This window comes from Citrobacter sp. wls706 (assembly GCF_005281305.1).
Classification (GTDB): Bacteria; Pseudomonadota; Gammaproteobacteria; order Enterobacterales; family Enterobacteriaceae; genus Citrobacter; species Citrobacter werkmanii.
The window spans coordinates 1-57671 of the sequence record NZ_SZXG01000034.1; the positions used below are offsets into that span (position 1 = coordinate 1).

General features: G+C 51.8%; 53 protein-coding genes, 1 tRNA gene, 1 other RNA gene and 1 pseudogene (1 of these 56 running past the window's edge). 29 read left to right on the plus strand and 27 right to left on the minus strand.

The window, feature by feature from the left end:
* Positions 1 to 342 precede the first annotated feature (342 nt).
* The 4 genes from focA to FDW92_RS15410 all read left to right on the plus strand — a co-directional run bounded on the left by focA (position 343) and on the right by FDW92_RS15410 (position 5501).
* The gene (gene focA / locus FDW92_RS15395) at positions 343 to 1200 is read left to right on the plus strand and encodes a formate transporter FocA (protein WP_032939923.1); all 858 of its coding nucleotides are present in this window, start codon (positions 343 to 345) and stop codon (positions 1198 to 1200) included.
* Between the two features lie 59 nt (positions 1201 to 1259).
* Positions 1260 to 3542, plus strand: coding sequence for a formate C-acetyltransferase (gene pflB / locus FDW92_RS15400; RefSeq protein WP_006685273.1), 2283 nt, complete (start codon positions 1260 to 1262; stop codon positions 3540 to 3542).
* A gap of 185 nt (positions 3543 to 3727) precedes the next feature.
* Positions 3728 to 4468: a pyruvate formate lyase 1-activating protein gene (gene pflA, locus FDW92_RS15405; protein ID WP_003035751.1), complete on the plus strand. Its 741-nt coding sequence runs from the start codon at positions 3728 to 3730 to the stop codon at positions 4466 to 4468.
* Between the two features lie 238 nt (positions 4469 to 4706).
* Positions 4707 to 5501, plus strand: a complete 795-nt coding sequence (locus FDW92_RS15410) for a hypothetical protein (RefSeq protein WP_042309459.1) — start codon at positions 4707 to 4709, stop codon at positions 5499 to 5501.
* A gap of 5 nt (positions 5502 to 5506) precedes the next feature.
* Here the strand turns inward: FDW92_RS15410 and FDW92_RS15415 are convergent, their stop codons facing one another.
* A complete protein-coding gene (locus tag FDW92_RS15415; RefSeq protein ID WP_042309464.1) occupies positions 5507 to 6355 on the minus strand; it encodes a MurR/RpiR family transcriptional regulator in 849 nt (282 codons plus the stop codon).
* Positions 6356 to 6476: 121 nt separating this feature from the next.
* Here FDW92_RS15415 and FDW92_RS15420 point away from each other — a divergent pair, with 121 nt between their 5' ends.
* The 5 genes from FDW92_RS15420 to FDW92_RS15440 are packed head-to-tail and all read left to right on the plus strand — an operon-like array spanning position 6477 to position 10245.
* Positions 6477 to 6752, plus strand: a complete 276-nt coding sequence (locus FDW92_RS15420; RefSeq protein WP_042309466.1) for a PTS sugar transporter subunit IIB — start codon at positions 6477 to 6479, stop codon at positions 6750 to 6752.
* Between the two features lie 17 nt (positions 6753 to 6769).
* Positions 6770 to 8035, plus strand: a complete 1266-nt coding sequence (locus FDW92_RS15425) for a PTS ascorbate transporter subunit IIC (protein ID WP_042309469.1) — start codon at positions 6770 to 6772, stop codon at positions 8033 to 8035.
* A gap of 12 nt (positions 8036 to 8047) precedes the next feature.
* Complete coding sequence (locus FDW92_RS15430; protein WP_042309470.1) at positions 8048 to 8845, plus strand: transketolase; 798 nt, start codon at positions 8048 to 8050, stop codon at positions 8843 to 8845.
* On the plus strand, positions 8845 to 9756 hold the full coding sequence (locus FDW92_RS15435; RefSeq protein WP_137400656.1) for a transketolase C-terminal domain-containing protein: 912 nt from the start codon (positions 8845 to 8847) through the stop codon (positions 9754 to 9756). The genes FDW92_RS15430 and FDW92_RS15435 overlap by 1 nt, the downstream gene beginning before the upstream one ends.
* Before the next feature lie 51 nt (positions 9757 to 9807).
* Positions 9808 to 10245, plus strand: a complete 438-nt coding sequence (locus FDW92_RS15440) for a PTS sugar transporter subunit IIA (RefSeq protein ID WP_042309475.1) — start codon at positions 9808 to 9810, stop codon at positions 10243 to 10245.
* A 4-nt stretch (positions 10246 to 10249) separates the two neighbouring features.
* Here the strand turns inward: FDW92_RS15440 and FDW92_RS15445 are convergent, their stop codons facing one another.
* Together FDW92_RS15445 and FDW92_RS15450 are read right to left on the minus strand one after the other, a co-directional pair.
* Complete coding sequence (locus tag FDW92_RS15445) at positions 10250 to 11671, minus strand: amino acid permease (RefSeq protein ID WP_042309477.1); 1422 nt, start codon at positions 11669 to 11671, stop codon at positions 10250 to 10252.
* A 213-nt stretch (positions 11672 to 11884) separates the two neighbouring features.
* Entirely contained in the window at positions 11885 to 13033 is a 1149-nt protein-coding gene (locus FDW92_RS15450; protein WP_042309480.1) for an MFS transporter, read from the minus strand.
* A gap of 385 nt (positions 13034 to 13418) precedes the next feature.
* Between FDW92_RS15450 and ycaC the strand changes: the two genes are divergently transcribed.
* A complete protein-coding gene (gene ycaC / locus FDW92_RS15455) occupies positions 13419 to 14045 on the plus strand; it encodes an isochorismate family cysteine hydrolase YcaC (RefSeq protein ID WP_042309482.1) in 627 nt (208 codons plus the stop codon).
* Between the two features lie 111 nt (positions 14046 to 14156).
* Here the strand turns inward: ycaC and FDW92_RS15460 are convergent, their stop codons facing one another.
* The 8 genes from FDW92_RS15460 to lrp all read right to left on the minus strand — a co-directional run bounded on the left by FDW92_RS15460 (position 14157) and on the right by lrp (position 26477).
* A complete protein-coding gene (locus FDW92_RS15460) occupies positions 14157 to 15020 on the minus strand; it encodes a dimethyl sulfoxide reductase anchor subunit family protein (RefSeq protein WP_042309484.1) in 864 nt (287 codons plus the stop codon).
* 1 nt (position 15021) lies between these two features.
* Positions 15022 to 15639 (minus strand): DMSO/selenate family reductase complex B subunit, encoded by a 618-nt coding sequence (locus FDW92_RS15465; protein ID WP_038639290.1) that lies wholly within the window; start codon positions 15637 to 15639, stop codon positions 15022 to 15024.
* Positions 15640 to 15649: 10 nt separating this feature from the next.
* Positions 15650 to 18094 (minus strand): dimethylsulfoxide reductase subunit A, encoded by a 2445-nt coding sequence (gene dmsA, locus FDW92_RS15470; RefSeq protein WP_042309486.1) that lies wholly within the window; start codon positions 18092 to 18094, stop codon positions 15650 to 15652.
* Positions 18095 to 18301: 207 nt separating this feature from the next.
* Positions 18302 to 19594, minus strand: coding sequence for a serine--tRNA ligase (serS, locus tag FDW92_RS15475; protein WP_003836908.1), 1293 nt, complete (start codon positions 19592 to 19594; stop codon positions 18302 to 18304).
* A gap of 91 nt (positions 19595 to 19685) precedes the next feature.
* Complete coding sequence (gene rarA, locus FDW92_RS15480) at positions 19686 to 21029, minus strand: replication-associated recombination protein RarA (protein ID WP_042309488.1); 1344 nt, start codon at positions 21027 to 21029, stop codon at positions 19686 to 19688.
* A gap of 10 nt (positions 21030 to 21039) precedes the next feature.
* Positions 21040 to 21651 carry an outer membrane lipoprotein chaperone LolA gene (gene lolA / locus FDW92_RS15485; RefSeq protein WP_042309490.1) on the minus strand — a complete coding sequence of 204 codons (612 nt, stop codon included), beginning with the start codon at positions 21649 to 21651 and terminating at the stop codon, positions 21040 to 21042.
* Between the two features lie 111 nt (positions 21652 to 21762).
* Positions 21763 to 25848 (minus strand): DNA translocase FtsK, encoded by a 4086-nt coding sequence (ftsK, locus tag FDW92_RS15490; protein ID WP_137400657.1) that lies wholly within the window; start codon positions 25846 to 25848, stop codon positions 21763 to 21765.
* A 134-nt stretch (positions 25849 to 25982) separates the two neighbouring features.
* Positions 25983 to 26477 (minus strand): leucine-responsive transcriptional regulator Lrp, encoded by a 495-nt coding sequence (gene lrp / locus FDW92_RS15495; RefSeq protein WP_002439523.1) that lies wholly within the window; start codon positions 26475 to 26477, stop codon positions 25983 to 25985.
* A 546-nt stretch (positions 26478 to 27023) separates the two neighbouring features.
* Here lrp and trxB point away from each other — a divergent pair.
* The 6 genes and pseudogenes from trxB to infA all read left to right on the plus strand — a co-directional run bounded on the left by trxB (position 27024) and on the right by infA (position 32848).
* Entirely contained in the window at positions 27024 to 27992 is a 969-nt protein-coding gene (gene trxB / locus FDW92_RS15500) for a thioredoxin-disulfide reductase (protein WP_003831889.1), read from the plus strand.
* 114 nt (positions 27993 to 28106) lie between these two features.
* Complete coding sequence (cydD, locus tag FDW92_RS15505) at positions 28107 to 29873, plus strand: cysteine/glutathione ABC transporter permease/ATP-binding protein CydD (RefSeq protein WP_042309494.1); 1767 nt, start codon at positions 28107 to 28109, stop codon at positions 29871 to 29873.
* Positions 29874 to 31595, plus strand: a complete 1722-nt coding sequence (gene cydC / locus FDW92_RS15510) for a cysteine/glutathione ABC transporter ATP-binding protein/permease CydC (protein WP_137400658.1) — start codon at positions 29874 to 29876, stop codon at positions 31593 to 31595.
* A gap of 44 nt (positions 31596 to 31639) precedes the next feature.
* Entirely contained in the window at positions 31640 to 32344 is a 705-nt protein-coding gene (gene aat / locus FDW92_RS15515) for a leucyl/phenylalanyl-tRNA--protein transferase (RefSeq protein ID WP_042309498.1), read from the plus strand.
* A pseudogene (locus tag FDW92_RS15520) lies at positions 32345 to 32702 on the plus strand (hypothetical protein).
* Positions 32630 to 32848 carry a translation initiation factor IF-1 gene (gene infA, locus FDW92_RS15525; protein ID WP_002211347.1) on the plus strand — a complete coding sequence of 73 codons (219 nt, stop codon included), beginning with the start codon at positions 32630 to 32632 and terminating at the stop codon, positions 32846 to 32848. Before FDW92_RS15520 ends, infA begins: the two are co-directional and overlap by 73 nt.
* Before the next feature lie 79 nt (positions 32849 to 32927).
* On the opposite strand, the gene FDW92_RS15530 is transcribed toward infA, so the two are convergent.
* Positions 32928 to 33839, minus strand: a complete 912-nt coding sequence (locus FDW92_RS15530) for a LysR family transcriptional regulator (protein ID WP_042309500.1) — start codon at positions 33837 to 33839, stop codon at positions 32928 to 32930.
* A gap of 108 nt (positions 33840 to 33947) precedes the next feature.
* On the opposite strand from FDW92_RS15530, the gene FDW92_RS15535 reads away from it, so the two are divergent.
* The 4 genes from FDW92_RS15535 to FDW92_RS15550 all read left to right on the plus strand — a co-directional run bounded on the left by FDW92_RS15535 (position 33948) and on the right by FDW92_RS15550 (position 36053).
* Positions 33948 to 34808, plus strand: coding sequence for a pirin family protein (locus FDW92_RS15535; RefSeq protein WP_042309501.1), 861 nt, complete (start codon positions 33948 to 33950; stop codon positions 34806 to 34808).
* Between the two features lie 16 nt (positions 34809 to 34824).
* The gene (locus FDW92_RS15540; RefSeq protein ID WP_042309503.1) at positions 34825 to 35502 is read left to right on the plus strand and encodes an isochorismatase family protein; all 678 of its coding nucleotides are present in this window, start codon (positions 34825 to 34827) and stop codon (positions 35500 to 35502) included.
* A gap of 149 nt (positions 35503 to 35651) precedes the next feature.
* A tRNA-Ser gene (locus FDW92_RS15545) sits at positions 35652 to 35739 on the plus strand.
* A gap of 178 nt (positions 35740 to 35917) precedes the next feature.
* Positions 35918 to 36053: non-coding RNA, RtT sRNA (locus FDW92_RS15550), on the plus strand.
* Positions 36054 to 36194: 141 nt separating this feature from the next.
* On the opposite strand, the gene rlmC is transcribed toward FDW92_RS15550, so the two are convergent.
* The 10 genes from rlmC to FDW92_RS15600 all read right to left on the minus strand — a co-directional run bounded on the left by rlmC (position 36195) and on the right by FDW92_RS15600 (position 45058).
* Positions 36195 to 37322 carry a 23S rRNA (uracil(747)-C(5))-methyltransferase RlmC gene (rlmC, locus tag FDW92_RS15555; RefSeq protein WP_042309505.1) on the minus strand — a complete coding sequence of 376 codons (1128 nt, stop codon included), beginning with the start codon at positions 37320 to 37322 and terminating at the stop codon, positions 36195 to 36197.
* Between the two features lie 41 nt (positions 37323 to 37363).
* Entirely contained in the window at positions 37364 to 37852 is a 489-nt protein-coding gene (locus FDW92_RS15560; protein WP_042309506.1) for a YbjO family protein, read from the minus strand.
* A 59-nt stretch (positions 37853 to 37911) separates the two neighbouring features.
* The gene (gene potI, locus FDW92_RS15565; RefSeq protein ID WP_042309508.1) at positions 37912 to 38757 is read right to left on the minus strand and encodes a putrescine ABC transporter permease PotI; all 846 of its coding nucleotides are present in this window, start codon (positions 38755 to 38757) and stop codon (positions 37912 to 37914) included.
* Complete coding sequence (gene potH / locus FDW92_RS15570) at positions 38754 to 39707, minus strand: putrescine ABC transporter permease PotH (protein ID WP_042309510.1); 954 nt, start codon at positions 39705 to 39707, stop codon at positions 38754 to 38756. Before potH ends, potI begins: the two co-directional genes overlap by 4 nt.
* A gap of 9 nt (positions 39708 to 39716) precedes the next feature.
* Entirely contained in the window at positions 39717 to 40850 is a 1134-nt protein-coding gene (gene potG / locus FDW92_RS15575) for a putrescine ABC transporter ATP-binding subunit PotG (protein WP_042309512.1), read from the minus strand.
* A gap of 138 nt (positions 40851 to 40988) precedes the next feature.
* The gene (gene potF, locus FDW92_RS15580; protein WP_042309515.1) at positions 40989 to 42101 is read right to left on the minus strand and encodes a spermidine/putrescine ABC transporter substrate-binding protein PotF; all 1113 of its coding nucleotides are present in this window, start codon (positions 42099 to 42101) and stop codon (positions 40989 to 40991) included.
* A 433-nt stretch (positions 42102 to 42534) separates the two neighbouring features.
* Positions 42535 to 43011, minus strand: a complete 477-nt coding sequence (locus tag FDW92_RS15585; protein ID WP_042309517.1) for a YbjN domain-containing protein — start codon at positions 43009 to 43011, stop codon at positions 42535 to 42537.
* A 90-nt stretch (positions 43012 to 43101) separates the two neighbouring features.
* Positions 43102 to 44004 (minus strand): 30S ribosomal protein S6--L-glutamate ligase, encoded by a 903-nt coding sequence (gene rimK / locus FDW92_RS15590; RefSeq protein WP_038639233.1) that lies wholly within the window; start codon positions 44002 to 44004, stop codon positions 43102 to 43104.
* A gap of 57 nt (positions 44005 to 44061) precedes the next feature.
* The gene (gene nfsA, locus FDW92_RS15595) at positions 44062 to 44784 is read right to left on the minus strand and encodes a nitroreductase NfsA (protein WP_042309520.1); all 723 of its coding nucleotides are present in this window, start codon (positions 44782 to 44784) and stop codon (positions 44062 to 44064) included.
* Positions 44768 to 45058: a DUF1418 family protein gene (locus tag FDW92_RS15600; protein ID WP_042309522.1), complete on the minus strand. Its 291-nt coding sequence runs from the start codon at positions 45056 to 45058 to the stop codon at positions 44768 to 44770. Before FDW92_RS15600 ends, nfsA begins: the two co-directional genes overlap by 17 nt.
* A gap of 173 nt (positions 45059 to 45231) precedes the next feature.
* Here FDW92_RS15600 and FDW92_RS15605 point away from each other — a divergent pair, with 173 nt between their 5' ends.
* Positions 45232 to 45495 (plus strand): GrxA family glutaredoxin, encoded by a 264-nt coding sequence (locus tag FDW92_RS15605; protein WP_016152408.1) that lies wholly within the window; start codon positions 45232 to 45234, stop codon positions 45493 to 45495.
* A gap of 34 nt (positions 45496 to 45529) precedes the next feature.
* Here the strand turns inward: FDW92_RS15605 and FDW92_RS15610 are convergent, their stop codons facing one another.
* Positions 45530 to 45910, minus strand: a complete 381-nt coding sequence (locus tag FDW92_RS15610) for an inner membrane protein YbjM (protein WP_061388467.1) — start codon at positions 45908 to 45910, stop codon at positions 45530 to 45532.
* Between the two features lie 269 nt (positions 45911 to 46179).
* Here FDW92_RS15610 and FDW92_RS15615 point away from each other — a divergent pair, with 269 nt between their 5' ends.
* Together FDW92_RS15615 and FDW92_RS15620 are read left to right on the plus strand one after the other, a co-directional pair.
* On the plus strand, positions 46180 to 47865 hold the full coding sequence (locus tag FDW92_RS15615; RefSeq protein WP_042309524.1) for an aspartate:alanine antiporter: 1686 nt from the start codon (positions 46180 to 46182) through the stop codon (positions 47863 to 47865).
* A 267-nt stretch (positions 47866 to 48132) separates the two neighbouring features.
* A complete protein-coding gene (locus FDW92_RS15620; protein WP_042309525.1) occupies positions 48133 to 48930 on the plus strand; it encodes an SDR family oxidoreductase in 798 nt (265 codons plus the stop codon).
* Positions 48931 to 48942: 12 nt separating this feature from the next.
* Here the strand turns inward: FDW92_RS15620 and FDW92_RS15625 are convergent, their stop codons facing one another.
* Complete coding sequence (locus FDW92_RS15625) at positions 48943 to 49857, minus strand: DMT family transporter (RefSeq protein WP_042309527.1); 915 nt, start codon at positions 49855 to 49857, stop codon at positions 48943 to 48945.
* Between the two features lie 102 nt (positions 49858 to 49959).
* On the opposite strand from FDW92_RS15625, the gene FDW92_RS15630 reads away from it, so the two are divergent.
* Entirely contained in the window at positions 49960 to 50874 is a 915-nt protein-coding gene (locus FDW92_RS15630) for a LysR family transcriptional regulator (protein WP_042309529.1), read from the plus strand.
* A gap of 5 nt (positions 50875 to 50879) precedes the next feature.
* On the opposite strand, the gene FDW92_RS15635 is transcribed toward FDW92_RS15630, so the two are convergent.
* Positions 50880 to 51428, minus strand: coding sequence for a TetR/AcrR family transcriptional regulator (locus tag FDW92_RS15635; protein WP_042309530.1), 549 nt, complete (start codon positions 51426 to 51428; stop codon positions 50880 to 50882).
* An 85-nt stretch (positions 51429 to 51513) separates the two neighbouring features.
* Between FDW92_RS15635 and FDW92_RS15640 the strand changes: the two genes are divergently transcribed.
* The 3 genes from FDW92_RS15640 (at position 51514) to FDW92_RS15650 (ending at position 53927) form a co-directional block, all read left to right on the plus strand.
* Positions 51514 to 52722, plus strand: coding sequence for an MFS transporter (locus tag FDW92_RS15640; protein ID WP_042309532.1), 1209 nt, complete (start codon positions 51514 to 51516; stop codon positions 52720 to 52722).
* Positions 52722 to 53537, plus strand: a complete 816-nt coding sequence (locus tag FDW92_RS15645; RefSeq protein WP_042309534.1) for a Cof-type HAD-IIB family hydrolase — start codon at positions 52722 to 52724, stop codon at positions 53535 to 53537. The genes FDW92_RS15640 and FDW92_RS15645 overlap by 1 nt, the downstream gene beginning before the upstream one ends.
* A gap of 108 nt (positions 53538 to 53645) precedes the next feature.
* Positions 53646 to 53927 carry a hypothetical protein gene (locus FDW92_RS15650; protein WP_042309537.1) on the plus strand — a complete coding sequence of 94 codons (282 nt, stop codon included), beginning with the start codon at positions 53646 to 53648 and terminating at the stop codon, positions 53925 to 53927.
* Between the two features lie 27 nt (positions 53928 to 53954).
* On the opposite strand, the gene FDW92_RS15655 is transcribed toward FDW92_RS15650, so the two are convergent.
* Positions 53955 to 55187, minus strand: coding sequence for an MFS transporter (locus tag FDW92_RS15655; RefSeq protein ID WP_038639204.1), 1233 nt, complete (start codon positions 55185 to 55187; stop codon positions 53955 to 53957).
* A gap of 296 nt (positions 55188 to 55483) precedes the next feature.
* Between FDW92_RS15655 and ybjG the strand changes: the two genes are divergently transcribed.
* Both ybjG and deoR read left to right on the plus strand, forming a co-directional pair.
* Entirely contained in the window at positions 55484 to 56092 is a 609-nt protein-coding gene (gene ybjG, locus FDW92_RS15660) for an undecaprenyl-diphosphate phosphatase (RefSeq protein WP_042309539.1), read from the plus strand.
* Between the two features lie 63 nt (positions 56093 to 56155).
* Positions 56156 to 56914, plus strand: a complete 759-nt coding sequence (deoR, locus tag FDW92_RS15665; RefSeq protein ID WP_042309541.1) for a DNA-binding transcriptional repressor DeoR — start codon at positions 56156 to 56158, stop codon at positions 56912 to 56914.
* A gap of 48 nt (positions 56915 to 56962) precedes the next feature.
* Here the strand turns inward: deoR and dacC are convergent, their stop codons facing one another.
* A protein-coding gene (dacC, locus tag FDW92_RS15670) for a serine-type D-Ala-D-Ala carboxypeptidase (protein ID WP_032940149.1) crosses the window boundary here: on the minus strand, positions 56963 to 57671 show its 3' portion. It continues 494 nt past the right edge of the window; the window shows 709 of its 1203 coding nt (coding positions 495–1203); its start codon lies beyond the right edge, outside the window; it ends in the stop codon at positions 56963 to 56965.

Here is a 57671-nt window from a genome sequence, read left to right on the forward strand (position 1 = left end):
AAGCGCCCTGTTTTTTATTTTGGTCAAATCAAAAAATAAATGTAAAAGCAAGGTTAAATATTAGTAGTTGATATTAAAAAAATTAGCTTATTAATGTGGCTTTTTATCTCAATTACTCCATATTAATTAACCATCCAACAGGAGGCTGAAAGAAAAAATTCAACTCACTTTATAATTTTTAAAATTTATTTTTATTTTGATAATCAACAAGTTACTCCGTAATCGCATAAAAACCATGCGTCTTGCGGGCCTATAAGCCAGGCGAGATATGATCTATATCAAATTCTCATCTATAATGCTTTGTTAGTATCTCGTCGCCGACTTAATAAAGAGAGAGTTAGTGTGAAAGCTGACAACCCTTTTGATCTTTTACTTCCTGCTGCAATGGCCAAAGTTGCCGAAGAAGCAGGCGTCTATAAAGCAACGAAACATCCGCTTAAGACGTTCTATCTGGCAATTACTGCCGGTGTATTCATTTCAATTGCCTTTGTTTTCTATATCACCGCCACTACCGGTACCGGTACTATGCCCTTCGGCATGGCAAAATTAATAGGTGGTATCTGCTTTTCCCTGGGGTTGATTCTTTGTGTTATCTGCGGTGCAGACCTCTTCACCTCAACCGTACTGATTGTTGTTGCTAAAGCCAGTGGTCGTATTACCTGGGGACAGTTGGCTAAAAACTGGCTTAACGTTTATGTCGGCAACCTGATTGGCGCCCTGATCTTCGTGTTACTTATGTGGCTTTCCGGCGAGTATATGACCGCCAACGGCGCGTGGGGACTCAACGTCCTGCAAACAGCCGACCACAAAGTACACCATACTTTTGTTGAAGCGGTGAGCCTCGGTATCCTGGCTAACCTGATGGTGTGTCTGGCCGTATGGATGAGCTACTCAGGTCGCAGCCTGATGGACAAAGCGTTTATCATGGTATTACCGGTCGCAATGTTTGTTGCCAGCGGTTTTGAGCACAGTATCGCAAACATGTTTATGATCCCTATGGGTATTGTAATACGCGATTTCGCCACCCCGGAATTCTGGACCGCTGTCGGTTCTTCTCCGGAGAATTTTTCTCACCTGACCGTGATGAATTTCATCACCGATAACCTGATTCCGGTTACGATCGGTAATATTATCGGCGGCGGTTTGTTGGTCGGGTTGACATACTGGGTCATTTACCTGCGTGGTAACGATCATCATTAATCTGTTGATGCCCATTACACGCAGTAAATAAAAAATCCACTTAAGAAGGTAGGTGTTACATGTCCGAGCTTAATGAAAAGTTAGCCACAGCCTGGGAAGGTTTTACCAAAGGTGACTGGCAGAATGAAGTAAACGTACGTGACTTCATTCAAAAAAACTACACTCCGTATGAGGGTGACGAGTCCTTCCTGGCTGGCGCTACTGACGCGACCACCAAGCTGTGGGACAGCGTAATGGAAGGCGTTAAACAGGAAAACCGCACTCACGCGCCTGTTGACTTTGACACCTCCGTTGCTTCTACCATCACTTCTCACGACGCTGGCTACATCAACAAAGCGCTGGAGAAAATTGTTGGTCTGCAGACTGAAGCTCCGCTGAAACGTGCGATCATTCCGTTCGGCGGCATCAAAATGGTTGAAGGTTCCTGCAAAGCGTACAACCGCGAACTGGATCCGATGCTGAAAAAAATCTTCACCGAATACCGCAAAACCCACAACCAGGGCGTATTCGATGTTTATACCAAAGACATTCTGAACTGCCGTAAATCCGGTGTTCTGACTGGTCTGCCAGATGCGTATGGCCGTGGCCGTATCATCGGTGACTACCGTCGCGTTGCGCTGTACGGTATCGACTTCCTGATGAAAGACAAATACGCACAGTTTGTTTCCCTGCAGTCTGACCTGGAAAACGGCGTAAACCTGGAAGCGACTATCCGTCTGCGTGAAGAAATCGCTGAACAGCACCGCGCGCTGGGTCAGATCAAAGAAATGGCAGCGAAATATGGCTGCGATATCTCTGGTCCGGCTACCAACGCTCAGGAAGCTATCCAGTGGACTTACTTCGGCTACCTGGCCGCGGTTAAATCTCAGAACGGCGCAGCAATGTCCTTCGGTCGCGTATCCACCTTCCTGGATGCATACATCGAACGTGATATCAAAGCAGGCAAAATCACTGAACAAGACGCTCAGGAAATGATTGACCACCTGGTCATGAAACTGCGTATGGTTCGCTTCCTGCGTACTCCGGAATATGATGAACTGTTCTCCGGTGACCCGATTTGGGCAACTGAATCTATCGGTGGTATGGGTGTTGATGGCCGTACTCTGGTTACCAAAAACAGCTTCCGCTTCCTGAACACCCTGTACACCATGGGTCCTTCTCCGGAGCCGAACATCACCGTTCTGTGGTCTGAAAAACTGCCTCTGAACTTCAAGAAATTCGCCGCTAAAGTGTCCATCGACACCTCTTCTCTGCAGTACGAGAACGATGACCTGATGCGTCCGGACTTCAACAACGACGATTACGCTATCGCTTGCTGCGTAAGCCCGATGGTTGTTGGTAAACAAATGCAGTTCTTCGGTGCGCGTGCAAACCTGGCGAAAACCATGCTGTACGCAATCAACGGCGGCGTTGATGAAAAACTGAAAATGCAGGTTGGTCCTAAATCTGAACCGATCAAAGGCGACGTTCTGAACTTCGATGAAGTAATGGACCGTATGGATCACTTCATGGACTGGCTGGCTAAACAGTACGTCACTGCGCTGAACGTTATCCACTACATGCACGACAAGTACAGCTACGAAGCCTCTCTGATGGCGCTGCACGACCGTGACGTTATCCGCACCATGGCGTGTGGTATCGCTGGTCTGTCCGTTGCTGCTGACTCCCTGTCTGCAATCAAATATGCGAAAGTTAAACCGATTCGTGACGAAGACGGTCTGGCTATCGACTTCGAAATCGAAGGCGAATACCCGCAGTTTGGTAACAACGACTCTCGTGTAGATGACATGGCGGTTGACCTGGTAGAACGTTTCATGAAGAAAATTCAGAAACTGACTACTTACCGTAACGCTATCCCGACTCAGTCTGTTCTGACCATCACCTCTAACGTGGTTTATGGTAAGAAAACGGGTAACACCCCAGACGGTCGTCGTGCTGGCGCGCCGTTCGGACCGGGTGCTAACCCAATGCACGGTCGTGACCAGAAAGGTGCTGTTGCCTCTCTGACTTCCGTTGCTAAACTGCCGTTTGCTTACGCTAAAGATGGTATCTCTTATACCTTCTCTATCGTTCCGAACGCACTGGGTAAAGACGACGAAGTTCGTAAGACTAACCTGGCAGGTCTGATGGATGGTTACTTCCACCACGAAGCGTCCATCGAAGGTGGTCAGCACCTGAACGTGAACGTCATGAACCGTGAAATGCTGCTGGATGCGATGGAACATCCGGAAAAATATCCGCAGCTGACCATCCGCGTTTCTGGCTACGCAGTACGTTTTAACTCCCTGACTAAAGAACAGCAGCAGGACGTTATTACTCGTACTTTCACTCAGACCATGTAATTGGTTTTGACTGAAATCGTACTTTAAAAAGCGTACAATAAAGGCTCCACGTAAGTGGGGCCTTTTTAATAGCCTGCTTTGGCTGCTATCTATACTTATGGATAGCAGCCAAAACAGACTCGACACAGTTAATAACTGTGCACTAACACAGGCCCCGGATGGGCCACATCTGGAGAAACACCGCAATGTCAGTTATTGGTCGCATTCACTCCTTTGAATCCTGTGGCACTGTAGACGGCCCGGGCATCCGTTTTATTACCTTCTTCCAGGGCTGCCTGATGCGCTGCCTGTATTGCCATAACCGTGACACATGGGATACGCACGGCGGTAAAGAAGTCACTGTCGACGAATTAATGAAAGAGGTGGTGACTTATCGCCACTTTATGAACGCCTCCGGTGGTGGCGTGACGGCGTCCGGCGGCGAAGCCATCCTGCAGGCTGAGTTCGTACGTGACTGGTTCCGCGCCTGTAAAAAAGAAGGCATTCACACCTGCCTGGACACCAACGGCTTTGTTCGCCGCTACGATCCGGTAATTGATGAACTGCTGGAAGTCACCGACCTGGTGATGCTCGATCTCAAACAGATGAACGACGAAATCCACCAGAATCTGGTCGGCGTGTCTAACCATCGCACGCTGGAATTTGCTCGTTACCTGTCGAACAAAGACATCAAGGTGTGGATCCGTTACGTGGTAGTGCCAGGCTGGTCTGACGATGACGACTCCGCACACCGTCTGGGCGAGTTTACCCGCGATATGGGCAACGTTGAAAAAATCGAGCTGCTGCCTTATCACGAGCTGGGCAAACACAAATGGGTAGCGATGGGCGAAGAGTACAAACTCGATGGCGTGAAGCCGCCGAAGAAAGAGACCATGGAGCGCGTAAAAGGCATTCTCGAGCAGTATGGTCATAAAGTGATGTATTAATGTTTATGCATTAAGGAAGTAAATCATGGATAGATTTTTGCGATACGGAATATTCGCACTGCTCTTTATATTCCATACAGCTTCGGTCCGGTCAGATTCCGGACCGAAGATTCGTTATCTGTATAACGATGACACCACCGAAGAAACAGTCGCTTTCTTTACCAATACTCATTGATTTAACCGACAGTGAGTTGGTTGCTGCCCGCTTCTACCTCTCAGGCCACTAAAGGATTTCACGATGAGAGTAATTGTTTCAGCATTTTTTTTGCTGTTCGCTCAGAGTACGAATGCCGCCAGCACCTGTGATATCAACACCATTGTGCAGCATGCGTGGCCGGATGCAAAACCAGCAGCGGAAGGTAAGATGCTCACCAAAAGCAATCAGGTTATCGATATCACGGGCAACTCAGCGCAAAGCGTAATTTGCCGCGTCTGGCCCGCTCATCCGGAACTGACATTGGCGGCGATTCCGCTGATGGCACAACAGGATAACGATTACGATCATACTGGCGATCTGGAACTTTTGGTACTGGACTCCGCGAGTCTCGACGTTAAACAACGATTACGCCTGCCCGAAAGGATGAATGACGACGCGATTCGAATTTCCGGTCTGATACTGGATACCGCTCGCTGGAAAGTCGCCACTAACCAAACCGCATTTGGCTTGCGGATAGCCCGCACCGGCAGTTCCCGTGTAAATCCATTTAGTGAAGATGTGCTATCGCTGTTTGTTATTGAAAATCACCAACTACGAACGATATTAAACGGTATCGTCCTTGAAAACAGTACCGGGGAATGGGACGGGAACTGTGAAGGAACATTCAACGATATTACTCGTACCCTCTCACTTACGCCTGACTCGCATAATGGATACGTTGATATTCGTGTAAGCGAGAAAAGTGTAGCATCCAACGCCAATCTTCAGGCTAATGCTGAGTGTACCTCAAAAGATAAGTCCAGCAAGGCGAGCTGGACCCTGCTTTATAATGGAAAACAGTATGTCGTCCCCAAAAATCTGGCGCCGCTTGAGTAAACGGTTCAGGACATAAAATATTCCGAGAGCTTATTCGCCACGCTTTCAATTGAGAAAATGCTCTTCTGATGCGCTTTACGGCACTCCGCATAGCGCTCATCTTGCTCCTCCAGCGCATTGAGTAATTTGTCCGCCACCATCATTGCACCGGCGATTTCTGCAAAACCATACTCCCCCTCACCTTTCAGGGCCACGGCGGCCTGTAGATTCCAGTCCGAAAGACGGCTAAGCGGCGCAAAGGTGCCGCGGGTCAGCGAAAGGATCCGCGCGCCATGCTGCTTCGCCAACGCCAGCGCTTGCATCATATCAGCCGATGCCTGCTCAGTGTGCACCACAATGATTCCCTGGCTCTGCGGTTCAACCATCATGGATGAGGTTGTGAGGTAAAAACGATCGACAAAACTTGCCGCCTTACCCATTTTAATCAGGTTCATTTGTAAGAACAGCGCTACGGGCACCGCCGTACCAACAGCGTATATCGCGACAGAATTAACCTGGTTGATCCACGCCGCAGCAGCCTGTAATTCTTGCGTATTAATGATGGCATGGCTGTCACGAATGCTCGCCACTACGGCAGAGACCTCATCATTTTCCTGCTCTTCAGGACGCGCAGCTCCCTGCTCCAGCGCAAGCGCAGTTCTGAAATCAGAAAAACCTTTAAAACCAAATGCGCGGCAAAAACGGGTAATACTCCCTTCACTGGTTTCAATAGAATCCGCTAACTCCGTGATCGTATGTCTCATCACAAAATCAGGGTTCTCCGTCACAAAACGGCCCACTTTTTCCAGAATTGGGCTTAACCCTCCAGCCTCATTTCTGATGTTTATCAGTAAGTTAGTGTCAATCTGACTCATTTTTCGCCTTTTTGCTCAAAATGCAAACACAGTCACATCTTTCTGCCCACGTTAAGATAATAATTTTTTTCACAACAAGAGCAATGAAAATAATTATTTTTACAAAACAGGAGAAAAATAAATGAAAGGTCTCATTGTCTGTCGTACCGGTATGGGCAGTTCCTTAATGCTCAAAATCAAAGCGCAAAAAATCATCGACAAGCATGGCTGGGATATTGAACTCGAACATGACGTATTGTCCGGTCTTGCCACCTGGCAAGGGATTGATTTTGTTATCACCATGCGCGACCTCACCGATGAAATCGAAGCTGCTGGATTCAGAGCCATCGGGATAACCGACTTGATGAATAGCGAAGAAATGGAAACTGCGCTCACCAGCGTAATTCAGGGCAACTAACCTCTCCCGGAGGCAATATGGATCTCCTCAGGTTTATTGTATTCGACATTTTGGGTGTAACCCCACTTTTAGTTGGATTTATTGCATTAATCGGTCTGCTCATTCAACGCAAGCCGATTGAAAAAGTATTATCCGGCACCTTCAAAACCATCGTTGGATTTCTGGTCTTTGCGGGTGGCGCGGGGCTGGCGGTGACATCTCTGGGTAATTTCCAGACATTGTTTAGCGATGGATTTGGACTCAAAGGAGTGATGCCGTTGGCGGAAGCGCTAACCGGCCTGGCCCAAACCAAATTTGCCATGTGCGTATCACTCATCATGGTTATCGGCTTTGGCTGGAACCTACTTTTTGCCCGTATTACACCATTTAAATACATTTTTTTGACCGGCCAACATAATCTGTATCTCTCGGCATTGCTCACCGTCACGCTGAAAGCGCTCGGTTACAGCGATGGCGTTACGATTATGGTTGGTTCTGTATTGTTAGGCCTTGCTGCCTGCATCTACCCGGCCATTGCCCAACCGTGGATGCGTAAGATCACCGGCAATGATGAAATCGCCATGGGTCATTACGTCACACTGGCTTATGCGGCCTCAGGCTGGATTGGCTCGAAGGTCGGCGATCCCAAAGAGTCGACGGAGAAACTGAATCTCCCCGGATGGCTGGGGATTTTTAAAGACTACATTGTCTCAGTCTCTATTTCGGTCAGTATTTTCTATTACATCGCCGCACTGGCAGCAGGGAAAACAGCGGTTACCGCGGTAGCAGGTGGCATGCACTGGTTGGTCTACCCGCTTTTTCAGTCACTGACCTTTACTGCCTCGCTTTACATCATTATTACCGGTGTTCGCTTACTGCTTTCAGAGATCGTTCCGGCATTTCTCGGGATCTCGGAAAAATTCATTCCTAATGCCAAACCGGCACTCGACTGCCCGGTTGTATTCCCTTACGCACCAACTGCTACCGTACTTGGTTTTATCTCTTCGTTCGTCGGCGGACTGGTGGTGATGGGGATACTTGCGCTGATTGGTCAGACGGTAATCATCCCCGTCGCGATCCCCTATTTCTTCATTGGGGCAACGGCTGCCGTCTTTGGCAACGCTTCAGGAGGCTGGAAAGGCGCAGTGGTGGGAAGCTTTATTACAGGCATTCTCATCGGCATTGGTCCCGCACTTATCTACCCGATTATGGAGTCGGTAGGACTTTCCGGTACCAGCTTCCCGGAAACCGATTTCGTCGCGCTTGGTCTGGTGGTGTATTACATCGGCAAAATGCTGCCCTGATAAGGAGTAAATATGAATATTGATGAATTGAAATCTCATGCGCGAGCTGCTCGCCGCGATATTGTCACCATTATTTACGAATCCGGTATTGGTCATCCCGGCGGCGCACTCTCCATTATTGATATTCTGACCTGGATTTATCATGAAGAGGTTCGTCTGAATGAAATACCTCGTGCCCGTGTGGTGATGAGTAAAGGCCACGCCGTCGCGGCACAGTACGCCATGCTGTATCAATTGGGGAAAATATCCCGCAGCGAATTTAGCACCTTTCGTCAGATTAACTCGCGTCTGCAGGGACATCCGAGCGTGAAATCACTTCCCGATGTGGATGCAACGACTGGACTGCTTGGCCAGGGTCTGTCAATTGCCTTGGGGATGGCTGCTGCCAAAAATCGCGCGGGGGATCCCAACCGCGTTTTCGCAATCATCGGCGATGGTGAGATGCACGAAGGCCAAATATGGGAGTCACTGCAACAGGCCGCTCATATGCGGATGGACAATCTGGTCGCCATCATCGACTACAACGGTTTTTCCTCACACGATCCGGTCAATGACGTCATCAATCTCGAGCCACTGGCCGACAAAATCCGTAATTTTGGCTGGCACGTACTTGAGCTACAGGATGGTAACAACATGTGCCAGGTTGCCGACACTTTGCAGCTATCTCGTTATCTGAAAGGCAAGCCGGTAGCTATTATCGCCCGCACCACCAAAGGCAGCGGCGTGAGCTATATGGAAAATAACGGCGACTGGCATTCTAAAACACCCAGTGCGGAACAATACCAGCAAGCTATGGAGGAATTACAGTAATGAGAGCACCACGCGATGAGATTGGTAATGCCCTGCTCGCTTTGAGGGAGAAAGGCTATCCAGTTGTCGTTATCGACAGCGATCTGGCGAGCTCCACCCGCACCGATCAGTTTCAGAAGATCTGGCCTGAAGCATTCTTTGAAATGGGAATTGCCGAAGGCTCCGCGATGAGTTTCGCCACAGGTCAGGCATTGGAAGGTAACATTCCTTTTTACGTTAACTTCGCGATGTTCGTGACTGGTACAGCATGGACACAGCTTCGTCAGGCTTGTTACGCAAAGGCCAACATTAAGCTGGTCGGTAGCCATCCAGGTATGGATGACGGCCCGGATGGCGCTTCGCACCATGCGCTGGAAGATCTAGCCCTGACTCGTGTATTGCCAGGAATCACGATTTTGACTCCGGCAGATGCCGAAGAAGTTGAGGCTGCATTTGAACAGGCAGTAAACATCCCCGGCCCTGTCTACATTCGTGTTGCCCGGGAACCGATGCCTGTACGCGACAAATCAGTCGTCCCCCGAGTATCCGATATCGAGGCAGTGGAGAGTTCAGGCAACGACTTCGCCATTGTTTACGAAGGAACAGTTCTTGAACAAGCGAGTACGGGTTACGCCCAGCTCAGTGCGCAGGGGAAAAGGGGCAAACTGATTCATGTGGCAATGCTAAAACCGTTCAATCGTCAGCGTTTCCTGCACCTCATTGCCAATTGCCCACGTATCGTCACTATTGAAAATCATACGATTAACGGCGGACTGGGTGGCCAGATTGCTGAAGTGCTGGCTGAAGAAGGAATCAACTCACGATTGTGTCGGCTTGGTACTCAGGACACATTCACCGAATCGGGCAACAGCCGGCAACTGAAAGAGAAATACGGAATTTCAGCCTCTGCAATCTGTGAAGCACTCAAATAATCTGGTTGGCAGACCGTTACACGGTCTGCCAACTACAATGGGGATAAAACGATGCTATCTACGCTATTTTCAGCCTGCCAGTTTCGCGAACAATGTAGCACCTGGCAGGAAGCCGTGCAGTTGGCCTGTCACCCTCTCGAAGTGCAAGGCATAATTACACATCGTTATACTCAGGCAATCATCCATGAAACAGAAAAACATGGCCCATGGTATATATTAAGTCCAGAATTTGCCCTGCCTCATGCTCGACCGGATGAAGGCGTGATTGGCAGTAAAACACATCTGTCGCTATTGAGCCTGAAAGAAGCAGTCCTGTTTCCCGGACACCCGGATGTGCGGTTAATCATTGTTCTTGCCGCAGCCAGCAGCACTCAACATATAGAAATGATCCAACAGTTGGTGTGCTGGCTGGATGAAGCGGAGCGCTTACACCAGTTATCCCATACCACCAGCCTGGCGCAGCTTCTCTCTATTCTTGAAGGGAGTTAACGCATTACTGTTTCCTGCGCGCCAGAAGCGGGAAAATCAGCCCCAATCCTACCAGCACAAACGGCGTCACGATATTCAGCGTGAGCTGGAATGTCCACTCAGGGGTAAAGGCTTCCATTTTTGGAAAAATCCCGGTCAGACAAGCGAAAGCGGTAAAAGCGAAGCACCAGATCCCCACCGTCATCGCCAGTGAGCGGTTGCGGATAAAGACATATTCCGGCTTATATTTCTGCGCCAGACGGATAACAGCGATAAACGCCACAAACACCCATAAATAACGCAATGGCATCACAACGGAGTTAAGATTTAGCAGCCATTTGTACAGATTGTTCATGTCGCCAATTCCCAGCGTGGGCAACATAATCAAAATTGCCACCAGCACCAGCGTCAGAATATAACCATTTACCGGTGTGCCGGAGGCATTGGTTTTACACAGACTTTCCGGAATATATTTACGGTCAGCATCGCCCAGCAGAACTTTAAGCGGTGCATCAATAGAAAATACTAATGCCGCAATCTGTCCCAGCGTGTTGGCGATCGCGTAAATAACCATCAGCGAATTACCCATACCATAATACTCGCCCAATTTCTGGAATGCGTAATACTGACCATTGGTCATAAGATCGTCTGGGATATGCCGGGAGTCAAACATCATTCCCATGGCCAACGACCCGAGGATCGCACACACTGCCACCATAACAGCCAGGACGAGCATCCCTTTCGGAAATTCTTTACCCGGATTACGCGTCTGATTAACGTAAGGCGAAATTTTCTCCGCGCCACCGACGGCAAAGACCAGCATGGAGATTGTGGTGATATAGGTAAAATCGATATGTGGGATAAACGATTCCCAGGTGATATTGGTTGTCGCTATCTGCACATCGGTAATCGCTGGAGCGGTTACCGCCATCACGACATACAAAATAGACATCACAAACATGGCGATACCCGCCACTGACCCAACTATTTTCAGTGATTTCATGCCGCGGGATGCAATCCACATGAAAAAGACAAACAGCGCCAGTGTCAGTCCCTGCAACGCCACGACGGTGTATTCTTTTATTAGTGATCCATCCCCCTTCAGCGCCCATCCCAGCGCAATCAGAATAGCCTGCGGCTTTTGAGCCAGATAAGGAATATGTACAACCCAATAGGTCCAGGCAGCGAGATAAGCAAGCCCAGGACCCATCGTGTGTTTTATCCAGGTGCTGACGCCGCCTTTCCCATCTTTAAAAGTAGAACCCAACTGTCCGACGATCAGCGCATAAGGAATAAAATAGAGCGCAAAAATAAATATCCATGAGGAGACAACGACCAATCCCTGATTAGCATAGTTGTTAACGACGTTGCCAAAACCCCAAACGGTAATAAATGACATTAAGGCGATGTTGTACCATCGCAATTGTTTTTCCTGCACACCAGCCATACGCGATCCTTCGAGGAAATTTTATGAGTATCGATAAATCAGGCGTGGGATTATGCGCGGTAAAATGAGCGAGCGGAAACGGCAGGATGTAAAACTATAATCTTCTGCACACTTTATTTTCAGGGCAAAAGCGTGTGATTAAATAATGCAGGTTCCCATAAAGCGTACAAAAACAGTATGTATGGGAACCTGTTCGTATTCTGTTAAAACAGGTCAAATATGCGCGATAGAATTGGGCGTGTGGCCCGTCTTGCGCAGCAGCATCAGTAAATAAATAAACGATACGCTGGCAATCATGATAAACAGCAAGCTATCTGAATAATTCTGCATCAGCATAGCGGTAAACGACGGGCCAAGCAGACTGCCAACGGTATAGCTTAATAGCAAAGCCTGATTCATGGCCACCAGTTGATGATGTTCCACCTTTTCACAGGCCCATGCCATCGCGACCGGATAGAGAGTAAAACCTGCCGCACCCAACATAAATAATGCGGGGGCCATCGCCGCCTGATTCAGCATAGCAATACTCCCGACGATAACCACAAAGACCTGGACGCGTAAAACCAGCAGGCGTCCCAGTTTGTCCGCCAGGCGGCCAATCGGCCATTGCCCCAGAATACCGGCGCTAACCAAAACTGCCATCCAGAAACCAATGCTGGCATTGCTCACTCCCTGATGGTTCAGATACAGCGGCATCAGGCCGTACAAAGAGCCCAGAACAATCCCGGAAATAATGCAGCCATTAACGCCCAGACGCGCCTGTCGCAGCTTCAGCATCGATACAATAGGGGTGGAGTGCTGTTCATTACCCTGCTGATTGGCAATCCGCGTAAAGAGCAGCGGCAGAACCCCAGCCAGGATGGTTCCCGTCACCCACGGCAGCACGTTCATCAGTTCTGTTGATACTTTACTGACCAGCAATTGCCCTAAAAACGTCCCCACGTAATAGATCATCATATAGGCGGCAAGCAAACGTCCACGATTGCGCGAAGTCCCACTGCACATCAGCGCACTTTCCACTACCACCCAAATCATGGCGCAGCCAACGCCGGCAATGAAGCGCCAGGTCATCCAGCTCCAGAATCCAACCATAATCCCCAGTCCAACACAGCCCGCGGCAAAAATAAACGAGGCGATGTAATAGCTGCGGTTAAAACCAAGGCGTTTAATTAGATACCCGGTCAGCAACGTCCCTACCAAATTACCGGTAAAGTAGGACGAACTCACCATACCTACCTGCCAGGTTGGCAGATTTTCATGGGCGAGCCAAAGCGGGACGAGCGTGTTTAACACGGCGATCGCCAGGGTCAACAGAAGCAGCCCGCACAGCAGCAGCATGACGGGACGGGTATAGATGGACATGAATAAAAACCGTGAGGAAGCTCAAATTTCATGCGCATCATGCCACTGCTAAAAACATTGTCAATCGGCGCAATCAGAGGGCTGAGGCGCTTTCTGGACGATCGATTCGTATTACTGATTCTTAACGTGAATGGATAAATAACAGAAAAATACATCTGCTTGTTTTTATTGATCTAAAACAAAAATCTCACGTTTCGTTCAGTCGAAAAATTTCATGGACTCCCCTTACTTTTATTTCTTACTAAACTCTATGCGAGATGCAGAGCGGTATTGTCTTCGACATAGAACAGTAAGTTCTTATTTATACTTCCAGTCCGGATACCGTTCTTTCTCCAGACTTAAACTCATCAAATTTCCCGCACCGATGCCGAACAGGAGAAATATCATGACTAAACCTTACGTAAGACTTGATAAAGATAATGCGGCAGTATTGCTGGTCGATCATCAGGCTGGCTTGCTCTCTCTGGTTCGGGATATCGATCCCGATAAATTCAAGAATAACGTGCTTGCCCTGGGTGATTTGGCAAAGTACTTCAAGCTCCCGACTATCCTGACCACCAGTTTTGAAACAGGGCCGAACGGACCGCTGGTACCGGAACTGAAAGCTCAGTTTCCCGATGCGCCCTATATTGCTCGCCCGGGAAACATCAACGCGTGGGATAACGAAGATTTCGTGAAAGCAGTAAAAGCGACCGGCAAAAAGCAGCTGATTATCGCCGGTGTCGTGACGGAAGTTTGCGTCGCCTTCCCTGCGCTATCCGCAATAGAAGAAGGGTTTGACGTCTTTGTCGTCACGGATGCTTCGGGTACATTTAACGAAATCACCCGCCATTCAGCATGGGATCGGATGTCGCAGGCTGGTGCGCAATTGATGACGTGGTTCGGCGTCGCGTGTGAGCTGCACCGCGACTGGCGTAACGATATCGAAGGGCTGGCGACGTTGTTCTCTAATCACATTCCAGATTATCGCAATCTGATGACCAGTTACGACACGTTGACCAAACAGAATTAAAAAACCGGGGCGAAAAACCTGGCGTGACATAATGCCGGATGACAAGCAGCGTGAAGGCCTACTGTTCTGTAGGCCGGAGAAGGCACGAGCCGCCATCCGGCATATTATGGATTAGCTTGCAACCGCCATACCGACGGTCATATGCAGGCCATAGAACACGCCACGACCAATCAGCTCGCCGACTATCAGCAGAATAAACGCGACGGAAAGCAGTGGTATTGCGGGTTGATAACCTTTGACTTGCGGTACAATCCAGCAGCACAGCGCTAACGCCAGTGCCACGATCCGCCAGGCCATCAGCGAGCCATAATCCGGAACCAGCGCAGACGCCTGTTGAATCGAACTGTGGATCGTCGCCAGTTCGGCACCCTGCATTACAGACATAATGGCGCTCACGACCAGAGCAAGCACTGAAATGGCTGGCAGCAGACGCATCGCCCAACCGTCAATACCGGCAATTCTCAATAGCAGATATCCCAGCAGCGGACCGCCCATAAACAGCGTCAGGAAGAAACCCAGCGGCGTCCAGACACTGTACCAGGTCGGCACGGTATCAATGGTGTTATACACACGCACCATCATCCAGACAAAAATGACGCCCAGTACCATGGTGACAACTAACCACAGATTGCGTAATGCGGGCGGCATTTTTTTCAACATCGCCAGCAGCCAACCGATGCCGCCAATGGCAAAGAACACTGAACCGCTGGCGATTTCATTGCTCAGCGCAGAAGCGCCTACGCGATTGAGCGAGTTAAAGGCACGCATCGGCGAGCCCAGGTGAAGCATAGAAGCAATAAAGCCAATGCCCATCAGTACCCACAGCCCGAACATGCAGGCGATTACCCGCTGCTGCGATTCAGGACGTAAGTCCCCTTTCATTAACGCCAATGCCAGAACGATAAAGCCACCAACCACACACTGTCCGAAGACCGTAAAGATCATCAGCGGCCATTCATGCCATCCACTTCCCATCTTACACCTCCTTCGGATTGGCCAGATAACCCGTGGTATCCCCGGTCGGGCGGCTATTGGCGTTAGGTTTGATGACAATGCTCGGTTTGGTGAAGTGCGCGCCCGGGAGTGGCGCAACAGCGGCCAGAGTACCGTGTTTTTTACGCAGTTCGTCAATCGGACCGAAATCCAACGCACGCAGTGGGCAGGACTCGACGCAGATAGGTTTCTTACCTTCAGCGACGCGCTCATGGCAGCCATCGCATTTGGTCATATGTCCTTTTTCCGCATTGTACTGGGGCGCACCGTAAGGACAGGCCATGTGACAATACCGACAACCAATGCACACGTCTTCATCCACGACGACAAAGCCATCTTCACGTTTGTGCATCGCGCCGCTCGGACATACCTTGGTGCAGGCCGGGTCTTCACAGTGGTTACAGGCAATAGAGAGGTAATAGGCAAAGACGTTTTGGTGCCAGACACCATTGTCTTCTTGCCAGTCGCCACCCGCGTACTCGTAAATGCGGCGAAAACTGACATCCGGGGTTAAATTTTTGAAGTCTTTGCAGGCCAGTTCGCAGGTTTTGCAACCGGTGCAACGACTGGAATCAATAAAAAATCCATACTGGGTTGTCATCGGTTACTCCTTACACCTTTTCAACCTGAACAAGGTTCGTATGTGACGGATTCCCCTTCGCGAGAGGAGAAGGACGCTGAGTCGTCAGGACGTTAATACAGCCGCCCTGATCCACACGCTTCGTGTCCGGGTCGTACCAGGCCCCTTCGCCTAATGCCACCACGCCGGGCATCATACGCGGCGTCACTTTCGCTTCGATATGCACCTCGCCACGATCGTTAAAGATGCGTACCTTGTCACCGTTGTTAATGCCACGTCGCTGCGCATCCAACGGATTGATCCACATTTCGTGGCGGCAGGATGCTTTCAGAACATCTACGTTGCCATAGGTCGAGTGGACGCGAGATTTGTAGTGGAAGCCGGTCAGTTGCAGCGGGAATTTCTCCACTAGCGGATCACCTAAGCTTTCAAAGCCAGGGGTATAAATCGGCAATGGATCGATCACATCCCCTTCCGGCAGTTCCCAGGTTGCCGCGATCTCGGCAAGCTGCTGCGAATAAATTTCGATCTTACCCGACGGCGTGTTGAGCGGATTGGCTTTGGGATCGTCACGGAACGCTTTGTACGCCACGTGATGCCCTTCAGGATCTCGCTGCTTAAAGATGCCTTGTTTACGGAACTCTTCAAACCCAGGCAATTCAGGAATGGCTTTGCGCGACTGCTCATACAGATGACGCATCCACTCTTCCTGAGAACGACCTTCGGTAAACTGCTGCTCGACGCCAAGGCGTTTCGCCAGCTCGCTGGTCATCTGGTAGATAGTCTTACATTCGAAACGTGGTTTGATCGCCTGATCGGTGAAAATCACATAGGACATGTTTCCGCAGGACGCATCCAGCGCGAAGTCCATCTGTTCGGAAGCGGTACAGTCTGGCAGCAAAATATCCGCATATTTCGCCGAGGAGGTCATATGGCAGTCGATGACAACGATCATCTCGCACTTCTTGTCATCCTGCAGGATTTCGTGCGTGCGGTTAATATCAGAGTGCTGGTTAATCAAGCAGTTACCAGCATAGTTCCAAATCATTTTAATCGGAACATCAAGCTTATCTTTGCCGCGAACGCCGTCACGCAGCGCCGTCATCTCCGGACCACGCTCAATAGCGTCCGTCCACATAAACATTGAGATGCTGGTTTCAACAGGGTTTTCCAGCGTGGGCATACGCTCAAACGGCAGACTGTAAGAGCCTTCACGCGCACCGCTGTTGCCGCCATTGATGCCAACATTACCGGTCAGAATGGCCAGCATAGAAATAGCACGGGTCGCTATTTCACCGTTAGCATGACGCTGCGGCCCCCACCCCTGGCTGATGTATGCCGGTTTAGCGCTGCCAATTTCGCGCGCCAGTTTGATGATACGGTCAGCGGGAATACCGGTAATCTGTGCCGCCCATTCCGGGGTCTTGGCAACACCGTCAGTCCCCTGCCCAAGAATATACGCCTTATAGTGGCCATTCTTCGGCGCGTCAGCTGGCAAGGTTTTCTCGTCGTAACCCACGCAGTATTTGTCGAGAAACGCCTGGTCCACCAGGTTTTCGGTGATCAGGACATACGCCAGACCATTAACCAACGCCGCATCTGTACCAGGACGGATCGGGATCCATTCATCTTCACGCCCCGCGCCGGTATCGGTATAGCGGGGATCGATAATAATCATCCGGGCATTGGATTTCTGGCGCGCCTGTTCAAGGTAATAGGTTACCCCGCCCCCGCTCATACGGGTTTCGCCAGGGTTATTACCAAACAAAACAACCAGCTTGCTGTTTTCAATGTCGGACGGGCTGTTACCGTCGGCCCAGCCGCCGTAGGTGTAGTTCAACCCGGCAGCGATTTGTGCCGAAGAGTAGTCCCCGTAGTGATTCAGGTAACCACCACAGCAGTTCATCAGACGTGCCACCAGCGTTTTACCCGGCGGCCAGGAGCGCGTCAGGGTGCCACCCAGCGTACCGGTGCCGTAGTTCAGATAGATAGATTCGTTACCATAGTCTTTAATCAGACGCTGCATGTTGCTGGCAATAATCTCGTACGCCTCATCCCAACTGATGCGCTCAAATTTGCCTTCGCCACGCTTGCCGACGCGTTTCATCGGGTATTTCAGACGATCGGGATTATAAACGCGACGACGCATCGAGCGACCACGCAGACAAGCTCGCACCTGGTGCAGACCGTCATAGTTGTCATCGCCAGTGTTGTCGGTTTCGACATACTTTATTTCACCGTCTACCACATGCATCCGCAGTGGACAGCGGCTACCGCAGTTTACCGTACACGCGCTCCAGATGACTTTCTCATTGCGCTGCGTGGGATTAATGGCTTCGGCGGCATTGGCAATACGGGTAAATGGCAGGGTAAACGCGCTACTGGCCACCGCCAGTCCGCCTATCGCCGTCGTTTTTACCAAACCGCGGCGACTAACCTCAGCTGCCAGCACGGCATCGGGGATCTTAGTTTTCATAGGGGCTCACTCTGCTGCTCACAATAAACTAAAAATAAATACTCGTTGTATAGATTTTTATATATCGCTAGTATTAATATACAGACTGGTAGATACTGACTTTCATTCGAAGGCAGTATTACTCCTATGTGGGTAGTGGTTATTGTCCGACGTCAAACGGGCATAAAAAAAGCGCCCTAAGGCGCTTTTTCGCATAGAAAAGGTAGCTTAGCCGATGAATTCCAGGCCATTCATGTACGGACGTAATACTTCCGGAACCTGAATGCGGCCATCTGCCTGCTGATAGTTTTCCATTACCGCCACCAGCGTACGTCCAACTGCCAGACCGGAACCGTTCAGCGTATGCACCAGACGGGTCTTTTTGTCGGATTTGCTGCGGCAACGCGCTTGCATGCGACGGGCCTGGAAATCCCACACGTTGGAGCAGGAAGAGATTTCGCGATAGGTATTCTGCGCCGGGATCCACACTTCCAGATCGTAGGTTTTGCATGCGCCGAAGCCCATGTCGCCGGTGCACAGAATGATCTTACGGTACGGCAGACCCAGAAGCTGAAGAACCTTCTCGGCATGGCCGGTCATCTCTTCCAGCGCGTCCATTGAATCTTCCGGACGAACAATCTGCACCATCTCAACTTTATCGAACTGGTGCATACGGATCAGACCACGGGTATCACGACCGTAAGAGCCAGCTTCAGAACGGAAGCACGGCGTATGCGCAGTCATTTTGATCGGTAGCGCATCTTCGTCAATGATTTCGTCACGCACCAGGTTGGTCAGCGGAACTTCGGCCGTTGGGATCAGCGCGTAGTTACTGCTGTCAGCTTCTTCGTCCAGCGGACGGGTATGGAACAGATCGCCAGCGAATTTCGGCAGTTGGCCTGTACCGTACAGCGTGTCATGGTTAACCAGATACGGAACATAGTTTTCACTGTAACCATGCTGTTCGGTATGCAGATCCAGCATGAACTGAGACAGCGCACGATGCATACGTGCGATCTGCCCCTTCATGACCACGAAACGAGAGCCGGTCAGCTTCACCGCAGCGGCGAAATCAAGACCCGTGTGCATTTCACCCAGGGTAACGTGATCGCGAACTTCGAAATCAAACTCACGCGGTGTACCCCAGCGGCTGACTTCGACGTTGTCATTTTCATCTTTACCCACCGGAACTTCATCCGCTGGCAGGTTCGGAATGGTCAGCGCAATGTCGCGGATCTCGGCCTGTAAGGTATCAAGTTCAGCTTTCGCGGCATCCAGCTCTTCGCCCAGTTTGTTCACTTCCAGACGTAAAGACTCGATATCTTCCCCGCGCGCTTTTGCCTGGCCAATGGATTTCGATCGAGAGTTACGCTCTGCCTGCAGGTTTTCAGTTTGTACCTGCAGAACTTTACGACGCTCTTCAAGAGCGCGCAGCTTATCTACATCCAGCTTAAAGCCCCGGCTTGCCAGTTTTTCTGCGACTGCGTCTGGCTCATTACGCAGCAGATTGGGATCGAGCATGCTTATCCTGTGCTTATCGAATTAAAATGGGAAAAGTGACCACAGCCTGCGGTCACAGGGATACAGAGACAACATTACCGCAACGATAACACTAACGGTAGCGTTTTATAGGGCTATTTTGATCCTGTCCGGCGAGCCAGGCGAGCTTTTCGCCAATCTTGCCTTCAAGACCTCTGTTTGTGGGGCGATAATAGCGCGTTTGTGCCATTTCCTGGGGGAAGTACTCTTCTCCGGCGGCATAGGCATTTGGTTCATCATGCGCGTAACGATACTCCTGACCGTAGCCCATCTCTTTCATCAGTTTAGTCGGTGCATTACGCAGGTGAACGGGAACGTCATAATCCGGACGTTCGCGAGCATCGGCCAGTGCCGCCTTAAAGGCGGTGTAAACCGCGTTACTTTTCGGCGCACAGGCCAGATAAACAATCGCCTGAGCAATTGCCCGTTCGCCTTCTGCGGGTCCCACGCGGGTGAAACAATCCCACGCGGAAATCGCCACCTGCATAGCGCGCGGATCTGCGTTGCCCACATCTTCAGAGGCAATCGCAAGGCAGCGACGGGCAACGTACAGCGGATCGCCACCCGCGGTAATGATCCGCGCATACCAGTAGAGCGCCGCATCCGGGGCGCTACCGCGTACCGACTTGTGTAAGGCGGAGATGAGATCGTAAAAACGATCGCCTTTATTATCAAAGCGCGCGCTGCGTTCACCGGCAATTTCGGTAAGCAATTCCGCTTTCAATACGCGCTTGCCGGAATCATTAACTTCGGCCATATCGGCCATCATTTCCAGCGTATTCAGCGCCCGCCGCGCATCACCATTAACCAGTTCAGCAATCGCCCGACGCGTCTCTTGTGGCAGAACAATATCCTGCCCACCGTAACCCCGCGCTTTATCAGCCATCGCCTGATCCAGTACTTGTTCAATATCGTCGGTGGTTAACGATTTCAGCAAATAAACGCGTGCCCGCGACAGCAGTGCCGAATTCAGTTCAAACGAGGGGTTTTCGGTGGTAGCGCCAATAAACGTAATTGTACCGTCTTCAATATGCGGTAAAAACGCATCCTGCTGGCTTTTATTAAAGCGATGGACTTCGTCCACAAACAATATTGTGCGTCGGCCAGCGTTACGGTTCTGACGCGCACGCTCAATCGCTTCACGAATTTCTTTCACACCAGAGGTGACAGCCGAAATTCGTTCAACATCGGCATTAGCGTAACGGGCAATGACTTCGGCAAGGGTGGTCTTACCCGTTCCCGGTGGCCCCCATAAAATCATGGAGTGCAGGTGCCCGGCCTCGATGGCACGCGGCAAAGGCTTACCCGTAGCCAGCAGATGCTGCTGGCCGATATACTGCGCTAAATTTTCTGGCCGCATACGCGCGGCCAGTGGCTGAAAAGTATTATCAGAAAAGTCGAGCGACAGATTGCTCACTCACACGCCTCTACTTACGTTGATCGTCAACCGTTACACCTTGCGGCGGGGTAAAGGTGAATTTCGATGGTTCAATCGCGCCATTCTGCTGCGATTTCAGCTGATAACTGCTGCGCTGATCGTCTTGCTCAACGGCGCTAAACTGATGGATCGTCCCGTCGCGCCCAACATTGATCGTAAACTGTTTCAGGTTACCGTTGCTGGTTTTCGGCGTCAGCACAAAATCATCGCCGTTTTGCTTAATGTTGTACTGCTGCCAGTCGCTGGCCTGGTTACGTGCAATCAGCATGAATGGCGTGTTGCCGGTGGCGTCTTTCAGCCAGGTCGCAGTAGCTTGTTCAACAAACGGGTTAAAGAACCACAGCGTTTTACCATCGGAGACCAGGATGCTCTCGTCAGGCTGCGTCATGTGCCAGTTAAACAGATTAGGACGTTTAACCCATAAATCACCCTGACCCTCCTGCACTGCCGCACCGCTACCGTCCGTAACCTTCTGCGTAAAGCTGGCATGGAAGCTACTGACTTTATCCAGGCGGCTTTTCAGGTCGCTGGCAGCGTCAGCCCAGACGCTGCTGACTGCAAAGCTCGACAGTAATGCACAGGTGATTGCGATTCTTTTCATCGTTATTCCTCAAAATACGTCACTCCCAACGGGGAGATCCCTCTGCTATCCATTTCAGGCCAAAAATCAGCATGAGGAAAGTAGAAAATACTGAATTACTTAACTTTGCAATCAATCGAAGGGCGGCGGAGCCAACACTTCACGATTACCATTATGCCCTTGCTCACTGACAATTCCCTGCGCTTCCATTTGTTCGATGATGCGTGCCGCTCGGTTGTAGCCGATACGGAATTGTCGTTGAACACCGGAGATGGAAGCTTTGCGTTTTTGGGTAACAAAGTTCACCGCCTGATCGAACAACGGATCTAACTCTTCGCCACCATCAAAGCCGCCAGCACCACCTTCGCTTTCGCTATCAGAGGTAATACCGTCAACATATTGCGGACGCCCGCGCGCCTTCCAGTCCTGAACCACGGCGTGAACTTCTTCATCACGAACAAAGGCGCCGTGTACACGCACAGGAATCGTCGAGTTCGGTGCCGAATAGAGCATGTCGCCCATACCCAACAGCGATTCCGCGCCGCCCTGGTCAAGAATAGTACGTGAGTCAATTTTGCTGGACACGGTAAAGGCAATACGCGTCGGGATGTTCGCTTTAATCAGACCGGTAATGACGTCAACGGATGGTCGCTGGGTTGCCAGCACCAGGTGGATCCCCGCCGCACGCGCTTTTTGCGCCAGACGAGCAATCAGTTCTTCCACCTTTTTGCCAACGGTCATCATCAGGTCGGCGAATTCATCCACCAGCACCACGATATACGGCAGTTTTTCCAGCACCGGATGCTGAACATCCATGCTGTCGCCTGGCTTCCAGTATGGGTCCGGAATCGGACGTCCCATACGGGCTGCTTCAGCGATTTTCTCGTTATAACCGGCAAGGTTACGTACGCCAAGCGCCGACATCAACTTGTAGCGACGTTCCATTTCATTGACGCTCCATCGCAGCGCGTTGGCAGCATCTTTCATGTCGGTCACAACTTCAGTCAACAGATGCGGAATGCCTTCATAAACCGACAGCTCCAGCATTTTCGGGTCAATCATGATAAAGCGAACGTCTTCTGGCTGCGCCTTGTACAGCATGCTGAGGATCATGGCGTTCACCCCAACCGACTTACCGGAACCAGTAGTCCCTGCCACCAACAGGTGCGGCATTTTCGCCAGATCGGCAACAACCGGTTCGCCCGCAATATCTTTACCCAATACCACAGTCAACGGAGACGAGTTATCACGGAATTTCGCGTTATCTAACACTTCGCGCAGATAAACGGTTTGCCGTTTTTTATTCGGTAATTCCAGACCGACATACGGTTTGCCAGGAATAACCTCGACCACGCGAACCGCAGCGGTTGACAACGAACGCGCCAGATCTCGCGACAGGTTGGAAATGCGCGCGGCTTTAACCCCTGGCGCCAGGTTTAGCTCAAAGCGGGTGATAACCGGGCCTGGAGAGTAGTTCACTACATCGGCTTTAATACGGAAGTCCGCCAGACGCGCTTCTACCAGACGCGCCATTTGTTCAAGTGCAAAAGTATCAATCGGCTCAACTTCACTCGGCGGCGGCGTGAGCAGATCTAACGATGGCAGCGGCGTACTCGGACGCTGAACCGGACGACTGTCGCCGTTACGCATCAACAGTGGATGGATCAGGCTATCCTGCGGCGGCGGTGTAACAGGCTGTGCCGGCTGCTGGTAATGTTGCTGCGGCGCAACAGGCTGTGCCGGCTGCTGGTAATGTTGCTGCGGCGCAACAGGCTGTGCCGGCTGCTGGTAATGTTGCTGCGGCGCAACAGGCTGTGCCGGCTGCTGGTAATGTTGCTGCGGCGCAACAGGCTGTGCCGGCTGCTGGTAATGTTGCTGCGGCGCAACAGGCTGTGCCGGCTGCTGGTAATGTTGCTGCGGCGCAACAGGCTGTGCCGGCTGCTGGTAATGTTGCTGCGGCGCAACAGGCTGTGCCGGCTGCTGGTAATGCTGCTGCGGCGCGACAGGTTCCTGGTACTGCGGCGCAGGCTCCGGCATCACGCCTGGCGTAAACAGCGGCTCATGCGGACCATCATCCACCAGCGTTTTCATTGGCGAAAATTCAAAGTCATCAAGCGAGAACGGATTGGCCCCGGCAGGTTGTTCGCCGGAATAGCGCTGCTGCTGGGAAGAGGCAAACTGGCGAGCCAGTTCCGCTTCTGCGGCTGAATCATCGTCATCAGCCTGGTGGGTATCGTCCTGATACTCTTCGCCATAACGATGCTGCTGAGACTGGGCAAACTGACGTGCCAGCTCGTCCTGCTGCATTGCATCCATTTCATCGTCACTGTACGCATCTGTATCAAGCTGCTCTTCGCGAGCTTTCTCTTCAGCCATACGCTGTGAGGGCAGTTTTATGCCATATGAAGCCAACTCACGACGAGTAGGCACACGCACACGATTCGGACGCGGTAACTGCGGGCCAATGCCTTCTTTTACCTGCGGACGCGGCGCACCGCCACCCGCAAGGCTAAAGACAGGTGCTGCGGCTGCGGCACCTGCCCCCAAAGCGGCGCTTTTCACGCCGGCAGCCATCGGCGCAACGGCAGCAACAGACTCAACGGGCGGAATGGAGGCTGCCGTCGGCATAGATGGCTTAACACGCTCAGGCTCCTGAACGGGTTCTGGAATAGGCTGATACCAGGCGGCCAACTGCTCACGCTCGCGCGCTCGTTTCTCTTCGACTTCTTCAAAATAGTAGAGCGGCGGACGAGACGGTTTCGTCTCCTCAACGACTGGCTCAGGTTCCGCCACGGAAGGTTGTTCAACCACAGGTTGCTGGAACGCAGAAGGCTGTTGGAAGTCTGGCTCCTGCTGATAGACAGGTTGCGGCACAGGCTCCGGGTGATAAACAGGTTCCGGCTGCCAGTTTTGCTGCGCAGTGAATTCCTGCGGCTGCGGCGCGACGGATTGCGCATATACCGGCTCAGGCGTCTGTGGCGCGTAATATTCCGGCTGTGGATTTTCCTGTGCAGCCGGCTGTTGCCATGGCTCATACGGCTGCTGCACCGCAGGCTGAGCATATTCGGCTGGCTGCGGATAACCTTCTGGCGCTGGCGCAATCACCGCCTCACCGGCTTGCGGGCCAGGCACGGATTGCCAGGCAACGGCTGGCGTCGACTGTTCCATAACGGTGCTGGTAACTGGCGACGTTTGCAACAGCGGGTCGACCGGCGCGCTCCAGGCCTGAGATGCCGTTGTGGCTGCTGCTGCGGCGGCTACTGGCTCTGTCACCGAATGACCGTTCAGCAGTGGATCGAGTTCGTTGTATTCAGGCAATGTTGCCCGATTACCAGAGAACAGCACATCGTTCGGATCGGCGGCCACGCCACGGGCGCTGTATTCGATGTCGTCTTCATCATCCATGCGTTTGCCGGAGAACAGCGCAGCATCAGTATGACGGCCCAGCGGATTGGTAAATTTCTCAGCCAGGCGTTTACGGCGCGCTAACGCACCGCGCAGAATTCGAGCCCGACGCGATTCGTTTGGTTTGCCATCAGCGGCGTCGACAAACTCTTCTTCATCTTCATATTCTTCGTCATCGACCCAGGTATCGTCGCGGCGGGTACGGTTGCTGGCAAATGTCAGGATATTAAGTAACCAGCCGCCCAGTTTTTCAGCAATGCTCACCCATGACCAGCCGGTAAACAGCGTTAATCCCGCAGCCCAGATGCACAAAAGCGTAAGTGTACCGCCACTACTATGCAGTAATGGCTGTAGCGTAGTGCTGAGCAGGCTGCCAATCACCCCGCCAGAGGCGAAATACCAGATGTCATCGGCGTTAATGGCGGCCAGCCCGCAAGAAGTGAGGATCAGCGCCAGAACGCCAATAATGCGCAGTGAAACGGCAAAATAATCGACGTATTCGTCGCTGGCCTGGTGTCGCCAGGCAAACCAGCAGCCGCCGACAATAATGACCGGAATGGTGTAGGCCATGACGCCAAAAATAAAGAACAGCGTGTCCGCCAGCCATGCACCGGGAATGCCTCCCAGGTTATGGATAGGTTCATGCCACGCGGTTTGCGACCAACTGGGATCCGAAGGGTTAAAGCTGAGTAAGGCAGCCATCAACCAGACGGCAAAAAGGGCAATAAGGATCAGTAGCGCTTCCAGAAGTCGGCGCCCGCTGCTTAACTTCGTCAATGTGACGTCTTTGTCTTCAGTGTATTCCTGGCTCAAAAACGGCTCTCCAGGTTTCAGGCTTTTCCTGCCCGATGCTAAAACGGACAACAGCACCGGGTTGCCCCGGCACTGTTGCTGTATGGATTAACAGGAGTGTAATCAAACTGCGTCGATTTTGCACCTGTTCCGTGTTAGCGCGTCTTAATTACCAGACGATTGCTCTGTTTGACTTCTTCCATTACTACATAAGTACGTGTGTCATTTACGCCAGGCAGACGCAGCAGGGTTTCCCCCAGCAACTTACGGTATGCTGACATATCCGGTACGCGTGTTTTCAGCAAATAGTCGAAATCACCGGAAACCAAATGACACTCTTGAATTTCTTCAAGTTTTTGTACTGCAGAGTTAAATTGTTCAAACACATCCGGGGCGCCACGATTCAGAGTTATCTCAACAAAAACCAGAAGTGATGCATCCAGATAATGTGGGTTTAACAGCGCTGTATAGCCCTGAATGAAACCCTGTCTTTCCAACCGACGCACACGCTCAAGGCAGGGCGTTGGTGAAAGTCCCACACGTTTAGAAAGCTCGACGTTAGAAATACGCCCATCCTTTTGCAGCTCATTAAGAATGTTACGATCGATACGGTCGAGATCTTTGCCAGGGCGCTTCTTACTATCTACCATTATTATTGTCTCTCTGTATTCCTTCCCTACTCCTGCCTGACTCTACTAACATCACTGTTCAGAGTCGCTCCCCATCAAAATAAACCGCAACCCAGAGGGATTTACGGCTCGCAATGTCTGGGTTTATGGTGAGAAGACCGTTGCCTGTCGGCGGCTATCGACATCACGAATGGCATCTGTCCACACCATGCGTAGATTTCGCTAACACGGTAAACATGGTATCTACATGCATGATTATGCAGCACATACATGACACAGTTTTTTTCTTCCTTGAATGTTTTCGCAAAACAGAGGGGATTGTCAAAGCAAAACATCGATTTTTAGTACAACATGCCAGTTATTCAGTCGCAGTGATGGAAATTCGTCATTTTATCACCTTATAACTGACCGATTTTAAGTAGAAATCGTTATAGTATTACGACTAAATCTGCCGTTCATCGGTTTCCGCTATTACACATATTGTTAACAAAATCGCCATACTCTTTTTTTACGCCTGTAAATTCCCTACAATCCTGCTCATTGCCTGCCAACAACTATGGGGATCTCATGGGCGCAACCAAACACAGTAAACTTCTTATTCTGGGCTCAGGCCCTGCGGGATATACCGCTGCGGTCTACGCTGCACGCGCTAACCTGCAACCGGTACTGATTACCGGTATGGAAAAAGGTGGTCAGCTGACCACAACAACAGAAGTGGAAAACTGGCCTGGCGATCCGCACGATCTTACTGGCCCGCTGCTGATGGAGCGTATGCACGAACATGCGACCAAATTTGAGACAGAAATCATTTTTGATCACATCAGCAAAGTTGATTTGCAAAACCGCCCTTTCCGTCTGACCGGCGACAGCGGTGAATACACCTGTGACGCATTAATCATTGCCACCGGCGCGTCAGCGCGTTACCTGGGCTTACCTTCAGAGGAAGCATTTAAAGGCCGCGGCGTTTCCGCTTGTGCCACCTGCGACGGTTTCTTCTACCGTAACCAAAAAGTTGCGGTGATCGGCGGCGGTAATACCGCTGTTGAAGAAGCGTTGTATCTGGCGAATATCGCGTCTGAAGTACATTTGATTCACCGTCGCGACAGCTTCCGTGCTGAGAAAATTCTTATCAAGCGTTTGATGGATAAAGTGGAAAACGGCAACATCGTGCTGCACACCCACCGTACGCTGGAAGAAGTGACTGGCGATCAAATGGGCGTAACCGGATTGCGCCTGCGCGATACACAAAATACTGACAACGTCGAATCACTTGACGTTGCGGGATTGTTTGTCGCCATCGGTCACAGCCCGAATACCGCCATTTTCGACGGTCAGCTCGAACTGGAAAACGGCTACATTAAAGTTCAGTCCGGTATTCACGGCAATGCGACGCAAACCAGCATTCCAGGCGTCTTCGCAGCCGGTGACGTGATGGACCATATTTATCGCCAGGCGATCACTTCTGCGGGCACGGGTTGTATGGCTGCGCTTGACGCAGAACGTTATCTCGACGGTCTGGCAGACGCTTGCAAATAAGTTTTACAAATCAGTAACAAAAGTAAAAAAGGCGACTATAAGTCGCCTTTATTTTTGCCTCGTTGTAACATTGTCCTGCCCAAAAATTCCAATAACTCACCTGCTAAGCGTGCAATGAATAAAACCCGTCAAAAAGAGCTGACCCGCTGGTTAAAACAGCAAAGTGTAATTTCCCAACGGTGGCTGAATATTTCACGCCTGCTGGGATTCGTGAGCGGCCTGTTAATTGTCGCTCAGGCCTGGCTCATGGCCCGAATTCTGGACCATATGATCATGGGCAACATCCCCCGAGAGGCGCTGCTGCTCCCTTTCATCGTGCTGATTTTGGTTTTCATCCTGCGCGCATGGGTTGTCTGGTTACGCGAACGCGTCGGGTTTCACGCCGGGCAACATATTCGCTTTGAGATTCGTCGCCAGGTTCTGGATCGCCTGCAGCAGGCGGGTCCGGCCTGGATACAGGGTAAACCAGCCGGGAGCTGGGCTACGCTGATCCTCGAGCAGATTGACGATATGCATGATTACTATGCGCGTTATTTGCCGCAAATGGCGCTGGCCGTATGCGTTCCTCTGTTGATTGTGGCAGCCGTATTTCCGTCAAACTGGGTAGCCGCGCTTATTCTGCTCGGAACCGCCCCGCTGATCCCGTTGTTTATGGCGATGGTCGGTATGGGCGCAGCCGACGCTAACCGCCGCAACTTTCAGGCGCTTGCCCGCCTCAGCGGTCATTTCCTCGATCGCCTTCGGGGTATGGAAACGCTGAGAATATTTGGTCGCGGTGAAGCCGAAACAGAAAGTATTCGCGCGGCATCACAGGATTTCCGCCAGCGCACCATGGAAGTCCTGCGCCTGGCATTCCTGTCATCTGGCGTCCTTGAGTTCTTTACGTCGCTGTCTATTGCGCTGGTTGCGGTTTACTTCGGTTTTTCCTACCTCGGCGAGCTCGACTTCGGTCACTACGGCATGGGCGTCACGCTGGCGTCTGGTTTCCTGGCGCTCATTCTGGCACCGGAGTTTTTCCAACCCCTGCGCGATCTTGGGACGTTTTATCACGCCAAAGCACAAGCCGTTGGAGCTGCAGACAGTCTGAAAACCTTTATGGAAACCCCGCTGGCGCACCCTGAGCGTGGTGAGATTGAGCTGGCGACGAAAGATGCCGTTTCAATTGAGGCGCAAGATCTGGTCATCACCTCGCCGGAAGGCAAAGTGCTTGCGGGGCCGCTCAACTTTACCCTGGCAGCAGGTCAACGTACGGTGGTGGTGGGGCGTAGCGGCTCCGGAAAAAGTTCGTTGCTGAATGTTCTGTCCGGCTTTCTTTCTTATCAGGGGTCGCTGCGGATTAACGGTTTTGAACTACGCGACCTGTCGCCTGATTCCTGGCGCAAACAGCTGTCCTGGGTTGGGCAAAACCCGCAACTCCCTGCCGCCACATTACGCGATAACGTACTGCTGGCACGGCCCGATGCCAGTGAAGAACAGCTTCAGGCCGCACTCGATAGTGCCTGGGTGAGCGAGTTTTTACCGCTGTTGCCGCAGGGCGTAGATACGCCAGTCGGCGATCAGGCGGCCCGACTTTCTGTTGGTCAAGCGCAGCGCGTGGCCGTGGCGCGCGCCTTACTTAATCCGTGTCAGTTGCTTCTGCTGGACGAACCCGCAGCCAGCCTTGATGCCCACAGTGAACAACGCGTGATGCAGGCATTGAACGCAGCATCGCGCCGCCAGACCACGCTGATGGTGACACACCAGCTTGAAGATCTTGCCGACTGGGACGCTATCTGGGTCATGCAGGACGGTCAGATCGTTGAACAAGGTAGCTGGGATGAACTTAGCGCTGCCAACGGAGCTTTTGCGACACTACTGGCTCATCGTCAGGAGGATATCTAAATGCGCGCTTTGCTACCCTATCTGACGCTGTACAAACGTCACAAATGGATGTTAACGCTGGGCATCGTTCTGGCGATCGTTACGCTGCTGGCAAGTATTGGCTTGCTGACGCTCTCAGGTTGGTTTCTGTCTGCTTCTGCGGTGGTCGGCGTCACCGGAATTTACAGTTTTAACTATATGCTCCCCGCAGCGGGCGTACGTGGTGCGGCAATCACCCGAACCGCAGGCCGTTATTTCGAGCGTTTGGTCAGCCACGACGCCACGTTCCGCGTGCTGCAACACCTGCGTATTTATACCTTTAGCAAGCTGCTACCGCTCTCCCCTGCCGGCCTGTCCCGCTATGGACAAGGTGAATTACTTAACCGCGTCGTGGCTGATGTCGACACGCTTGATCACCTTTATTTACGCGTTCTGTCTCCGCTGGTGGGAGCATTTGTCGTCATCATGGTGGTCACGCTGGGACTGAGCGTTCTCGATTTCACGCTGGCGGTCACCCTCGGCGGGATTATGCTGCTGACCTTATTCATTCTGCCCCCACTCTTTTATCAGGCAGGCAAGAGTACCGGGCAAAGCCTGACGCATCTGCGTGGGCAATATCGTCAGCAGTTAACTTCCTGGCTGCAGGGCCAGGCTGAATTGACCATCTTCGGCGCCAGCGAACGCTACCGCGCTCAAATGGAAGCCACCGAATTACAGTGGCATGAAGCGCAGCGACGTCAGTCCGAATTAACGGCACTGTCGCAGGCTATCATGCTGTTAATCGGCGCGCTGGCGGTGATTATGATGTTATGGATGGCCTCAGGCGGCGTGGGCGGCAACACTCAGCCAGGCGCGCTAATTGCGCTGTTCGTCTTCTGTGCGCTGGCTGCGTTTGAGGCATTAGCGCCTGTCACCGGCGCGTTTCAGCATCTCGGCCAGGTTATCGCCTCTGCATTACGCATCACCGAACTGACCGAACAGCAGCCAGAAGCCACCTTCCCGGATACCCAATCTCCGGTTTCTGAGCAGCTCACCCTTACCCTGCGTGAGGTTTCATTCAGCTATCCGGGGCAGACGCAAAAAGCACTCGACACCCTTTCCTTGCTGGCAAAACCCGGTGAGCACATCGCTATTTTGGGTCGTACCGGCTGCGGAAAATCAACGTTGCTGCAATTGCTGACCCGCGCATGGGATCCGCAGAGTGGCGAAATCCTGATTAACGATCGACCGCTTTCAGTCCTGAATGAAGCCACGCTGCGTCAAATCATCAGCGTCGTGCCACAGCGCGTACATCTGTTCAGCGCTACGCTTCGCGATAACCTGCTGCTGGCAGCACCGCACGCCAGCGATGAAGCATTATCCGCGATCCTGTGCCGCGTCGGGCTGGACAAACTGCTTGATGGCGATGGACTCAATGCCTGGTTGGGTGAAGGTGGTCGTCAGCTTTCTGGCGGCGAACTCCGTCGTCTGGCTATCGCCCGCGCCTTGTTGCACGATGCTCCGCTGATGCTGCTGGACGAGCCTACCGAAGGGCTTGATGCCACAACGGAAAGCCAAATGCTTGAATTAATTGGCGATGTGATGCAGGACAAAACCGTCCTGATGGTCACACATCGTCTGCGCGGATTGTCGCGTTTTGATCAAATAATAGTGATGGACAACGGACAAATTATTGAGCAAGGTAATCACGCAGATCTGTTAGCCAGGCAGGGGCGTTATTACCAGTTTAAGCAACGTCTGTAAGCTATTATTGAACGATCAAACTCGCGTAGTGGAGTTTCGCTGTCATGCGCCTGGTGCAACTGTCCCGCCATTCTATAGCCTTCCCATCACCGGAAGGCGCTCTACGCGAGCCTAACGGTCTACTGGCGCTGGGTGGCGATCTTAGCCCTGCCCGCCTGTTGATGGCCTACCAGCGCGGTATTTTCCCGTGGTTTTCTCCCGGCGACCCTATTCTGTGGTGGTCACCCGATCCGCGCGCCATTCTTTGGCCTGAGAACTTTCACCTCAGTCGCAGCATGAAACGCTTTCATAAAAATTCGCCTTATCGTGTGACGCTCAACTACGCGTTCGGTCAGGTGATTGAAGGCTGTGCGAACGATCGAGAAGAAGGTACCTGGATCACACACGATGTCGTGGACGCTTACCATCGTCTGCACGAACTGGGACATGCGCATTCAATTGAAGTATGGCGACAGAATGAATTAGTCGGCGGCATGTACGGCGTGGCGCAAGGTACGCTGTTTTGTGGCGAATCAATGTTCAGTCGTCAGGAAAATGCGTCCAAGACTGCACTACTTGTTTTTTGCACGGAATTTATCCGTCAGGGCGGAAAATTAATCGACTGCCAGGTATTAAATAGCCACACAGCATCCCTGGGCGCCATCGAAACCCCGCGGCGGGAGTACCTTGAGCAGCTGAGCATACTGCGTCAGCAGCGGCTACCGAGCCATTTCTGGATACCAAGGACGTTATTTTCGCCTCAGGGGTGAATGTTTTCGGCACATTTTTTGTCGGGGTGTTATAATTGTGCCGCAGAGTTGGTTTAGCCCATTACCCCGCCGCCGTTAAGGAACAGTTCGCGCCAGGCAACGCCTATCGTTTATCTCCTCGTTCCCTTACACGTTACGCTTTAAGTGCGGCTTTGCCGTGTGCGGTTAGAGTAATGCGCCAAACCCGATTTGCTGTGTTTTAAACGCACAAATCTTTACTTATTAAAAGAACTTCGGCATTATCTTGCCGGTTCAAATTACGGTAGTGATACCCCAGAGGATTAGATGGCCAAAGAAGACAATATTGAAATGCAGGGTACCGTTCTCGATACGTTACCTAATACCATGTTCCGCGTAGAGTTAGAAAACGGTCACGTGGTTACTGCACACATCTCCGGTAAAATGCGTAAAAACTATATCCGCATCCTGACGGGCGACAAAGTGACTGTTGAGCTGACCCCGTACGACCTGAGCAAAGGCCGCATTGTCTTCCGTAGTCGCTGATTGTTTTTAACGCCCGAATGGCGTCCAGATAATAAAAGGTCGGTTTAACCGGCCTTTTTTATAGGCTGAGGACAGGTATTTAATCCTCAATCATCCGCGCATATTCTTCTGTTAAGAAATCCACCAATGCGCGTACTGAGGGCAGTAATCCCCGACGAGACGGAAAGACTGCGTGAATAATCTCCCGCTTAGGCTCCCAACCATCGAGCAATGCCACCAGTTCACCCGCCGCTAATTGTTCTTTCACCATCAGTTGCGGCAGTTGTACAACCCCCACACCGGCAACCGCAGCTTCACGTAACGCCAGCATATCGGTGGTGATCATACGCGGCGTGAAATGCACCTCCGCCCGTGCGCCCTGTGGGCCAAATAACTCCCAGCGATGCACATGTTTACCCGATGCCAGACTCAGCCCCGGCCAACGGGTCAATTCCGCCGGAGAGTTGACCGCGCCCATTTGTTCAATTAATCGCGGGCTGGCATATAACCGGTGTCCCCTGTCTGCAAGTACCCGCATCACCAGGTCGCTATCCTCAAATGGACGAGGTCTGACGCGAATCGCCACATCCAGGCCTTCGCCTACCACATCAACGCGGCGGTTCGTCGCCTCAAGCTGCACGGAAACATCGGGATAACGGGCCATAAATCGGGCGAGCATTGGCCCAATATGCACATGCAACAACGTGACCGGACAAGTCAGTTTTACAACGCCGCGCGGCTCAACCTGTAAAGCCGCAATAGCATCCTGCGCCGCCTGCGCTTCCACCAGCATTGCCTTACAGTGTTCGTAAAATGTTTGTCCGACTTCAGTCACGTTAAACTGCCGGGTGGTTCGCTGAATAAGTCGAACCCCCAACCTCTCTTCAAGTTGCGCAATACGTCGGCTCAGTTTTGATTTCGGTTCATCAAGCGCACGTCCCGCCGCTGCGAATCCACCTTCCTCTACAACATGTACAAACCAGGCAAAATCATTGAGATCCGGCTTTGTCATTTTATTGTCCTATTTATGAGACAGTGAGGACCATTTTAGCGACTACTCAATTCGCTGTCATGAATATAAGCTTATTCACATCAAGACAACGCCACTGAGGAGACACAAATGAAACAAGTAACAGGCGTCTACACCGCACCTCGCCCACACTGGGTTGGCGATGGATTTCCGGTTCGCTCAATGTTCTCTTACCAGTCTCATGCAGAGCAGTTAAGTCCATTCCTGCTGCTGGATTACGCCGGTCCGCATACGTTCACACCGGGTAACGAAAAGCGCGGCGTCGGCGAACACCCTCACCGTGGTTTTGAAACGGTGACCATCGTTTACAGCGGCGAAGTTGAACACCGTGATTCAACTGGTCGCGGCGGCATTATCGGTCCCGGCGACGTGCAGTGGATGACCGCAGGTGCAGGAATATTACACGAAGAGTTCCATTCACCGGAATTTACCCGTCGGGGCGGCGAACTGGAGATGGTACAGCTGTGGGTTAACCTGCCGGCAAAAGACAAAATGGCCGCGCCGGGTTATCAGAGCATCACCAGCGATGTTATCCCCACGGTTGCTCTACCTGATGAAACAGGAAGCGTTCGCGTTATTGCGGGTAGCTACGAGGAAACCAAAGGGCCTGCACATACCTTTTCGCCGCTGAACGTCTGGGATATGCGACTACAACGTAATCATCAGCTCACGTTGTCTCAGCCGGAAGGATGGAGCACCGCACTGGTGGTACTGAAAGGCAATATCACTGTAAACGGGACCACGCCAGCCAGCGAAGCGCAACTGGTAGTGCTAAGCCAGCAGGGGAAAACGCTGCACATTGAAGCCACCAGCGATGCCATCGTGCTGCTGCTGTCTGGCGAACCGTTGAACGAGCCGATTGTAGGTTACGGCCCGTTTGTTATGAACACGAAACAAGAAATCGCTGAAGCTGTACGCGATTTTAACTCCGGCCGTTTTGGCCAAATCTGAATCGAAGGAGAAGAATATGTCCAGTCCTGCAAACTTTAATGGCTCACGTCCGGTTATCGATGTGAATGATTCCGTCATGCTGCTTATCGATCATCAGAGTGGGCTTTTCCAGACCGTCGGCGATATGCCAATGCCTGAACTTCGTGCACGTGCCGCTGCGCTGGCTAAAATGGCGACCCTGGCGAAAATGCCGGTGATTACCACGGCATCCGTACCGCAGGGACCTAACGGCCCGTTGATCCCGGAGATCCACGCCAATGCACCGCATGCCCAATACGTAGCGCGTAAAGGTGAAATCAACGCCTGGGATAACGAAGACTTCGTGAACGCGGTAAAAGCAACGGGTCGTAAGACATTGATTATCGCCGGTACGATCACCAGCGTCTGCATGGCTTTCCCGGCCATCAGCGCAGTGGCTGAAGGTTACAAGGTCTTCGCGGTGATTGACGCGTCCGGTACCTACAGCAAGATGGCGCAGGAAATTACCCTGGCTCGCGTGGTTCAGGCTGGTGTCGTGCCGATGGATACCGCTGCAGTCGCTTCTGAAATACAGGGGACATGGAATCGTGAAGACGCCGCTGAGTGGGCGGAAGTGTATACCAAAGTCTTCCCGGCTTATCAGTTGCTGATCGAAAGCTACAGCAAAGCCCAGGAAGTTGTGACCAACGGCGAAAAACTGGACTCTCAGCGTTAATCATATCCTCCGCGCCAGTCCGGGCGGGGGAATATGTACACTGCGTAACCAAACGAGAGTTAACACGTAAATTCTGCTTGACCGTTTTAGCGCAACTCCCTATAGTAGCGCCCCGTTGCCCCCCAAGCGGTCAGGCAGCAATACAATATGGTGAGGTGTCCGAGTGGCTGAAGGAGCACGCCTGGAAAGTGTGTATACGGCAACGTATCCGGGGTTCGAATCCCCGCCTCACCGCCATATTTAAAAGAAGAGCTCGTACGCAAGTACGGGCTTTTTTTCGCATATTGCATTTGCCGGATGCGGTGCAAGCACCTTATCCACCCTATGAATGACGAACAGCCTGTAGGCCTGATAAGCGAAGCGCCATCAGGATTTAAAAGAAGAGCTCGTACGCAAGTACGGGCTTTTTTTTCGCATATTTCACAGCCTGGCGGGGATGAGAAGCCCGGACCGGGTTCGACTACTGGCGCAGCGAGTTGGACAGACTGAGCGCACAGCGAACAGGCTGCCCGCAGGGCGAGCGAAGCGAGTCAATCCCCGCCTCACCGCCATATTTAAAGAAGAGCTCGTACGCAAGTACGGGCTTTTTTTCGCATATTGCATTTGCCGGATGCGGTGCAAGCACCTTATCCACCCTATGAATGACGAACAGCCTGTAGGCCTGATAAGCGAAGCGCCATCAGGCATAGCAGTTATTGTTTACAGAGCAGCGTTAACACTTCGTAATGCGCGGTGTGTGGGAACATATCGAAAAGCTGGACGCGTTCAATGCGGTACCCCGGCAACTGGTGAAAATCCTTCGCCATGGTTTGCGCATTGCAACTTGAATAGACAATAAAACGTGGCGCCATGCGGGAAAGAAAATCGCACAGCGGTTTGCCAATCCCACGACGCGGTGGGTTCACCAGCACCAGATCGGGTACTTCGTCCTGGGCGGTAGCAAACTGAGTCGAATCCAGCGCCTGAAAATACAGATTCTGCAACCCAAGCTCCTGCGCCGATTGTTTCGCACAGTTAATCGCCTCTGGCGCGATTTCAATACCTGTCAGTTTCATCTGCGGCGTGGCACAATGCAGACCAAAGCCCCCTACGCCGCAAAACAGATCCCACATATGAGTAACCGGAAGCTGACGCACCCAGTCGCGCGCGGTGGCATATAAATGCCCCGCCACCACTGGGTTGGTCTGGAAAAAGCTCTGCGGGCGTATCCACAACGGCACATTGTTAAAGCGTTCCGCCAGCGCCTGCTGCTCTGTCAGGAAGATTTCTGTCTCCCCTTCCATAATCGCCATATGCACCGGTTGAATATTAACAGTGATCACTTTTAACTGTGGCAATTGTGCCTGCAACCACGGTAGCGCTGCACGCAACTGCGCCAGTTTGGCGTCTGAACGCAGGACAAAGCGCAGCATCATACCGCCATCAAATCGGCTTTCCGTTAACAGCAGATATTTCAGCTCTCCGCGTTTACGAGCCACGTTATAGGGCGTTAACCCCGCCCGGGCGATAAACGGTTTGAGCGCGGCAAATACGGGCGCAAAAGAGGCGGGATAGAGCGGACAATCACACAAATCTTCCGGCGTACCGTCACGATGCAGCATCCCAAGCAGTGGTTTTTCCACGCTGCCGCTGACCACCATTTTGGCTTTGTTGCGAAAAGCGCGTTCCGGGCCGCTGACCGGCGCGCACCATTCTCCGACCGAATAATCAGTCAGCAGATTCTGCAGATCGGCTGTTTTTGAGAGGAGTTGATCGGCGACAGGCTGTGTTATCCACTGACAGGAGCGGCAGCGCTCAGCGTCATATAGTGCGCACTGCATACAAAAACCTATAAATTAACAGGGGGCCAATATTATACACGTTATTGCAAACGGAAGAACCGCCGACTGGACGCGGGAACAAACAGTAGCAGCAACACCAGCATATCCGGCAACTTTTGCATCACCAGCGTACTCAGGATCTCACGTCTGGACTCTCCCGCAATGCTGAACAGTTCCGGATAACCATAGCCCAACGAGGCCGCCCACAGATAAACGCTGGCGATAATCTGGGTCAACAGATAGACCCAACGCGCCCAGTTACGTCCTTTTACCAGCGAAAATGCGCAGTAGATTTCGATAAACAGCAGCGCCAGGCTACCCAGAAACACCAGCGTCAAATTCCAGGTCTGCACGCTGCGATGAATAAATTCGCTGGTGCCACGCAACCCTAGCGTATTAAAAATCATCAACAGATCGAGACAGCGGATCATGATAATAGCCAACGCCGCCACCTGCACCAACGCAGGGACGTTTAAGCGAGCATGTGATGTGGATGATTTCTTAAAAAATCCCAACGCGTCGTCTTCCATGAAAACGGCGCAACCACCACAGCTGCGCCGTATAGACAGGTTGGCAGATTTTAGTTTTTTCAGCCGCGTCTTGCACGTTGGATATCGCGGATCCGTTGTTTTTCTGTTCGCGCCATCAGATACCACGCGATAAATCCGATAATTCCTACCACACCAAGAATCAGCGTCGCCAGCGCGTTGATCTCCGGGTTAACCCCCATACGTACGCTGGAGAACACCAGCATCGGTAATGTTGTGGCGCCAGGACCAGAGACAAAGCTGGCGATAACCAGATCATCAAGCGACAACGTGAAGGCCAGTAACCAGCCGGAGATCACCGCAGGCATAATCATCGGCAGCGTGATAACGAAAAAGACCTTCAGCGGCGTAGCGCCAAGATCCATCGCCGCTTCCTCAATGGAGTGATCCAGTTCGCGCAATCGTGAGGAAATCACCACCGCCACGTACGCCGTACAGAAGGTGACGTGCGCCAGCCAGATGGTCAACATACCGCGATCCGCAGGCCAGCCGATGGCGTGCGCCAGAGCTACAAACAGCAGCAGCAGCGACAAACCGGTAATGACATCCGGCATAACCAGCGGTGCGGTAATCATAAAAGCAAACCCATTCGATCCGCGAAAACGGCCAAAACGCACCATTACCACGGCGGCTATAGTGCCAAGGATTACCGCCATCGTCGCTGCACCCGCAGCAATCGTTAAACTCATGCCAACAGCGCTTATCATCGCGGTATCATGGAAAAGCTCACCATACCAACGCGTTGACCACCCCGCCCAGACCGTAACCAGCTTCGAGCTGTTAAACGAATAGATAACCAGCATCAGCATCGGCGCATACAGGAAGGTAAAGCCCAGCACCAGGATAAAAATACGCCACGGCGAGCGAACGACCGGTAAGTTATTCATCCGTGTTCCCCCATGCTTTTTTGCTGATATTTGTGGAACCACATGATTGGCACAATCAGTAACAGCAGCATAATAATGGCAACGGCAGACGCCACCGGCCAGTCGCGGTTATTGAAAAATTCCTGCCACAGCACGCGACCAATCATGATGCTATCCGGGCCGCCCAGCAGTTCCGGAATGACAAACTCACCCACAGCCGGGATAAACACCAACATCGATCCGGCGATAATCCCGCCTCTGGTCAATGGCACAATCACGCTAAAGAAGGTTTTCAACGGTCGGGCACCCAAATCCAGCGCCGCCTCTACCAGCGAATAATCAATACGCGTCAGCGCGGTGTAAATCGGCAGCACCATAAAGGGTAAATAGGCGTAAACAATCCCGATATAGACCGCCAGATTGGTGTGCAGAATCGTCAATGGTTGATCGATAACGCCCAGCCACATCAGAAAGTTATTCAGTACACCGTTATTTTTCAGGATCCCCATCCAGGCGTACACACGAATCAAAAACGACGTCCAGGACGGCAGGATCACCAGCAACAACAGAATATTGCGTGTCGAGGGTTTACTGTGTGCGACGGCCCACGCCAGCGGATATCCCAACAGCAGACAACAGATCGTCGAAATCCCCGCCACCTGCAAAGATTGCAGGTAGGCATCAAAATAGAGCGGATCGTCTGTTAACTGCAGGAAGTTGGCTAAGTTGAGCGTGATGGATAGCTGATCGTCAGCCCATGAAACGAGGTCGGTATAGGGTGGAATAGCGCGCGCCATTTCAGCCAAACTGATTTTGAAGACGATCAGAAACGGCAGAAGAAACAGGAGCAGCAGCCACACATACGGCAGCGCAATCACCAGCTTGCGCCCGTGGTTCATTTGCAGCCGCGACATAAGCAGCGTGAATCGCCCTGCTTTATCCACGCGCGCCGGAGGTTCAAGTGTACTCATCTTCGCTCCTTAAACCGTCAACACCACACAACTGTCTGCATCCCAGCACAAACGGACCTCGTCACCCCAGGTTGGTAATCCCTTGCGATAACGATGTTCATTTTGTAGCTGAGCACTCAGCATCTGGCCGCTTTTCAAACGTACGTGATACACCGACAAATCGCCCAGATAGGCAATGTGCACCACTTCGCCTACCGCGAAGTTATAACCATCTGGCGGAGGAGCCTCACAGAGCATGATTTTTTCCGGGCGCAGCGCAACATACACCGGGACGTTATCGACAATAGACGCATCTGCATCTACTTTCAGCGGATGTACCAGTCCAGGAGACTCAATAATCAGACCCTCTTCCTGGCGTTCTTTAAGTAGTCCTTCAAAGACGTTAACCGAACCGATAAACTCGGCGCTATAGCGCGTAGTCGGATGCTCGTAGATCTCTTCCGGTTCGCCGATCTGCACAAATTTGCCACGGTTCATGATCGCAATGCGCCCTGCCATCGTCATGGCTTCTTCCTGATCGTGCGTTACCATCACGCAGGTCACGCCGACGCGTTCAAGGATATCCGCCACTTCCAGTTGCATGCGGTCACGCAGCTTTTTGTCCAGCGCCCCCATGGGTTCATCCAGCAGCAGCAACTTCGGCCGTTTCGCCAGGCTACGCGCCAGGGCCACACGCTGACGCTGACCGCCAGAAAGCTGGTGCGGTTTGCGTTTGGCGAACTCCTGCATATGCACCAGGCCCAGCATCTCATTCACCCGGCTGGCGATTTCAGCCTTTGGCAGCTTGTCCTGCTTGAGGCCAAAGGCAATGTTCTGCTCAACCGTCATGTGCGGAAACAGGGCATAGGATTGAAACATCATATTGATCGGACGCAGATAAGGCGGGACGTGCGCTAAATCGACGCCATCAAGCATAATTTGCCCGGTTGTCGGCTGTTCAAATCCCGCTAACATGCGCAGCAGAGTCGATTTGCCACAGCCGGATGCGCCGAGCAGGGCAAATATTTCACCTTTGTAGATAGTAAGGTTGACGTCATCGACGGCGTGTTGGCCGTCAAACGACTTGGTCAGGTTGCGAATTTCAAGCAGCGGGGTCAGCGCCTTGCGGATTTTCGCGTGTGGGCGTGGGGTTGCATCATTCACTCAGGTGCTCTCCGGCATAAAACAAAGAAACGGTGCAAATAACGCACCACGGTGGTGCGTATTGCCGGGTTAGGTGTGTTTAGGATCAACACTGCCCGGCAGGCATCAATCCTGCCGGGTCATGTCCCAAACATCAGGTTATTTTCCGCTTTTTACCTTCGTCCACGCTCGGGTACGGACACGGTCGATCTTCGGATCCTGTACTTTCAGCGTGAACAGCTTGGCGCGCACATCCGCAGGCGGGTAGATGCCAGGGTTATCACGAACTTCCTGACTGACCAGAGCCGTCGCTTCTTTGTTGGCATTGGCATAGAACACGTGGTCGGAAATATGCGCAATCACATCAGGACGCAGCAGGTAGTTGAGGAACTGATAGGCTTCGTCTTTGTTTTTGGCATCGGCTGGCATAGCGAATACGTCAAAGAACGCCATTGCCCCTTCTTTAGGAATTGAGAAAGAGATATTGACGCCATTTTTCGCTTCTTTTGCACGGTTCGCCGCCTGCCATACGTCCCCCGCCCAGCCAATCGCTACGCAGGTATCACCGTTTGCCAGGTCGTTAATATATTGCGAAGAGTGGAAGTAGCGAATATTCGGACGCAGTTTCAACAGCAGGTCGGTCGCCGGTCCGGTGTAATCATCTGCTTTGGTACTGTTTGGATCTTTACCCAAATAGTTCAGTACGGTTGCAAACACCTCTTCAGGCGCATCAAGGAAAGAGACACCGCAACTTTTGAGTTTTTCCAGATTTTCCGGTTTGAGGATCAAATCCCAGCTATCAACCGGCGCATCTGGCCCCAGCACCGCTTTCACTTTGTCCACGTTATAGCCAATGCCGGTTGTTGCCCACATATACGGCATCGCAAACTTGTTGTCCGGATCGTGTTTGCCCACAAGCTTCAGCAGTTCGGGATCGAGGTTTTTCCAGCCCGGCAGTTTGCTCTTATCCAGCGGCTGGAAGACGCCTGCGGTTAGTTGACGTTCGAGGAAACTGGCGGAAGGAACAACCAGGTCAAAACCGGTGCTGCCCGCCATGAGTTTTCCTTCCAGTACTTCATTGGAATCAAATACGTCATAGATAACTTTAATTCCGGTCTCTTTTTCAAAGTTAGCCACCGTATCCGGAGCAATATAATCAGACCAGTTATAAATATGCAGCGTTTTTTGTTCAGCAGCGAGCGTGCCGGCAGAGATGGACATCAGAGCACCCACAACCAGGCCTGATAACCATTTTTTATTTAAGGCGGTCATAATCTCTTTCCTTCTGAAAGTTCGTTAACAAACGAACAAAAATGTCACACTCTAATGATATGCAAGAAACGTGCATATTCTTTCATGCGGCATCAATGAAAAGAGAGACCTCTCCCGATGCCGCTATCGCCCGCAGATATGCGCCCACTCATTCACCACGTATTGTAGCCACAGCTCAGGTCATACGGGGCAGTTAGAAAATTGACGTCTATATGCTTCGCAAGAATAACTTTAGCCAGGTTTTGTGGATATAGCCCAGATTAAAAAACGTCTTTTATCAATTTTTTATGCAGGAATTGTCTATGACATAAAGCAGAAGGAGCAGAATGGAAGTGAATAATTCTTTAATAAAAGGTTAAACACAGAATAAAAACAGGCCGTACGCAACCGCTCTAGTAGCGGCTGCGCAAAATGCGTCCAGATTCAGGGGGAATTAATGGAGGAAATGGACTTCAGCGTTGCTGTTTTGCGTATCTTCTTCAGCGTTAAATAACAGCTGATGCGCCCCAGCTTCGAGGATCACCATCGATATCTGCTCTTCGCTCTGGCGAACAAAACATTCAAACTGCTCAAACGTTACGCCCGGCGTAACGGATAAAGACTGGCAAACCACCAGCTTTGGCAGATTATCATCCTGCATATCCAGAAATGCTTTTACCGTCAGTGAACTGGCATTAATCGCGGACAAATCGGCGGCCAGCGGCAGCAGTGCGGAAGGTCTGACTTCCGCCATCGCAGAAAACAGGATGACGTTATCCACCAAATCAACTTTTGCATCAAAGATGCCGTCAAAGTTCTGCATATGAGGTAAATGCAGCGCCTGACAGGTATCGCATTCAAAAAAACTCATGCCCAGGTCGTCGAGCCATTGACGCAACGTATCCAGAGTGGGAACGACCAGTGATGTCATAATAATGTGCGACCTCTAATGATGAAAAAAATACCGGCACAGCTTACGCAAAAAGAGCGTGTCATACCACGATCGCAATCGATATTGTGTTTAGCCGCCGATTTTAAGACAAAATTCAGGCGTAGCATGGCGCTCGATCCACTGGATCATCTTGCCGGCAATGTCTATCCCGGTGGTTTTCTCGACCCCTTCCAGACCCGGAGAAGCGTTAACCTCCATGACCAACGGCCCACGTTCTGCACGCAGAATATCAACACCAGCAACATCCAGCCCCATGGTCTGAGCGGCTTTGAGCGCAATTTTTCTTTCGCGCGGCGTGATATTCGCAATCGTAGCAACCCCGCCGCGATGGAGATTAGAACGAAAATCGCCCTCTTTCGCACGGCGTTCAATGGCAGCCACCACCTCGTCACCCACCACGAAACAGCGAATATCCCGCCCTTGCGCTTCTTTGATATATTCCTGAACCAGAATATGAGCATTCAGCCCACGAAACGCATCCACGACACTTTCCGCGGCCTGCCGTGTTTCCGCCAGCACCACGCCGATCCCCTGTGTGCCTTCAACCAGTTTCACCACCAGCGGCGCGCCGCCAACCATATCAATCATGTCGCTGGTATCGTCCGGGGAGTGAGCAATCCCGGTGATGGGTAAATCAATCCCCTGACGCGCCAGCAACTGCAGCGAACGCAGCTTATCGCGCGCGCGCGTAATCGCTACCGATTCATTTAACGGATAGCTACCCAACATTTCAAACTGACGCAGCGCCGCCGTACCATAAAAGGTAATCGCTGAACCAATCCGTGGGATCACCGCGTCAAAATGGGGAAGCTGGCGGCCCTTGTAATGAATAGATGACGCCGCCGGGCTGATGTTCATATAGCAAGAAAGCGGATCGATAATTTCAACCAGGTGACCGCGCTGCATCGCCGCTTCACGCAGGCGCTTACAAGAATAGAGCGTTCCGTCCCGGGACAAAATGGCAATTTTCACCCTGCACCTCTCAATGACCTGGTAAAAGCAGGCGTATCATACACTGGGTTGAAATCTTTAGCGCGTGGCCCATCCCTGTTTATGCAAATATTCCAGGATAAAGGGACGACTTTCTTTAATGATGGTTCGACGAATGTGATCGCTCCAGGTGTCACGACGCGTATTGCTGCCGCGGGTCAGATAGTACTGCGCAAGCTGTTCGTCATACTGCGACAAAACGTCTGTATTGAGCGGCTGATACTGGTTTTCATGCACAACCAGCGACGCAGGCAGGCGCGGCTTGATATCCGGGTTATCCGCAGGCCAGCCAAGGCACAAACCAAACAGCGGCAGAACATGCTGCGGCAGTTTCAATAATTCCGTGACCGACTCAATATTGTTACGCAACCCACCAATATACACACCGCCAAGTCCCAGCGATTCTGCCGCCGTCAGCGCATTTTGCGCCATCATCGCCGTATCAACCACACCCAGCAGCAGTTGTTCTGCCAGCCCCAACTGCGCGTCAGGGCAAATCTGCAAATGACGGTTAAAGTCAGCGCAAAACACCCAGAATTCAGCGGCCTGCGCCACGTGCTTTTGACCGCCAGATAAGGTAGCCAGCGATTCACGCAGAGTTTTATCGGTTATCCGAACAATCGTTGTGCACTGTAAAAAACTGGAGCTTGAGGTGCCCTGAGCGGCGGCAATGATTGCCTCTCGCTGTGCGTCAGAAATAGCTTCATCGGTAAAATGGCGAATGGAACGGTGGCTGCGGATTAAATCAATGGTTGGCGTCATCTCTTTTTTCTCTGTCTGAATGGGAAGAATCGTCGGAAGCGCGCGACAGGAGCTGCGGCGCCAGCAGTTGAGCAATGCGCCACATCAATATCACCGCGGCAGGTAGCATCAGCAGTACGCCCAGAAATATCATCACCACGCAGGCTAACGGGCTGCTAAGCGGCGCGGGTAAGGTGAGGTAATCATTAAGCGACAGCAGCGCCAGCGATAACAAAACCATCCCCATTATTTCCAGCATCAATACGCTCTTGGGTACTGCACCAATGGTGCGCATAAGCGGCCTCCCGGCGAAATGGCTTTTATTATAAAACGTTCCGCCATGTCGTGTTTAACAGTTATAGCTTGAGGATATCAAAGCAACAGGCCGAACCTGCTTTCCATCCGTCACAAATCGCGGCATCATAATAAGTATTCGCCATCCGGCCTGATAAGTTCGAGGAGAGAGAGATGTTTGCCGTTATTTTTGGTCGCCCAGGGTGCCCGTATTGCGTGCGCGCAAAAGAATTAGCAGAAAAATTAAGCAATGAGCATGACGATTTTAACTTCCGCTACATTGACATCCATGCCGAAGGTATTACGAAAGCCGATCTGGAAAAGACGGTAGGTAAGCCGGTTGAAACCGTTCCGCAGATTTTTGTTGATCAAAAACACATCGGCGGCTGCACGGATTTTGAGGCGTGGGCAAAAGAGAATATGAATCTGTTCGCCTGATAGCTGTTTCTACGCCCTCCGCTGGAGGGCGTGATCAGTTCTTTTTCCGTCGTTGATGCTGATTGAACAAGCTACTGATAAACAAAAAACACAATGCGCCAAGCGCGCACCAAAACACCGCACTGAATAACCACGCCAGTTCTTGCCACAATGAACGCGTCGGCATAAAAACGAACCGCATTAGCAACAGACAGCATGGCGCCGCCAACATTGCACCCAGAAGAGGTCTGAGCACCTCCCGACGGTGGGAGAAAAAGCTTGCTGCAGCACCAGGCAAGATAAAAAACAACAACCCGACCTCAGGATGCCCTGCCGCTCTGAATGCCCCTTTCACGTTTAGCGTCAATGAAAGGCACACCACAATAAAGAGCACAAAGCAGCAGATCGCCCCCGCCCAACTTTGCTTATGTTTCAATCGTTCCTCCTGACACATTCTCTATCGAACACTCTTTTCGCCCGCAGGCGTCCAGTCAGATAAAGTAACTCGGCATTCCATGCCAAAAACACACCCACACGATTCTTATAGCCGTTGATACGTAATGAGATTAAACTATCCGCATATATTGTTATGCTGCATTAATCGGGGCTGTGTGCGGTGCTGTCGCCCCTTAATTTCTGGCAAAAACATTAGCGTAAATTGCCATTTCTTTCAATAGCTTACTAGTAAACAAGAAGTTAGCCTCAGTGAATATAAACGTCGCAGATTTGTTAAATGGGAATTACATCCTGTTATTATTTGTGGTCCTGGCTCTGGGCCTCTGCCTGGGTAAATTACGCCTGGGTTCAGTCCAACTCGGTAATTCCATTGGCGTTTTAGTGGTGTCCCTATTATTAGGTCAGCAGCACTTTAGTATTAACACCGACGCATTAAATCTCGGCTTTATGCTGTTTATTTTTTGTGTCGGCGTCGAAGCCGGCCCCAACTTTTTTTCGATTTTTTTTCGCGATGGGAAAAATTATCTAATGCTTGCTCTGGTGATGGTCGGTAGCGCAATGCTGATCGCCCTGGGGCTGGGTAAGCTATTTGGCTGGGACATCGGCCTGACGGCGGGTATGCTGGCCGGTTCGATGACCTCCACGCCGGTGCTGGTCGGCGCAGGCGATACCTTGCGCCATTCCGGAATGGCAGGCTCACAGCTTTCCACCGCCCTCGATAACCTGAGTCTGGGGTACGCCCTCACCTATTTGATTGGACTGGTCAGTCTGATTGTCGGTGCGCGCTACCTGCCAAAACTTCAACATCAGGACCTGCAAACCAGCGCCCAACAAATTGCGCGTGAGCGTGGTCTGGACACTGACGCCAACCGTAAGGTTTATCTGCCGGTGATCCGCGCCTACCGCGTGGGCCCGGAGCTGGTGGCATGGGCTGATGGTAAGAATCTGCGCGAACTGGGTATTTATCGTCAGACCGGCTGCTACATTGAACGCATCCGCCGCAACGGCATCCTGGCCAACCCGGACGGTGACGCAGTGCTGCAAATGGGCGACGAAATAGCCTTAGTTGGTTATCCAGACGCGCATGCCCGCCTCGATCCCAGTTTCCGTAACGGCAAAGAAGTGTTCGATCGCGATCTGCTCGATATGCGTATCGTCACTGAAGAGATTGTGGTGAAAAACCACAATGCCGTTGGCCGTCGCCTGGCCCAGTTGAAGCTGACCGACCACGGCTGTTTCCTCAACCGCGTGATCCGCAGCCAGATCGAAATGCCTATCGATGACAACGTTGTGCTCAATAAAGGTGACGTGTTGCAGGTTAGCGGCGATGCTCGTCGCGTTAAAACGATCGCAGATCGTATCGGCTTCATTTCCATTCACAGTCAGGTGACCGATCTGCTGGCCTTCTGCGCCTTCTTTATCATTGGTCTGATGATTGGGATGATCACTTTCCAGTTCAGTAATTTCAGCTTCGGTATTGGGAATGCGGCTGGATTACTGTTCGCCGGGATTATGCTCGGCTTCCTGCGTGCCAACCATCCAACGTTTGGCTATATTCCGCAGGGCGCGCTGAACATGGTGAAAGAGTTTGGTCTGATGGTATTCATGGCAGGCGTCGGTTTGAGCGCAGGTAGCGGCATTGGCAATGGCCTTGGCGCCGTTGGTGGTCAAATGCTGATTGCCGGATTGGTTGTGAGCCTGGTTCCGGTTGTTATTTGTTTCTTGTTTGGCGCTTACGTATTGCGCATGAACCGCGCCCTGCTGTTTGGCGCCATGATGGGCGCGCGTACCTGCGCTCCGGCAATGGAAATCATCAGCGACACGGCCCGCAGCAACATCCCGGCATTAGGCTATGCTGGCACCTACGCCATTGCCAACGTTCTGCTGACATTGGCGGGGACACTCATCGTCATTGTCTGGCCAGGCCTTGGTTAGCACTGAAAATCACCCTTAAACGAAAATTTTTTGCAGTTCAGCAGAACTTTTCTTCAAGGTGTCAGTCATAACTATTGCCACTGCTTTTCTTTGATGTCCCCAATTTGTGGAGCCCATCAACCCCGCCGTTTTGGTTCAAGGTTGATGGGTTTTTTGTTGCCTGAAATTTGCTATCCCCCCTTCTCCCCATAATTCCTCCCCAAATTTGCAGCACACCGGTTATGGCACATACTTTTAATCGGTGCTTAAAGGTGACGGGAGTTTACTATGTTGCTTACTGGAAAGGTTGCGGTGATCTTCGGCGGCAGCGGCGCTATTGGTAGCGCGGTTGCACAGGCGATGGCGCGCGAAGGTGCTCATGTATACCTGGGCGCTCGCTGTCAGGAAAAGCTTGATTGGGCGGCCAGTCGCCTGCGAATGGCGGGGGGTACCGTCGATACGTTTATCACCGATGTGCTCGACGAGCACGACACCTCAACACAAGTTACCCGCCTGGTACAGCAAATCGGTGGAATTGATGTGGTGGTTAACGCGACCGGCTTTATGCATGAACAGGGCAAGCGCATCGACGCATTATCCCTCTCTGAGTTTATGAGTGGGATCACCCCTTTCCTTGCGGCGCAGTTCAATATCGCAAAAGCCGTAACGCCGCACATGGGCGGCAATCGAGCTGGCGTCATTCTCACCATCGTTGCTCCCGCAGCCCCGATGGCGATGCCTGGGCATCTCGGCCACATCGTCGGTTGTGCAGGAACAGAAGCGTTTATTAAAGCGCTTGCCAGCGAGACGGGCCCCATAAACATTCGTGTCGTCGGCGTGCGCTCGCATGCCATTGTAGACGCGGTAGCAGCCGGTTCCTATACCGGGGAGATTTTCACCGCGAAAGCGCAGTCAATGGGTTTAACCGTCGAACAATGGTTAAGCGGTGCAGCACAAGGCACCATGATCGGACGCCTGCCTACGCTGGCACAAATCGCTGAAGTTACAACCTTTCTGGCTTCAGACCATGCCGGAGCAATGACCGCCACGGTGGTAAATATTACCGGGGGCGCAACCGTAAGCTAATTTATCCGCTTTTCACGCCGTGCGCTGCTGCGAGTCTTTTTTTGCGCTCGGGCGGGAACACAATGCTATACCGCAAACAATAACCAACGCGCTCACCAGATGATATGAATGCAGGGTGACGTGCAAAAACATCACGCTAAATAATCCGCCACTCAGTGGGATCAAGTGTGAATAGATCTCTCCGCGGGTTGCGCCAATAGCGCTAATCCCTTTGTTCCATAACAGATATGACAGCCAGGAAGGAAAAATGACAAGGTATGCCAGCCCAGTAATAACGCCTGTATTGGCATAACTATCCCAGCCCGGCATACCATTGCGCATCAGCTCCACAGCCAGTACCGGAATAAGCACCATCGCACCGAGCAGCGCGCTCACGGCGACAAAGGCGTTTCCCTTCACCTCACGCGGTTTAATGCGCAAAAAGGCACAATAGACGGCCCAACTTAACGCCGACCCCATGGTCCAGACATCGCCCTGATTCAGGTGTGCAAACACCCGCGCATGCATCATATCTCCCTGCGATACCAGCCAGATAACGCCAACAGTGCTCAGGATCACACCTGCTATATTTCGCGCAGAAATCCGCTCTTTAAAAAAGAACTTATTGATTAACAGAACGAGCGCCGGAGTCGTGGACATATAAATCGCCGCATTGAGCGAGGTTGTATATTGCAGGCCGATATACAACGTTAAGGGGAAAAGAACCTGACCACATAACGCGAGGAACACGATGGTACCCAAGGATGTTTTCATCACCGGCCATTGCTCTGCGACCTGACGAAAATAGAGCGCCATCAATAATAACGCGGTAAATATCCAGCGTGCCGCTGATAAAACAATGGGATCAACTTCAGCGACTAATAGATGACCAACCACATAATTCCCACCCCAAAAACAGGCAGCCAGACTGAGTAAAAGATAGGGCATATTTGCGCCTTATTGTCAGTTATACGGTATGACCACAAGGCTACGGCGGCGTGAGAATGAATGCTAATATAACGTTTTTATCCATCTGCATAGATTAAAACTATGAAATTCACGCTAAGGCAACTTGAGTTTTACATCGCGCTTGCTGAAACATTACAAATTTCCAAAGCTGCTGCGCGCTGTCATATTTCTCAGTCATCAATGACCATTGCCATGCGGAATCTGGAAGAAGCATTAGACGTGCAGCTCTTTGTACGTTACCCCAAAGGGGTGAAGCTCACCGCCGAGGGCGAGCGCTTTCTGGCACATGCCTGCAACATCATCAACAGCAGCCACTCGGCTATTGACGCCCTGCATGACAGGAGTGAAATTCTCACCGGCACGGTGCGCATAGGCATTGCCGAAACGCTCTCTGCCTATCTTATCCCGGATATACTCAACGATATTGAACGACGTTTCCCTTTGCTGGAGATCGTGTTTCATGAAGCTACTGCACCGGAACTGGTACAGGCGCTCCGGGAAAAAAAGGTCGATTTTTGCCTGCTTCTGACCTCAAATATCAGCCATGATAACGACCTGGAGATCGAAACATTTATTCGTTCACAGCGCCGCCTGTGGACGTCTATTGGGCATCCGCTACAGAGCCAAGCATCAATCCGTTTAACAGACGTCGAGAAGCTACCATTTTTACTGCTGGAAACCGATAAGTACCCTGACGTAATCATCGATTACTGGCAGCAGCGTGGCTATACGCCCAATATCAGTTTTCGCAGCAACTCTTTTGAAGCAATAAGAAGCCTGGTTGCAAAAGGCAGGGGAATAACTATTTTATCCGACCTGGTGTATCGCCCGTGGTCACTGGATGGTCTGCGCGTCATGCACAGAACGATTGATGATTTTATTACTTATATGGATGTCGGGACGGTAAAAAAAGCCGCCCGACCGTTGACTACAGAGGCGGTGAAAGTCGTTGATTTTTTACGTCAGGCCATTACCCGCCTCGACAAACCATTTTGATGATTTTATCTCTGCGGCAATCCGGCAATACGCTCCACCATCATCAGAATATCTTCCCGCGACAGCGGTTTTTTGTCGGTAACAAAATGCAGCGTCATTCCTTCGAGAAATGCATCCAGCGCCCGCGCAGTTACCGGTTCAAACCACTGTTCCAGCGTTTGTTGACTGCGTAACATCCAGTTTTGCATCACCATTTTCAACGTCGGTTTGCGACTGGCGAAAGCATACAACTGGTACATGAGTTCCATATTATCGGGCGTTGTAACCTGGGAGCTGTAAATCATCTCGGTAATGGCATGGCAGGCTGCCTGCGCATCCGCAACGTCGGCAAAAAAAGCCTGATACTGCTGAGACATCGTGTCAGTAAAGCGCCCGAACGCCTCCATTAAAAGCTCATCTATTCCCGAAAAGTAATAGGTCATTGAACCCAGCGGTACCCCGGCAATCATGGCGATTTTTCGGTGCGTAACCCCATGGACACCGTAGGCGATTACCGCATCAAGGGTGGCCTGAACTATCTTTTCCCGCCGTAGCGGATCGTTCGCGCGTCGCACTGCATTTCCTCACCTTGCGTTTGTGTACAAATGTACACAGTCTTGCTAATGTTGTCTTCTTCCCTCTTTTCTTTGGCTCGAATTCATGACAGGCACCTCACCACGCAAAGCCTTAAGACGTCGCACCTGGGCGCTTTTCACGTTTTTCTTTTTACCCGGATTACTAATGGCTTCCTGGGCAACGCGTACTCCTGCCATCCGAGATATCCTCTCCATCTCCACCGCCGAAATGGGCGCGGTATTGTTTGGACTCTCTATTGGTTCGATGAGTGGCATTCTTTGTTCGGCCTGGCTGGTGAAACGATTTGGCACGCGTAAAGTGATCCGCACCACCATGTCCAGTGCAGTCCTCGGGATGGTTATCCTCAGCGCGGCGCTATGGTTGCATTCCGCATGGCTTTTCGCGTTTGGCCTGGGCGTGTTTGGCGCCAGCTTTGGCGCAGCGGAAGTCGCCATCAACGTCGAAGGCGCGGCAGTTGAGCGCGAAATGAACAAGACCGTGCTGCCGATGATGCATGGTTTTTACAGTCTGGGAACGCTGGCGGGAGCCGGGGTCGGGATGATGCTTACCGCCTTCAGCGTGCCTGCGACCGTACATATTTTATTGGCGGCAATGGTGGCAATCACTCCTATCTTTATCGCCATCAAGGCCATTCCAGACGGCACGGGTAAGAATGCCTCTGACGGCGCTCACTCCAGCGAAAAAGGCGTGCCTTTCTATCGCGACATTCAGTTGCTGCTGATTGGCGTCGTGGTGCTGGCGATGGCGTTTGCTGAAGGTTCGGCCAACGACTGGCTGCCGCTGTTGATGGTGGATGGCCACGGATTTAGCCCGACATCAGGCTCGCTGATTTATGCTGGATTTACGCTGGGTATGACCGTGGGTCGATTCACCGGCGGCTGGTTTATCGACCGCTACAGTCGCGTCGCGGTGGTGCGTGCCAGCGCGTTGATGGGGGCGCTTGGCATCAGTCTGATTATTTTTGTCGATAGCACATGGGTAGCGGGTGTTTCCGTTATTCTGTGGGGGCTTGGTGCATCGCTCGGCTTCCCGCTGACCATTTCAGCAGCCAGCGACACCGGTCCCGATGCGCCAACCCGCGTCAGCGTTGTAGCGACCACCGGCTACCTGGCATTCCTGGTAGGGCCGCCGCTGCTGGGCTATCTGGGTGAACATTACGGCCTGCGCAGCGCTATGCTGGTGGTGCTGGCGCTGGTGCTTATCGCCGCCATTGTCGCGAAAGCGGTGGCGAAACCGGATCTCAAAAATACCCCTGTGATGGAGAACAGCTAATGAGCATCAAATTAATTGCGGTCGACATGGATGGCACATTTTTAAGCGACCAAAAAACCTATAACCGTGAGCGGTTTATGGCGCAATACCGTCAAATGAAAGAACAAGGGATCCGCTTTGTCGTCGCCAGCGGCAACCAGTATTACCAGCTCATCTCCTTTTTCCCTGAACTGGCCAATGAAATCTCATTTGTCGCTGAAAACGGCGGTTGGGTAGTCAGTGAAGGGAAAGATATTTTTAACGGTGAACTGGCAAAAGACGATTTCAAGGCCATCGTGGATCATCTGTTGACCCGTACGGACATCGACATTATCGCCTGCGGTAAAAACAGCGCCTATACGCTCAAAAAATACAGCGATGAGCATAAATCCGTTTCCGCCATGTACTATCATCGTCTTGAATTTGTAGATAATTTTGACAATCTCAACGACGTTTTTTTCAAATTCGGGCTGAATATTTCAGACGACCGTATCCCGCAGGTGCAGGCCGATCTCCATGAGGCAATTGGCGATATCATGGTACCGGTGCATACCGGCTACGGCAGCATCGATTTAATTATTCCAGGTGTGCATAAGGCAAATGGTCTGCGCCTGCTGCAACAACGCTGGAATATTAGCGACGACGAGGTTGTTGTGTTTGGCGATGGCGGAAATGATATTGAGATGCTGCGTCAGGCGGGATTTAGTTTCGCAATGGCCAACGCTCACGAACCGGTTGTCCAGGCGGCAAAATATCGCGCGGGATCGAACAACGAAGAGGGTGTGCTGGATGTTATCGACCGCGTATTAAAAAACGAAGCGCCGTTTACGCATTAACGCCTCAGCACAGACGGCAACAAAATGATGATATGATCTATTCATAATCCGCCTCAAATTAACCCCACTGGATTATTACCTCCAGTGATTACTTCAGGCGAGCGGATCATGAAGAAAAGTGTACTGATAGCAACATTGTTGCTGGGTTTTGCGGGGACTTCATTTGCGCAAAGCGTTACCGTGGATGTACCAAGCGGTTATAAAGTGGTGGTCGTGCCCTCTTCCGTCAGCGTTCCGCAGGCGGTCAACGTGACGACCGCGCCACAAACAGTGTATGTTGCTCCAACACCCGCCCCGGCCCCTGTCTATCGCGCGCACCCTTATGCACGACATGTTGCCAGCGTAGGTGAAGGGATGATCATCGAACATCAGATTGACGATCACCACTAAGTTTTGCGAAGCCCGGGCAACCGGGCTTTAGCCTTCCCGGGAATTCCCTACCCGTTTATCTTTCAGGAAGATAACCATCAATATCAGCCACAGTACGCCGCTTGCCAGATTAAACAGGCTGAACAAGCCGTTTCCTCCCAGCAGATAAGCATGTTTGCTCAACTCAATACCGACGGTAAAAATCAGCATCTGCAACATGCCCATAGCGGCAGAAACCGTCCCCTTACTCATTTCACTGGCAAACAACGTCAGGCGGACCAGCCCTGCATTCGCCACGCCAATGCCAAACGCATAGATACTCAAACCCGCCGTCATCCACAAATACGCATGGGATGACACTACCGTGGCCGCCGCGGCAATCACCAGTCCGACGGCGATAGGCCAGCCACCCATGATAATCAGCGAACGCACGGTCTTGCGCGAAGTCAGACGCGCCAGCACCAGATTACCGGCAATCAGCGCCCCAAAAATCGGCACCTGCAACAGGCCATATTCGTAACTGCTGAGATGTTCACCGCTGATGATAATAATCGGCGACTGGGCAATCCACGCCAGTAACGGCAGGCTGACAAAACCCAACGCCAGCGCGCCGGCAACAAAACGCCCATTTTTTAGCACCAGCTTATAATCTTTACCCAGATCTTTAATGGACAGCTTTTCACCCAGCCGGGTCGCCGTTTCCGGCATCGCGCGTTGCAGGCCAAAGAAGGAGATAGCTGCAAGAGCAGCAAACAGGATAAACATCCCTTCCCACGGCAGAACATGTACCCAGGCCGCGCCAACTAGCGGTCCCAGCAGCGGCGCAATCAGCGCCACGTTTGCCATCAGCGCGGTAATTTTTATACACACCGCTTCCTCAAAGGATTCCTGAATTGCGGCGTAACCCACCGCGCCAATAAAGCACAGGCTTATCCCCTGCAAGAAACGCAGAAAGGTAAATTGCTCAATATTCTGTGCCAGCAGAGTCGCAAGGCAGGTCACAATGAACCAGAGTACGCCGGTTAACATCACCGGGCGACGACCAATACGATCCGACAGTGGCCCTAACAGCCACTGTAAAAACATGCCACCCGCCAGATAGGCAGTCATGGAAGTGGGTACCCAGTCTAATCCGGCCTGATATTGCTCCACCACCGCCAACATTCCGGGCTGGATCATATCGTTACCGATATAAGTAGAGAATTCGTAAAGCACCAGACAGAGAGGGAAAAGTAATGCCTGACGCCCCAACCGGGCGCCTGAAGATAAACGGTTTTGCATGCAGTCTCTTAGCAAATGAAAAAACGCGCAAAGTGTAATAAATGCGCCGTACCGGTGATAGTGAATTATGTGATTTGAAAGCAAAATGCGCACATTTTTACATTCATTTGCTCAAGAACATTTTGCTTTAAGGTTAATTTAAGTTGAGGCCGCTATCATGCTCATTAAGTCTCATTAATTGTCTTAAAAATAGTCATTTAGCAGACAAATAAGACAAGACCGCTTTTTATCCTGTAACAGCAATTTTATGCTCTCCCCCTATGGGCCTTTTAACGAGTACACTGAGTCTGGACGTTATGCTAGAAAATCTTAATAATTCGCTGTTTTACCTGATCAACGCAACGCCGGATTCTGCGCAATGGGCTATTTCGCTGGCCATATTTATTGCCAAAGATTTAATCAGCATTGTCCCGCTGTTAGCGGTTATTCTCTGGCTTTGGGGACCGCGCGCTCAGGTTACTCTCCAGCGCCAGTTGGTCATAAAAATGGCGATAGCGCTGGCAGTTGGCCTGACTATTTCATGGCTGATGGGGCATCTGTTCCCCCACGATCGTCCGTTCGTTAACCACATCGGGTACAACTTCCTCCACCATGCGGCGGATGACTCTTTCCCGAGCGATCACGGCACGGTTATCTTTACTTTTGCTCTGGCTTTCCTGTTCTGGCATCGCCTGTGGACTGGCGCGCTGCTGATGGTTGTCGCCGTGGCGATTGCCTGGTCGCGCGTATACCTTGGCGTACACTGGCCGCTGGATATGCTGGGCGGATTCCTGGCTGGGCTGATCGGCTGCCTGAGCGCCCAGATGATCTGGCAACGGTTCGGCGCGCCCCTTTACTTCGGCTTGCAGACCTGCTATCGCACCTGTTTCGCTCTGCCCATCCGTAAAGGCTGGGTGCGTGACTAACCCACGGTAAAAAGAGTAGTATTAGGCGCAATACGAGCACTTATACTACTCTCCAGGGGAACTATGGAAACTCGACGCGACGAGCGTATTGGTCAGTTGCTACAGGCGCTGAAACGCAGCGATAAATTACACCTCAAAGAAGCCGCGACGCTGCTGGGCGTATCTGAGATGACCATTCGTCGCGACCTGAATAATAACAATGCGCCTGTCGTCTTACTCGGGGGCTATATTGTTCTGGAGCCCCGCAGCGCCAACCACTATTTAATCAGCGATCAAAAATCCCGTCTGGTTGATGAAAAGCGCCGTGCCGCACAGCAGGCGGCAAGCCTCGTGCAGGCGCATCAGACCATCTTTTTCGACTGCGGCACGACCACGCCGTGGATTATTGAGGCTATCGACAATGAACTGCCTTTCACCGCAATCTGCTACTCGCTAAATACGTTTCTGGTATTGCAGGAAAAACCGCAGTGTCGCGTCATTCTATGTGGCGGGGAATTTCATGCCAGTAACGCCATCTTCAAACCGCTCGATTTTCAGGAAACACTGAATAATCTGTGCCCGGATATCGCCTTTTATTCCGCGGCAGGCGTGCACATTGAGAAAGGCGCGACCTGCTTTAATCTGGAAGAATTAGCGGTGAAACACTGGGCAATGTCGATGGCGCAGCATCACGTTCTGGTGGTCGACCACAGCAAGTTTGGGAAGGTACGTCCTGCGAGGATGGGGGAATTAAAACGTTTTGATACCATCATCAGTGACAGCCGCCCCGACGATGAGTTTGTGGAATACGCCAAGGCGCAACGCATAAAGCTGTTGTACTAGCTGATACTGCCGGACAGCGATGTTAGCGCCATCCGGCAATCGATTAGATTAAGAGAACCAGCCGCCAAACCACTGGTGGAACTTCATCATCACAAAATCCCACATCCGGCTAAAGAAACCACCCTCTTCCACTGCTTCCATCACCATCAACGGACGTTGCTCGATAGATTTACCGTTCAACTGGAAGTCGATAGTCCCCACAACCTGCCCCTTTTTCAGCGGCGCGGTTAACTGTGGCTCGGTTAGCGTAAAGCTGGCTTTCAGGTTCTTAAGCTGACCGCGCGGGATAGTTACCGAACCCGCTTCCCCAGCCCCCAAATTGACTTCGCTCTTATCGCCAAACCAGACGCGCTGAGTCACGAAGGTGGCATCCGGTTTAATCGGCGTAACGGTTTCAAAGAAGCGGAAGCCCCAGGTCAGCAGTTTTTCTGATTCATTAAAACGGATACGGTCGGTTTTCGCCCCCAGCACGACGGAGATCAGGCGCATATCGCCCTGGGTCGCAGAAGCTACGAGGTTGTAACCTGCACCCGCCGTGGTACCGGTTTTCATTCCGTCCACGTTCAGATTGGTGCTCCACAACAGACGGTTGCGGTTGGGCTGGCGAATTTTATTAAAGGTAAACTCTTTCTCTTTGTGGATAGCGTACTCTTCGGGCACATCGTGGATTAACGCCTTGCCGAGCAACGCCATATCACGCGCGGTACTGAACTGCCCTGCCGCATCCAGGCCATGCACCGTCTGGAACGTGGTATTG

Bases quoted from the DNA above. Each gene is read 5' to 3' on its own strand.
- pflA (WP_003035751.1), top strand. From the start codon at position 3,728: ATGTCAGTTATTGGTCGCATTCACTCCTTTGAATCCTGTGGCACTGTA.
- cydC (WP_137400658.1), top strand. From the start codon at position 29,874: ATGCGCGCTTTGCTACCCTATCTGACGCTGTACAAACGTCACAAATGG.
- aat (WP_042309498.1), top strand. From the start codon at position 31,640: ATGCGCCTGGTGCAACTGTCCCGCCATTCTATAGCCTTCCCATCACCG.
- pflB (WP_006685273.1), top strand. From the start codon at position 1,260: ATGTCCGAGCTTAATGAAAAGTTAGCCACAGCCTGGGAAGGTTTTACC.
- trxB (WP_003831889.1), top strand. From the start codon at position 27,024: ATGGGCGCAACCAAACACAGTAAACTTCTTATTCTGGGCTCAGGCCCT.
- FDW92_RS15625 (WP_042309527.1), bottom strand. From the start codon at position 49,857: ATGCCCTATCTTTTACTCAGTCTGGCTGCCTGTTTTTGGGGTGGGAAT.
- FDW92_RS15425 (WP_042309469.1), top strand. From the start codon at position 6,770: ATGGATCTCCTCAGGTTTATTGTATTCGACATTTTGGGTGTAACCCCA.
- FDW92_RS15435 (WP_137400656.1), top strand. From the start codon at position 8,845: ATGAGAGCACCACGCGATGAGATTGGTAATGCCCTGCTCGCTTTGAGG.
- FDW92_RS15440 (WP_042309475.1), top strand. From the start codon at position 9,808: ATGCTATCTACGCTATTTTCAGCCTGCCAGTTTCGCGAACAATGTAGC.
- FDW92_RS15415 (WP_042309464.1), bottom strand. From the start codon at position 6,355: ATGAGTCAGATTGACACTAACTTACTGATAAACATCAGAAATGAGGCT.
- nfsA (WP_042309520.1), bottom strand. From the start codon at position 44,784: ATGACGCCAACCATTGATTTAATCCGCAGCCACCGTTCCATTCGCCAT.
- potI (WP_042309508.1), bottom strand. From the start codon at position 38,757: ATGAATAACTTACCGGTCGTTCGCTCGCCGTGGCGTATTTTTATCCTG.
- lolA (WP_042309490.1), bottom strand. From the start codon at position 21,651: ATGAAAAGAATCGCAATCACCTGTGCATTACTGTCGAGCTTTGCAGTC.
- ycaC (WP_042309482.1), top strand. From the start codon at position 13,419: ATGACTAAACCTTACGTAAGACTTGATAAAGATAATGCGGCAGTATTG.
- serS (WP_003836908.1), bottom strand. From the start codon at position 19,594: ATGCTCGATCCCAATCTGCTGCGTAATGAGCCAGACGCAGTCGCAGAA.
- FDW92_RS15585 (WP_042309517.1), bottom strand. From the start codon at position 43,011: ATGACATCACTGGTCGTTCCCACTCTGGATACGTTGCGTCAATGGCTC.
- FDW92_RS15410 (WP_042309459.1), top strand. From the start codon at position 4,707: ATGAGAGTAATTGTTTCAGCATTTTTTTTGCTGTTCGCTCAGAGTACG.
- FDW92_RS15445 (WP_042309477.1), bottom strand. From the start codon at position 11,671: ATGGCTGGTGTGCAGGAAAAACAATTGCGATGGTACAACATCGCCTTA.
- FDW92_RS15600 (WP_042309522.1), bottom strand. From the start codon at position 45,058: ATGCGCACCATTGGTGCAGTACCCAAGAGCGTATTGATGCTGGAAATA.
- lrp (WP_002439523.1), bottom strand. From the start codon at position 26,477: ATGGTAGATAGTAAGAAGCGCCCTGGCAAAGATCTCGACCGTATCGAT.
- FDW92_RS15620 (WP_042309525.1), top strand. From the start codon at position 48,133: ATGTTGCTTACTGGAAAGGTTGCGGTGATCTTCGGCGGCAGCGGCGCT.
- FDW92_RS15460 (WP_042309484.1), bottom strand. From the start codon at position 15,020: ATGGGAAGTGGATGGCATGAATGGCCGCTGATGATCTTTACGGTCTTC.
- FDW92_RS15530 (WP_042309500.1), bottom strand. From the start codon at position 33,839: ATGACAAAGCCGGATCTCAATGATTTTGCCTGGTTTGTACATGTTGTA.
- FDW92_RS15420 (WP_042309466.1), top strand. From the start codon at position 6,477: ATGAAAGGTCTCATTGTCTGTCGTACCGGTATGGGCAGTTCCTTAATG.
- FDW92_RS15430 (WP_042309470.1), top strand. From the start codon at position 8,048: ATGAATATTGATGAATTGAAATCTCATGCGCGAGCTGCTCGCCGCGAT.
- FDW92_RS15650 (WP_042309537.1), top strand. From the start codon at position 53,646: ATGAAGAAAAGTGTACTGATAGCAACATTGTTGCTGGGTTTTGCGGGG.
- FDW92_RS15465 (WP_038639290.1), bottom strand. From the start codon at position 15,639: ATGACAACCCAGTATGGATTTTTTATTGATTCCAGTCGTTGCACCGGT.
- dmsA (WP_042309486.1), bottom strand. From the start codon at position 18,094: ATGAAAACTAAGATCCCCGATGCCGTGCTGGCAGCTGAGGTTAGTCGC.
- FDW92_RS15535 (WP_042309501.1), top strand. From the start codon at position 33,948: ATGAAACAAGTAACAGGCGTCTACACCGCACCTCGCCCACACTGGGTT.
- FDW92_RS15450 (WP_042309480.1), bottom strand. From the start codon at position 13,033: ATGTCCATCTATACCCGTCCCGTCATGCTGCTGCTGTGCGGGCTGCTT.
- FDW92_RS15645 (WP_042309534.1), top strand. From the start codon at position 52,722: ATGAGCATCAAATTAATTGCGGTCGACATGGATGGCACATTTTTAAGC.
- FDW92_RS15655 (WP_038639204.1), bottom strand. From the start codon at position 55,187: ATGCAAAACCGTTTATCTTCAGGCGCCCGGTTGGGGCGTCAGGCATTA.
- FDW92_RS15630 (WP_042309529.1), top strand. From the start codon at position 49,960: ATGAAATTCACGCTAAGGCAACTTGAGTTTTACATCGCGCTTGCTGAA.
- cydD (WP_042309494.1), top strand. From the start codon at position 28,107: ATGAATAAAACCCGTCAAAAAGAGCTGACCCGCTGGTTAAAACAGCAA.
- ybjG (WP_042309539.1), top strand. From the start codon at position 55,484: ATGCTAGAAAATCTTAATAATTCGCTGTTTTACCTGATCAACGCAACG.
- potF (WP_042309515.1), bottom strand. From the start codon at position 42,101: ATGACCGCCTTAAATAAAAAATGGTTATCAGGCCTGGTTGTGGGTGCT.
- deoR (WP_042309541.1), top strand. From the start codon at position 56,156: ATGGAAACTCGACGCGACGAGCGTATTGGTCAGTTGCTACAGGCGCTG.
- FDW92_RS15640 (WP_042309532.1), top strand. From the start codon at position 51,514: ATGACAGGCACCTCACCACGCAAAGCCTTAAGACGTCGCACCTGGGCG.
- FDW92_RS15540 (WP_042309503.1), top strand. From the start codon at position 34,825: ATGTCCAGTCCTGCAAACTTTAATGGCTCACGTCCGGTTATCGATGTG.
- rlmC (WP_042309505.1), bottom strand. From the start codon at position 37,322: ATGCAGTGCGCACTATATGACGCTGAGCGCTGCCGCTCCTGTCAGTGG.
- infA (WP_002211347.1), top strand. From the start codon at position 32,630: ATGGCCAAAGAAGACAATATTGAAATGCAGGGTACCGTTCTCGATACG.
- potH (WP_042309510.1), bottom strand. From the start codon at position 39,707: ATGAGTACACTTGAACCTCCGGCGCGCGTGGATAAAGCAGGGCGATTC.
- FDW92_RS15560 (WP_042309506.1), bottom strand. From the start codon at position 37,852: ATGGAAGACGACGCGTTGGGATTTTTTAAGAAATCATCCACATCACAT.
- FDW92_RS15605 (WP_016152408.1), top strand. From the start codon at position 45,232: ATGTTTGCCGTTATTTTTGGTCGCCCAGGGTGCCCGTATTGCGTGCGC.